Raw genomic sequence first — 56462 nt, forward strand, 5'->3', positions numbered from 1 at the left:
CTGACTGGTCAGCCGCAAACGGTATTCAGCCCCGGCGTGCTGAATGATCAACTCACGAGCCCCTGCGAACAGCTGCTCACTGGTGTAGCGCGGTATCGACAACCCCGGTGTTTTCACAGGGCCTGGTGCCGCAGTGTTATTTATAACGTTAATGATAATGATTCCTATTAAATAGGTCAAGTGATTGAAAAAAAAGGTCGCCCGAAAGCGACCGAGTGAGGAGACCTGTATTCGATAGTGCTAGATGCGGTTGGCGTAGTACTCGACCACCTGCTGCACATCCACCGGGAACGGCACATCATCGGCGGCTGGCAGGTGGGCGATGGTGGCGGTGTGTTGCTGCTCGTCCCAGCTCAGCCATTCCGGACGTGTCAGCGGCAGATCCTTAAGCGTTTCCACCACCAGAGGCAATTGCAGACTGCTGGCTTTCAGCGTGATGCTGTCACCGGCGCGCAAACGCATGGAGGGGATGTTCACACTGCGACCATTCAGCAGCAGGTGGCGATGCGACACCAGCTGGCGCGCAGCGGCGATGGTAGGCGCAAACCCGGCACGGAACGCCACGTTGTCGAGACGACGCTCCAGCAACTGCAGCAGGGTTTCGCCGGTCGGTGCTTTACCGCGTCGCGCATCGATCATCAGTCGGCGCAGCTGACGTTCGGTGAGGCCATAGTTGAAGCGCAGCTTCTGCTTCTCCTGCAGCTTCACACCAAAGTCGGATTTGCGGCGGCGCGTGGCCTTGGCACCGTGCTGACCAGGCGGCGTCGGGCGGGATTCCATGCTTTTGCGTGACAGGCCAGGCAAATCCAGCCCCAGTGCGCGCATGATCTTGAGTCGTGGTCCGGTAAATCGTGACATCGTTATTTCCTGAATCGCTAACTAAAAATTGATCTGCAAAAAATGGATCCACGAAAATTGGATCCCATAGTGCAAGTGCATGGCATCAATGCACCACGCCGCTACCCGGCTGGATGGAGCACATCAGCGCATCCTGCGCCTCGGGTGTCGCGGCTTCCGACTGGCTGTGCAGAATGTCCTGCCACTGCGCCACAAGCCGCCCCGCCACCTCGGACACCAGCCTGGATTCCGCGTAATGCGGCGCCTGCAGCTTGCGTGCGAGACTAAGGGCGACCTTGGCGAGATCAGCCGAGGGCTGATTCACATAACGCGTGGCGATCCAGCTCAAAGACGCCAGCAGGTCGCTGGCTTTTGGCAGGTCCACATCGTAGTCATTGGTGCTGGAAGCGGTTTGCATCGCCTGTTCCTGATTAAGTTTTGATAATGATAATGATTCGCATTTAATGAGTCAAGCGGAATTGATGATGAGCACCACAAACTTGAGTCTGCTGACGTGCAGGATGAACTGATGGCTTGATATGGTGGACTGCTGAGTGGGTTCGCCCTGCGACTGGCTACTTGGCTACTTACAGGTGATGGACAGAATTGGGTCGTCGTTCCCGCGCAGGCGGGAACCCAGGCAAGGTCAATCACCCGCGACATGCACTTCCCGGCAGGACGCAAATACCGTCGTTCAAACGGGAGCGCAGCTAGCCTCGCATCCCGCATCCCGGTTCAGCTTAATTGCCTGGATTCCCGCCTGCGCGGGAACGACGACATGCCGTGACCTCGTTTTCTGGCTTGCACCGGAAGACGATATCAGGTGGTGTTGACTTACCTCCCCTGCTGCCAAGCCGAGCAACGCAGACCCGTCTGGGGTCTTCGGCGAGCACTGTCTGAAGTCCGCAGGCGCTCACGTCTTGTGTGAGCGACCAGGCTGAGTTGCGCAGCCGCCAGACGGGCCGAGTCGCGCAGGGTAGCCGCAGGCCTTGCTAGGGGGTGCCCTTCTCTTTGGCTACTTTCTCTTGGGCAAACAAGAGAAAGTAGCTCGCCTGCCGGGCGAGACCGGCTCACACAGTTAGTTTCGGCGGACTGCTGAAGCGAGTCCGCCCTACCTGCTGTCGTCATTCCGGCGCAGGCCGGAATCCAGGCGGCGCAACTCACCACTCGGTCAGCACTGTTCAAGCATATCGAGGAAGCCTGGAGCACACCATACGGCGCAATGCGCTGCGCTTATTGGCGCCCTACTTGTTCACACCTATTTTTTCACCCCGACTCGCCCCGTCACTCAGTCGGAAAGCAGCTAGCCACGGCATCCACATCCCGATTCAGCTTAATTGCCTGGATCCCCTCCCACGCGGGAACGACGATATCGCACCAGACTCAATCTTCATGGACTTCGGCGTATCGCTCGGCCAGGTAATCCAGCAAGACACGCACGGAGGGCAACAAGCCTCGACGGCTGGGGAACACGGCATGCACGATCTCTTTAGGCGGCACCCATTCCGGCAACAGATGACGCAGCCTGCCATCGGCAAGCTCTGCCTCCAGCAACATCAATGGCAGTTGCACCACCCCCACGCCGGCCAGTGCGGCATGACGCAGCGCCACCATGTCCGTGGTGATGAAGCGTGGCTGATGATGCAGCTTAACCTCAGCGCCATTCGGGCCATGCAGTTGCCATTGATGCAGCTGCTGCGCTGCGCCCAGCGCCAGACTGGGCCAGTGCTGCAAATCAGACGGGTTCTCTGGCAGACCAAGCTGTGCGATCAAGGCCGGACTAGCCACCAGACACTGCTTGCGGTCTGCCAGCACGCGCATCACCAGATCGCTGCTCTGCAGAGGCGGCGGACGCACGCGAATGGCGATGTCCATGGCCTCGGCGATCACGTCCACACGCCGGTTGGTGGCTTCCAGTTGCACCACCACCTGCGGGTAACGCACCATGAAATCGGCCAGCATGGCCCCGAAGTGCGCATGCAGCAGCGCGATCGGACAGGAGATGCGCACGCTGCCACGTGGCTCGGCACGCGTGACTTCGATGGCCTCCTGCGCGGCCTCCGCTTCCACCAGCATGGCTTTGCAATGCTCGAAATAACGACGCCCCACCTCGGTCACGGTAAAGGTGCGTGTGGAGCGCTGGATCAAGCGCACACCCAGCCGCTCTTCCAGCAGCGCGATACGCCGACTGAGCCGGGATTTAGGCATGCCGATGGCACGCCCGGCAGCGGCAAAGCCGCCATGCTCCACGGCCTGCACAAAATAATAGAGATCGTTGAGGTCTTGCATACGCACTCCTTGCGCACTCCATCGTCCTATAAATGAAACGATGAGTTGTAATTTAGCAGACTACTCAACCATTGATGACAAAAATATACTGCATTCCATCGATAACGCATCACCGCCACAAGGAGACAGATCATGAAAAGAGTACTCGGCGTTTACAGCGCGCCACGCAGTCACTGGGTGGGCAACGGTTTTCCGGTGCGCTCGCTGTTCACCTACAACAGCCACGGCAAACCGCTCAGCCCGTTTCTGATGCTGGACTACGCAGGCCCTGCCGACTTTGGCCCGGCTGAAAAAGCACGCGGCGTAGCACAACACCCGCACCGTGGCTTTGAAACGGTCACCATCGTCTATCAGGGCGAAGTGGCGCACCGTGATTCCACGGGTCAGGGCGGCATCATCGGCCCCGGTGATGTGCAATGGATGACCGCTGGCAGTGGCATCCTGCATGAGGAATACCACTCGCCCGCCTTCACGGCCCAGGGTGGCACGCTGGAGATGGTGCAACTGTGGGTCAACCTGCCCGCCAGGGACAAGATGACCGCACCCGGCTATCAGGCCATCCTGAATCAGGCCATCCCGGTGGCTGATCTGCCAGACGGCGCAGGCACGGTGCGCGTGATCGCGGGTGACTATGCACAAAGCCGTGGCCCGGCGCACACCTTCTCACCCATGCAGGTGTGGGACATGCGCCTCAAGCAAGGCAGCCTCACCACGCTGCAACTGCCACAAGGCTGGAACACCTCGCTGGTGGTATTGCGCGGCACGGTGATGGTCAACGACACGGCGGTCACGCGTGAAGCGCAGATGGTGGTGCTGGACCGGGATGGCGAGAACGTCAGCATCGAAGCCAATACCGATGCCGTGATCCTGCTGCTGAGCGGCGAGCCGATCGCAGAACCTATCGTCGGTTATGGCCCATTCGTGATGAACACGCAGGAAGAGATCGACCAGGCCATCACGGATTTCAACGCAGGCCGGTTTGGCGCCGACATTGCAACACATTGAGCAAGCCGTCCGGTGATGACAAATCACCGCCATCACCGGACGTCATTTTTACTTTGAGATTTATCGCTGGGTAGTCACTTTTGAAAAGGAGCCTCATCATGAACAAGCCTTACACCCGTCTGGACAAGGACAACGCTGTGGTACTGCTGGTGGATCACCAGGCCGGCCTGCTGTCGCTGGTGCGCGACATAGACCCGGACCAGTTCCGCAACAACGTACTGGCACTGGCCGACCTGGCCAAATACTTCAAGCTGCCCACCATCCTCACCACCAGCTTCGAGCAAGGCCCCAACGGCCCGCTTATGCCCGAGCTGAAAGCCCTGTTCCCGGATGCGCCGTATATCGCCCGGCCGGGCCAGATCAATGCCTGGGACAATGCAGACTTCGTCAAAGCGATCAAAGCCACCGGCAAAAAACAGCTCATCATCGCCGGCGTGGTCACCGAAGTCTGCGTCGCATTCCCCGCCTTAGCGGCTATCGAAGAAGGCTTTGAAGTATTCGTCATAACTGATGCCTCGGGCACCTTCAACGCATTGACACGCGATTCTGCCTGGGACCGCATGTCCGGCGCAGGCGCACAACTGATGACCTGGTTCGGCGCGGCCTGCGAACTGCACCGCGACTGGCGCAATGACGTGGAAGGCCTGGCGACTTTGCTGTCCAACCACATTCCGGATTACCGCAACCTGATCAACAGCTACAACACGTTCACCCAGCGCTAGAGGTCGGAACAAACAAAAAGCCCACGGCGTGCCGTGGGCTTTTTGTTTGTTCGTATTACCATCACTGTTAAATCACTTACTCTGAAATTGAATAAACCCTTGGTTTATTGCCATAAAAACCGAGGCAAGCATAAAAGACTGACTTAGCTCACCATGATGTAGTCCTACTATAAAATCTTGGGGAGACATCAACCTAACCATCACTCCATCCTCTTGTTCACTGCCCTCTTTAAAAGATGGGTTGCGGCACAAAAAGGTATGTACATAATTATTTTGAAGTCCCGGATTAGCAAGATAGCAGCCTAATTGAATCCATTCTCCACCAAAGAACCCAGCCTCCTCAAGCAGCTCATCTTGTGCCGCTTGGAATGGAGTTTTGCCATCATCAACTATGCCGCCAGGCAACTCTAAAGTTTCCCTCCCAAGAGCATGCCGAAACTGTCTCACTAGGACAATCTCACCAGAACCGAGTACAGCTATGATATTCACCCAATCAGGACACTTTAATACGTTGAACTGAGCAACCGCTCCATTTTCTTGATGGATATCAAATGACGCGACTTTATAGGCTCCAAAATCCCACTCTGTGACTGCGTTAGATACAACTGCTTTCTTATCCACTGTATATCCTGCGGAGTTAGTCGGAATGATATTGGATGTGCATAACGGAAATGATGATTGAGGTAGCCACCACCACTCTCAGGCGTGTTTCTTAATTTAATATTCTTCATTAAAACTAGTGAAGATCGCGTTGCCACAACACAAACATTTTTAACGCGTAATTTGTGTATACAAAATAGAAGTGAAAGACCTTGGCAGAAGAAACTAAAAATATCTTGCATGCCTGGAATGACAACTTCTGATATCTCGATTTCTCTTCGATTCCAACGATGCAATGACTCCATCGCTGAGGGATATCTCAATTTCGACTCATCAACTCTAAGGCCGGCCAAACTACCAAGTCCAATTGGGCTTAGTAACGGAGATTTATATTGAGTAGTCGTATTACAGTATTTTGATAGCAAGCCTGCCGTCTCTTCAGTCTGTAAAGTTGGCGCATACAGAATAATATCAATGGATTGTTGCTTTAGATAACGACCTGCACGGTGAGCGGCTAAGCGACCTTTAAAAGTCAATCTTTCGCCAATACCACCAATAACATCAACGAGATTTTTTCTGCTTTCAGCATGACGAATTAATGTTATGCGCACGGTCTTAGACTAATTTAGCGAAATCTGACGAGCAGGTATCCCTGCATAGGTACCACTGAAATCTATATCGTTTACGACTGATGCGCCTGCCCCAATGACAGTGTTTGAAGCAATTTTCAAACTTTGAATTATGCTCGCCCTCATTCCGATATAAGCATTCTCGCCGATAGACGTACATGATCCCACTGTTACACCGGGACAAATGTTTGAAAAAGCCCCGATATCGCTCATGGCACCAATAAAACTGTGAGCATTAACCACTACGCCCTTACTTAAATTAGCATGAGGTCCTATTACAGCTCCTGGAAAAACAACGCTGCCAAGGCCAATTGAAACATCACCAAGTAAGACAGCCGCAGGATCAATCAATGTCACAAGAGAGGATTCCAGCCCTAGTGAAATAATGTGTTGAATTAAATTACGCCTACTAGCGTTATTTCCAACTGCAACAAATAGTTTCTTACTTCCGATTTTCTTTACAGAGAGGCTATCCGTTGTTCCCCAGTAAATTGAGGCAGAGTATGAAGGGAGTTTTTCAGGAGAATCGTCAATATATCCTTCTACTGCAAAAGCCTTTGTTCTTCGAGCAATCTCTGCCACAGTCAATCCAAATGACGATCCACCAACAATTACAAGTTTCAAGATGTTGGAACCAACATGTTTGCCGCCAGAATTTTCGTGTGCGTGAGTTTATTTTCTAGAAACTTAAACTCCAAGACCATCGCAAAGTCTTTTGTACCGAATTGTGAATCAATTTTTGACATCGAATCGCTGTCAGCAGTAAGCGCTTTGACTGCCCCCCATGTACCCAAACCACGAAGCCCAAAAGCTACTAAGCAAGAGTACATAGGTTTACCATTTAATCCTTGCACTCTAATTACCATTCCATAATCCGTAGCAAGGCTTTTGTCATCGGCAATAACACTTTCAAGTCTTTTGTTTACGGTTTCGATACATCCTGCTGCTTCGTTATATGAAAAGGGAAGAATCTCGTATTTATTAGATACTCTCGCCAATATTTCACGACTGACATTATTAAATTTTGGCCCACCAATAGAAATAACATGGTTGTCTGAAAGCTTTTCCAAATCAACAGATGGATCATCAACAAGCTTGGCGTCAGCTCCCAGTCCTGAAAAAGTATTTCGAATTTCTGAAAATGCTTGAACTTCGTTAAGACTGACTTTTGGAGTACCACTGTGATTAGGGCTAGGCTTTGTAGTCAAGACTACCGAAGCTTGCCGTGATTTAGCAATGAATGGTCTCCATATGTTTTTAGCAAGGTAATAATTCTTAAATATTTTTATTTTTGCCCAGAAATATCCAGCTAAAAAAGCAATTCCAAGCTTAATCAAATCGATAACTACCCCCTTTATCAAATCCACAATTGAAATATCAAACAGCGTTAGCATTAGTTAACCCCCTCCCAACTAAAAACAACACTGCTGTAACGCTAGGAGCATGTGAAATCTTGCCAGTAGTTATTAGATCCCAAGCATCGAATAAATCCAGAAGCAGCAACTCTTCTCGAAGTTGTACTGGCATCAATGAGCTTGTTTCAACAAGATGAGTAATATGGCTCGAAATTGAAAAGTCCATATCCAGCTTAATCAGATAAGCTGCCGACTCTCCTTCTACACCAGTCTCTTCTCTAAGCTCTCGGAGTGCGGCATGTTCAATACTCTCGCCTGGCTCAACTCGTCCACCAGGTAACTCTAAAGTGTAAGTCTCATGAACCGGTCTCCACTGCTTCACAAAAACAAGCTTATCTGGATGATCTACAAAAGTATGGACAGCACACACCGACTCGGGGAAAACATAAAGTGATTCCCTTTCCACATGAACAGTTCGAACTGGACCGATTGATTCCATTAAAGAAAGCCTAAATATGGTGTTTAAATCATTGTACTCATAACCATTTCTTCGACCAATCTTAAAAACAAAATGGCCCCGAATATTCGGGGCGATTGATATTGATTGCAGTACCTAGTTAAGCCAGCAGTTTGTTCATGCGCTTGACGAAGCTGGCCGGGTCTTCCAGCTGACCACCTTCTGCCAGCAGGGCCTGATCGAACAGCAGCGATGCCAGGTCGCTGAACCGGTCTTCGTCGCTTTCCGATTGTAGACGGTTCACCAGTTTGTGGCCGGTGTTGATCTCCAGCGTGGGCTTGGTGTCCGGGGTCTTCTGGCCAGCCGCTTTGAGCAGGCGTTCCAGATTACCGGACATGTCGTTGTCACCCGTGACCAGGCAAGCGGGGGAATCAGTCAGGCGGTGCGTGACGCGCACTTCCTTGACCTTGTCGCCCAGCGCGGTCTGGATACGCTCGATGAGCGGTTTGGCTTCGTCTTCGATCTTCTTCTGCTGTTCCTTCTCGGCTTCGTCTTCCAGCTTGCCGAGGTCCAGGTCGCCCTTGGCCACGGATTGCAGAGCCTTGCCTTCGAACTCGGTCAGGCTGCCCAGCATCCATTCGTCCACACGGTCGGACAGCAGCAGCACTTCGATGCCCTTCTTGCGGAAGATCTCCAGATGCGGGCTGTGCTTGGCGGCCGCGAAGCTGTCGGCGGTGATGTAGTAGATCTTCTCCTGGCCTTCTTTCATGCGCTCTACGTATTGCTTCAGCGATACGACTTGTTCTTCGCTGTCTACATGTGTGGAAGCAAAGCGCAGCAGGCTGGCGATCTTGTCCTTGTTGGCAAAGTCTTCGGTCGGGCCTTCTTTCAGCACCCGACCGAATTCGTTCCAGAACTTGGCGTACTGCTCAGGCTGGTTCTCGGCCAGATCTTCCAGCTGACCCAGCACCTTCTTCACAGAGCCGGCCTTGATGTTGTCGATGTCGCGGCTGGATTGCAGGATCTCGCGTGATACGTTGAGTGGCAGGTCAGCCGAGTCGATCACGCCGCGCACAAAGCGCAGGTATTGCGGCATCAGTTTTTCGGCATCTTCCATGATGAACACGCGCTTCACATACAGCTTGATGCCGTGACGGCGCTCGCGGTCGTAAAGATCGAATGGCGCCTTGGCTGGCACATACAACAGCGAGATGTATTCCTGCTTGCCTTCCACGCGGTTGTGACTCCAGCTCAGCGGGTCTTCAAAGTCGTGCGAAACGTGCTTGTAGAATTCCTTGTACTCGTCTTCGCTGATGTCACTCTTGCTGCGCGCCCACAGCGCAGAGGCCTTGTTGACGGTCTCGTCTTCATCGGTGGGGACTTGCTCGCCGTCTTTCCACTCGGAAGCCTTCATGACGATGGGCAGCGTGATGTGGTCGGAATACTTGCGGATGATGGTCTTCAGCTTCCAGTCATTGAGGAACTCGTCCTCGCCTTCACGCAGGTGCAGGATGATGTCGGTGCCACGCGTGGCCTTGTCGGCAACTTCCAGGGTGAAATCGCCCTCACCTGCCGATTCCCACTTCACCGCCTCGCTATCGCCCGCACGCCGTGTCAGCAGCGTGACCTTGTCGGCGATGATGAAAGCAGAATAGAAGCCCACGCCGAACTGGCCGATCAGGTTGGCGTCCTTGGCCTGGTCGCCAGACAGGGACTGGAAGAATTCCTTGGTGCCGGATTTGGCGATGGTGCCGATGTTGTCGATGACTTCCTGACGGCTCATGCCGATGCCGTTGTCGGAGATGGTGACAGTGCGTGCTGCCTTGTCAAAAGCAATACGAATGCTGAGGTTGCTATCGTCGCCGTACAGGCTGTTGTCGGCGAGCGCTTCGAAACGCAGCTTGTCGGCAGCGTCGGAGGCATTGGAGATCAGCTCGCGCAGTACGATCTCCTTGTTGCTGTAGAGCGAATGGATCATCAGCTGCAGCAGCTGTTTCACCTCGGCCTGGAAGGCCATCTTCTGGGCGCCGCCCGCCTGTGGTTTAACGTCGGATGTGGTTTCGGTGGTCATGGATCAAACTCCCTCGTGCTGATTTGGAACGGTCTTTGTAAAAACCTTGTTGCGAATATGGGAGCAGTGCGACAGATTTCAAGCAGCGTGCGTGAAGGAAATATAGCGCACCTCAGCGAGCTTGTGCGCGGATGCAGGCATGGCTTGATTATTCGGTGCAGGCAGCGCATTCTCATGTTTCTGGCGCAGCAATAAAAAACCAATAAAACTAAACGTACCCATCAAAATAACAGCCTGCCAGCGCTTACCGGGGAGACACACCATGTTGCAGAACCTGTTGTGGCATAGACGCGCCAGGGGTCACGGCCTCTGTCATGAGGCATCGTGCATACCGCCCATCCGCCATCGCGGTGCCGGCCTGACACGGGCATTATTGGGTATGACTACATTGAGCATGGTGATCGCCTGCCTCAGTCTCTCGTTCATGAGCAGCGCTTATGCCCAGGACTGCCCGCCAGCGGGCGGCAAGTTCATCATCAAAGGCTTTACCGGCGAAACCGGCGTGACCGCCACGGGCGCCGCCAAGGACCCGCGCTATGGTTGCAAATGGCAGACCGACGATGGCCGCGAACTGTGGTGGGACATGGGTGAAGACGTGGTGGCCAAGCAGGCCAGCAAACCGGCAGCCGGCAAAGCGCCGCCGGGCAGCACCCTGGGTGGGCCACTCAGCACCGGTAGCGTCTACGAATGCACACTGCCCGGTATCGGCCTCTTCACCGGGGCTTACTTCGGCATCATCAACAGCAACACCTACCGGGACTTCGATGGCAGGCGCGGCAATTACCGTTATGACGCCAGCACCGGCATACTGCGGCTGACCAGCGGCTCGTCCAAAGGCCTGGTATATAAACGCACCTCGGACAAGACCTTCCGTGTGCTGGATGACAAAGGCAACATCACGGGTGGCAATTGCGTGCACAACAGTGCCAAGAAGATAGACGGACGCTGGTAACATCATCACTGGAGTGCGCCACGCGCCATCATGACATCACCGTCAACCACATAGCCTGGGAGCAAGGATGAGCGTCATCACCATAGACCGCTTGAGCGATACCCGCTTTGAAGTCACCGTGCACAGCCAGAGCACCACCACACACCTCGTCAATGTGCAGCCGGACTACGCGGAAAAGCTCACCTGCGGCAAGATCAGCACCGAGGATCTGGTGCAGCGCTCGTTCGAGTTCCTGCTGGCACGCGAATCCAATACCAGCATCCTGCGCAGTTTTGACCTGGGCGTGATCGGGCGCTATTTCCCGGAATACGAACAACACATAGGCCGCTAGCATGCACATCCGCATGATGCTGCTGACAGGGGCGCGCTGATGAAGAGCAGAACCATCTACATGGGGCTACTGGTGATGGTACTGGCCACCGCTTCGGCGGCTTACCTGTCAGTTTCCATGTCCAGGGCAGCAAGCCCAGCGGATGTGATTGAGGCTTTTTACAAAGCCTATTTCCAGCATATCGCCTCGACCCCAGACCGCGCGCATGCACCCGCACTGCCTTTTTCCAGGGCGTTTCAGGCCGCCATCACGGATAACCACCAGCAATGTGCCGCTTATGACGGGGTATGCGGCTTTGGTGCCAGCGGCGATGTCTATCTGAACGCACAGGACCATGACCCGGGCCTGAGCTATGAAGCGGCGGGAACTCAGGTGCAGCAGATCGCACCCGACCTGGTACAAGCCAGCTTCGAGCTGTTCCCCAGCTTGAAGCAAGCCCATCAGCTACGCAGAACGGTGGCATTTCGCATGCTGCAGGAGAACGGCCACTGGGTGGTGGATGACATCGTCTACGATGGCCAGTATTCGGCACGCCAGCAGATGCAGGAAGAGAACGCCAGCCTGCAGGCAGAAGCTCAGCAGCAAGCGCAGTAACTGTCCAGCACCGCTCTGCTAGTACCACTCCGCTAGCACCACCCGACCCTCACCGTTGCACCGCCGTGGCAGCCTGATTTGATGGCGCTTAGCCGCTCATCGTCACGATCATGGTGCAGAACCTGTGCGGAAAGATGCGTTCCAAGCAGGCGAGCGCCCGTAAAGTGTGCGCTGGCTGGCGCAATGCACCATGTTATGGTTATCATGCGACTAGTCGTCAGACCGTTGGATAACAAGAGCGAACCATCATGAAGCCGCCACTCCAGAACACCCGACAACCCTCCCAGATGGAGTTGCAGCCGCTGCTGCAGCTGTTGAATCAGGGACGCCTGCCGCAGGCCGAGCAAAGCTCCAGGGCCATGCTGCAGCGCTATCCGTCCACCTTCATCATCTACAACGTGCTGGGCGTGGCGCTGGAAGGCCAGCAGAAATTCGCTGAAGCCGAGACCGTCTACCGCAAAGCCATCCAGCTGGATGGCAAGATCGCCGAGATCCATTTCAATCTGGGTGTGGTGCAAAGCCAGCTGGGCAAGCTGGACGAAGCGATCCACTGTTATCGCAAGTGCATCGCACTGAAACCGAACCTGGCGGTAGCGCATTTCAATCTGGGCATCGCCCTGCAAGCGCTGCAACGTCTGGAAGAAGCCACTGCCGCCTATCGGCGGGCCACAGCGCTGGAGCCGGGCTTTTTCGAGGCACACGGCAATCTGGGAGCCGTGCTGCAGGCGCAGGGCAAACTGGACGATGCGATCGCGTGTTACCGCAAAGCCATCGCCATCCAGCCGGATGCGCGTGGCTATTTCAACCTGGGGACTGCGCTGCGTAACCAGGGTGTGCTGGAAGAAGCCATCGCCTGTTATCAGCAAGCCATCGCACTGGCACCGGGCTATGTGGATGCGCACAGCAATCTGGGCGATATCTACTTCCATCAGGGCAAGGCCAATCAAGCCGTGCACTGTTACCGGCAGGCGCTGGCCATTGCGCCGGATCATGCACTGACGAATTACAACCTGGGTATCTTCTATTACGACAGCGGCGAGCTGGAACTCGCCATCCCCTGCTTTGAGCGCGCGCAGATCAACGACTGGCAGGAACGTACACTTTATTGCCTGTACAAGACCGGCCAGTTCGATGCATTCCGCAGCAGGCTGGAGCCCTTGCTTGCCCAGAAGCACAGCTCCCCGTTCCTGGCCACCTTGTCTGCCCACTATGCCGCCAACTTCGGCCAGGAAGACCCGTACGATTTCTGCAAGGACCCGATGGATTTCGTGTTCCATGCGCGCATCCCGGAGCTGTCAGACCCAGACAGCCCCTTGCTGGCCGAGCTGATCCACGACATCGAACAGGCCGATATCGCGGAACGCAAACAGGGCCGTCTGGTGAACGGCACCCAGTCTGCTGGCAACCTGTTCAAGCGCCCGGAAGCCTCGTTCCGCAAACTGGCCGCACTGGTCAAGCAACAGGTGGAGGCTTACAAAGCCAGGTTCGCTGGCGCTGACAACGGCTTGATGCAGTATTTTCCCAAGGACATCGAGTTCAGCAGCTCCTGGTTCGTGAAGATGCGCCAGGGCGGCCACCTCAGCTCGCATATCCATGAAGAAGGCTGGCTCAGCGGCTCGCTGTATCTGGCCATGCCACGCCGCGCCGCAGGCAGCGATGCGGGCAGCATCGAGTTCAGCACCCATGGTGACAACTACCCGCTACAGCATGATGATTTCCCGCGGCGTGCCATTCCACCCGAGGTGGGCGATATCGTGATCTTCCCTTCCTCGCTGTTCCACCGCACCATCCCGTTCGATGCCAGCGAGGCACGCATCTGCGTGGCTTTCGATGTCAAGCCGCAGGAGACACCGGGCTTCCTCAAGCGCGGCAGCATGATGTCACTGGGCGCTTTCTGCCCCTGGCTGGTGGAAACGCTGGAGCTGCTGGAAGTGTTCGGCCATTACGGCCTGCGCCTGCTGGCCTGAGCGCCAGCCGCGCTGGACTGTCCTCACCCGGTTGACCGCCCCGACCAGGACGGCTGCCGCGTGCGGCCTGGCTGTCTGCCCACTAGCTGTCTGCCCACATGCGTAGCAGGTTGTGATAGACCCCGGTCAGGCCGATCACTTCGGGGTCTTTGCCACCACGACTCAGGCTCAGTTTCTGGATATTGGCGTCCAGCTGGAACAACAAACTGCGCTGTCCGTCGTCCCGCACCATGCTTTGCATCCAGAAAAAAGAGCTGACGCGTTCGCCACGTGTCACCGGCGTCACATGATGCAGACTGCTGGATGGGTATAACACCATATGCCCGGCCGCCAGCTTGACGCGCTGCACGCCGTAGGTGTCTTCGATGCTGAGTTCGCCACCGTCATAATCTTCCGGTTCGCTCAGGAACAGGGTGGCGGACAGGTCGCTGCGGATGCGGAAGCTGGTACCGCGCAGATAGCGTATGGCATTGTCCACATGGGTACCGAACTGCTGCCCCACCCCATAGCGATTGAACAGAGGAGGGAACACTTTGAGCGGCAGGGCCGCAGAAATGAACAGGGCATTGGCGGACAAGGCATCCTGGATCAAGTCACCGATCTCGCGTGCCACCCGGGAATGTTCGGGAAGCTGCAGATTCTTTTTGGCGAGCGCGGATTGATGCCCGGAAGTGACATTGCCATCCACCCACTCCGCTGCATCGATACGCTCACGAAACTGTGCCACCTGTGCCTTGCTGAGTACTTCTGGGATCTCCAGCAGCATATTGCGTCTCCGTAAAACCACCATAGTCAATACAAAATCCCTGCAAAGTCACCTTTGCAGGGATCGCTGTCCAGCCATCATGCCATGAGCACGATGGTCCAGGTCACCTTAGTAGTTGAAGTTCAGGCTCAGGAAGGCCAGCCGTCCGGCCGCTACCAATGCACCGTGGTTGGTATAGGTGGCATTGAAATAGCGCTCATCGGTCAGGTTCTGCACGTTGAGCTGCAAGCTCAGGTTCTTGTCCAGCTTGTAGCTGGCCATGGCGTCCCAACGTACATAAGAAGGCAGATACGCGGTGTTGCCCGGGTTGGCGAACACGCGGTCCATGTAGAACGCACCGCCACCGACGCGGAACTTGGGGTTGAGGTCATAGGTGGTCCACAGGCTGGCACTGTTGCGCGCAATGGTCGGGATCTCGTTGCCTTCGTTGCTGGTACCAAAGGTACCGGCATTACCGACCTGATCACCGCCGTCCTTGAGCTCGCTATCCATGAAGATGTAACCGCCGAATACTTGCCATTGCTTGGTGATCTTGCCTGCCAGGCCCAGCTCGATGCCCTTGACGGCGATCTTGCCCGCGTTGACGAACTCGTTGGCCACCGCGGTGGCGACCCGTGCATCGGTCTTCTGGGTGTAGAACAGCGCGCCGGTCAACAGCAGGTCTTCCATGACTTCAACCTTGGCACCCAGCTCATACGACTTGCTGCGTTCCGGATCCAGATCCTGCGTACCAACGCCCAGATTGTTGCCATTTTCCTGATTGCCGGTACCCGCAGCGGAACCCACTGGCGAGCTGGCTGTGCCGTAAGACGCGTACAGACTGGAGCTCGGCGTCATCTTGTAAACGATACCCGTCTGATAATTAAAGAAGCCTTTGCTGTTGCTGAAACGCGGCGCACCGGCAGCCGAGGATTGCGCATTGGAATCGTAGTTATCGTAGCGCAGGCCCAGATTCAGGATCCATTGCTTGCTGAGCTCGATGCTGTCGAACACGTAAGCCGAGCGCGACAATACACGCGACTTGGTGCTGGTCAGCGCCGGCAAGGAATCCGGACTTGGGTCATTCGCATTCGGGTTGTTGAGGTCTGCACTCGGTCCGTTCACGGTCTGATAGGTCCTGGCATCCGTTTCCTCGTCACTGAACTCTACGCCGGTGTTCACCGTGTGTTTCAGTGCTGCTGTGTCAAAACGCACGGTCAAATCTGTCAGGTTGGCGATGCCTTGAGTGGTGCTGTCACGACCCCGCGTACTGCGGGTGACCAGTCCAGCGGCCAGGTCAGCCACCGACACCGTAGGCCGCGTCATCACATAATCGTTGTTGACCGAACTCACACGTGTGGTGTTGCGCAGCACCACACCGTTATCGAACTCGTGTTTGATCGCTGCGGTGCCGATATCAACACGGGTCTTGCGGAAATCACGGTCCTTGATGCCGTAGAAGTTGTCTTTATCCACGGACAATGGCTTGCCTACGATGGATGTGCCGTTGTTGAAGTACGGGATACCCCAATCTGGCAGTTCATCGGTTTCCAGGTGATAAAGACTGATGGTGGCCGAGGTCGCAGAATTCAGACCCAGCGTGATGGATGGCGCAACACCATAGCGCCTGCCGGTGACATGGTCACGTCCCGGCGTATCGGCATCGTGCGCCATGCCGACCAGACGTACCGCCACATCGTCACCCAGCTTCTGGTTGACGTCTATGGTGCCGCGCATGTAATCATCCGTGCCCAGGCCTACGGAACCACGTACGAAATTCTCCGCCTTGGGCTGCTTGGTGATGATGTTGATGCTGCCACCCGCGGAACCGCGACCATCGAATGCACCGCTAGGGCCTTTGAGCACTTCGATACGCTCGATTGCAAAGATCTCGCGCGACTGAGAACCCAGGTCACGCACGCCATCCACATAGGTGGAACCTTGCACATCAAAACCGCGAATGAAGGGGCGGTCACCGAACGCGCCGCCGCCTTCAGCCGCACCAAAGGTGATGCCTGGCGTGGTACGCAGGGCTTCCTGGAAAGTGGTCGCGCCACTGTCCTGGATCACGTCAGACGTGATCACCGTCACGGTTTTAGGGGTGTCGAGCAGAGGCGCCGTGAATTTCTGGTTGGCAGAACGCTCGGCCTTGTAGCCGAGCGCCTCTTCGACTTTGGAAGCTTTCACATCGACAACCGGCAAGGTCGCCGCCTCTTCCGCATACACCGTACTGCCAAATACCAAGGCCAGCGCAGAGACTGCCGGCTTCAGTTTGAATTGCCTGCTTGATTTTGTTTTATTGGACATATTCCACCCTTTTCACATGAATGATGTTTGCAAATTTTTACGAATAATAACACAATTGATAATTATTCTTATTTAGATTTACAAAAGATATGCAACAGCGTCGCATTCGCGCAACAATCACTTGCCCCTTTAGTGATCTGCTGTGGATGAAAAGCAGGCTAGCCCGCGTCTACAGGCCAATGGATTTAGGCTATAATCTATAATGATTCTCATTTATATTGGTGCTGCAACTGAACCGCAGCGCGTAGCGGGCCTGCCCTGTGTGCGGCGCGCATCCAGCTGGCAGCAGATGGCCATGGCCAATGCTGTATCCAATTCGGTATATAGAGTAAGCAAACCAACCACCCGCAGCCTTTGATGCCATGTCCATAGACGCAAGCCCTTCAACCTCAACGCCTACACCCAGGCCCAGTACCGCACCCGCACGCCGCAGTTTCTGGCTGAGGCAGTTGTATCAATGGCACTGGATCAGTTCCGCACTGTGTCTGGTGGGCATGCTGCTGTTTGCGGTGACGGGCATCACGCTCAACAACGCCGCGCATATCGAATCGGAAGCGGCCGTCGTCGAGCGTTCCGCCACCTTGCCGGCAGCGCTCATCAAGCTGGTGGAAACGCAGCCAGCCCAGAGCAAGACCCTGCCCCTGCCAGTGAGCGAGTGGATTAAAGCAAACCTGCAGATACAAACGCGTGGACGCGCAGCAGAGTGGTCGGAACAGGAGATCTACGTGTCCATGCCGGAAGCCGGTGCAGACGCCTGGCTGTCCATAGACCGCCGCACCGGTGAGCTTATTTATGAACACTCGGACCGCGGCCTGATCGCCTTCCTGAACGACCTGCATAAAGGCCGCCACACCGGCACGGTGTGGAGCTGGTTCATCGACATCTTCAGCGTGGCCGCCATCCTGTTTTCGCTGACCGGCATGCTGCTGCTGTGCATGCGTGCCAGTGATCGCCCATCCACCTGGCCACTGGTGGGACTGGGCTTTGTGATGCCCTTGTTGTTACTTGTTATTTTCGTTCATTGATCACTATCTAATCGATTTGGACCTACCGGAGCACGTCATGTTGAGAAAAGTATTACTGGGGCTGAGCACTGCCCTGTTCAGTGCGAACCTGATGGCTGCAGAGATGCAGATACGCATCGACATCCCTGCCATGTCTGTCGCGGAATATCACCGCCCCTATGTCGCGGTGTGGATAGAAAAGCCGGATGAGAGCATCGCCAGGCATGTGGCGGTCTGGTATGACCAGGCCGCTGCCGAGAACAAAGGCACCAAGTGGCTAAAAGACCTGCGCCTGTGGTGGCGCAAGGGCGGCCGCGAACTGCAGATGCCCATGGACGGCATGAGTAGCGCCACCCGGCAAGTCGGGCAGCATCAACTGCGTGTCGATGACGCCACGCTGCGCAGTCTGGCCAGTGGTGAATACCGGCTGGTGGTAGAAGCGGCCCGCGAAAAAGGCGGCCGCGAGTTCGTGAAGATCCCGTTCCGCCTGCCGGTCAGTGTAGCGGCACAACGGCAGCAAAAAGGCAGTGAAGAGCTGGGCATGATACAGCTCTCGCTCCAGCCTTGAGCCTGCGCGTTTCCAATCAGCCTGCGTGTATCCGATGACAGAGCACACGCACCTACGACACCCCTGTTTTAAACCATCAAGGAGCCTTACATGAAACCCTGGTTAATGCTGTCCCCGCTGCTGATCGCCCTGCTATCCACCAGCGCGCACGCGCATGGCATCTGGTTGCTGCCATCCAGCACGGTGCTGTCCGCACCACAGTTCGTCACCTTTGACGCCGCGGTGTCGAATGACATCTTCCATTTCAACCATCGCCCACTGCCTGTGGATCAACTCAAGATCGTGGCCCCGGACAGATCGCTGCTCGCGCCTGAGAACGTCGCCAAAGGCGAACTGCGCACCACCTTCGATGCCAATCTGAAACAGACCGGCACCTACAAGCTGCAGATCGTGCGCAGCGGTCTGCGCGCGCGCTGGAAAGAAGGCAGCGAAGCCAAGCGCTTCATGGGCGATGCCGAAAAACTACGCCAGCAACTGCCAGCCAATGCCACCGATGTGGAAGTGAATGAATCCGCCAGCCGCATCGAGACTTACGTCACGGTAGGCACACCGAGCGAACCACCGCTGGATCAAAAAGGGCTGGAGATGCGCTCGGAAACCCATCCTAACGACCTGGTGGCAGGCGAGCAGATCACCCTGCAATTCCTGGTCGATGGCAAACCTGCCGCTGGCGTGCAGATCGAAGTGGTACGCGGTGAATCCCGCTACCGCAACGACCCGGAGCCACTCAAGCTCACCAGCGGTGCAGATGGCCGCGTGCGTCTTGCGCTGGAAAGAGCCGGCATGTACTGGCTGGACGCCGACATCACCGACAACAAGGTCAGCGACAAACTGGCCAAGGAACGCAGCCTGGCCTACACGGTGACGCTGGAAGTACTGCCTAAATAGTCCCCGCAGACACCAAGTATTCGATCGATGCTGACTGATCTACCTGTATTGACCGCTGAAAGGCTGAGCCTGGCCCTGACAGCGGTTTTTGTCTATGTGTGCCTGTGCATCTGGATCCATGCCAGGCATCGCCGCAACAGCGCCCCAGTTGGGGCGGCCCCAGACACCGACTGGCTGATCGTGTATGCCAGCCAGACCGGTTATGCACAACAGCTGGCCAGCAGCACGGCGGATGCGCTACGCGCCTCCGGGCTGGGCTGTACGCTGATGCCGCTGATGCATACAGCAGCCACCACGCTGCAACAGCACGCACGCGTGCTGTTCATTGCAAGCACCACGGGTGAAGGGGATGCACCAGACAATGCAGCCATCTTTGTGGAGCAGGTGATGCCGTTGGCGCTCACCTTGCCGGCGCTGCGTTACGGCATACTGGCGCTGGGCGACCAGCGTTACAAGCACTATTGCGGCTTCGCCATCCAGTTGGAAGCGTGGTTGCAACAGACTGGCGCAACAGCGCTGTTCGACATGATCAAGGTGAACCAGCGTGATCCGGCGGCGCTGGCAGCCTGGCAGCAGGCCCTGCAGCACAGCGTGCCACAGCTGCGCTATCAAGAATCCTACTTGCAACAGCCCTACTCGCAACAGTCCGCCTCCCAGCAGCCAGCGTCTCCACAACAGGCATCACCAGACTGGCTGCCTGGCGACACCGAGGATTGGGTACTACAGAGCCGCACCTGTCTCAACACCGGCAGCAGCGGCTTACCGGTCTACCATCTGGTGTTGAAGCCAGCGCGTGCGCTGGCATCCGGCCACTGGCGTGCCGGCGACATCGCCGAGATCGTGCCACGCAACCCGCCACATCTGATCGCGGCGGTGCTGGACCAGCTGACGGCAGCGCAAGGCCATGCAAGCCAGTCGAGTAAAGCCGGTAACCAGCCTGGCTGGCCAGGCACGGACCTGCTGGCTGACCGGCAGATCCATACCGACTGGCATCAGGGCCTTGCAGACCCGCTGGATATCACCAAACTGGCTGAAAGATTGCCACGTTTAGGGATCAGGTCCTACTCCATCGCCTCTGTGCCTGCGGACGGCCAGATCGAATTACTGGTGCGCGAATCCAGAACCGGCAACGGCGCACCCGGTGTAGGCGCAGGCTGGCTTTGTCATTGGGCACAGCCAGGGCAGAACATCGAGCTGCAGATACGCAGCAACCCCTCCTTCCACATCCCGGAAGATGACCGCCCGATGATTCTGATCGGCAATGGCACCGGCATCGCCGGTTTGCGCAGCCTGATCAAACAGCGCATCGCGCAAGGGCATACCCGCAACTGGCTGTTGTTTGGCGAACGCTCGGCTGCCGTGGATTTTCACTTTGCGGAGGACTGCGCGGCGTGGCTGCATGAGGGCAGCCTGCAACAACTGGACACCGCCTTCTCGCGCGACGGCGACACGGTACGCTATGTGCAGGACCTGCTGCCGGCGCAGCAAACCCGCTTGCGCCAGTGGGTGGATCAGGGCGCCAGCCTCTATGTATGCGGCAGCGCGGCGGGCATGGCCCCCGAAGTGCATGGCATGCTGGTCAAGCTATTGGGCGCACCCACCATGTCGACGCTGATCGCTAGCGGTCGATACCGGCGCGACATCTACTGATAACCACAGCGCTGATGACTATAGCGCTGATGCCCGCCAAGCGTGGCAGGCGGTGAACCCGCCTAAGGCCGCTACAGCGCATCCAGGCCGTTCAACACCTTGTCCGCATGCGCGGCGATGCGCATGCGCTCATCCGCGTCCAGTCTTTCGAAGTTCTTGGCCATCAGCGCGGTGCGCGGGTTGGCGGCAAAGGTGTCGTGGTGTTTAGCCAGAAAATGCCAGTACAAGGTAGTGTACGGGCAGGCCTCGGGCCCGCTGCGCAGCTCCGGCTTGTAGCGACAACCCGTGCAGTAATTGCTCATGCGCTTGATGTAAGCGCCACTTGCCACATAGGGCTTGCTGGTGAAGCGCCCGCCATTGGCATACAGCGCCATGCCCGCCGTGTTGGGTAGCTCCACCCACTCCACCGCATCCACATACACCGCCAGATACCAGGCTTCCACCTGACGCGGATCGATCTCCGCCAGCAAGCCGAACAGGCCGGTCACCATCAGGCGCTGGATATGGTGGGCATAACCATATTCCAATGTCTGGCCTATGGTCTGACGCAGGCAGTTCATGTGCGTGTCGCCGGTCCAGTACCACACCGGCAGCGCACGTTGATGCTGATAATGATTGGCACTGGCCATGCCTGGCATGTCCAGCCAGTACACACCACGGATGAATTCGCGCCAGCCCAGCACCTGGCGTATGAAACCTTCCACGCTGGCCAGCGGCAGGCGCTGCTGACGGTAGGCTTGTTCGGCGGCCGCGATCACTTCGCGCGGGTCCAGCAGCTTGAGGTTGAGAGAGGACGACAATAAGGAATGCCACAGAAACGGCGTGGCTTGCGCTTGCTGACTTTCCCCAGGAGTTTCCCCAAGCATGCTCTTGCTTTGCCCAGGGCCATGACTGCTTTGCCACATGGCATCCTGATGCGGGCCGAACTGCCCCAGTTTGTGCTGGATGAAATCGTCCAGGAAAGCCAGTGCCTGGGCACGCGTCACCGGCCAGACAAAATGCGCCAGGCTGCCCGGATGCTCAGGAAAATGGAACGCCACATCGGCCAGCACGTCGTGGGTGATGGCATCCACGGCCACCGCAGGCGCGGACGGTAGCTGCTGCGGACCGCGCTTGCCAAACGACTGCCGGTTATCGGCATCGAAATTCCAGGCACCGCCTGCCGGTTCACCCGCTTCCATGAGCACGTCATGCCGCTTGCGCATCCAGCGGTAGAAGAACTCCATGCGCAGGCTTTTATTGCTGCCTGCCCAGCGTTTGAAATCCGCACGGCTGCACATGAAATGCGTGTCATCACGCACCGCCAGGGCACAGCCCATCTCCACAGCCAACTGTTCCAGCGCCTGCAACACGCGGTATTCGCCCGGTTCGCAGACGATGAGCTTTTGTGGCTGCAACTGCAGCACCTGCGCGCGCCAGGCCGCGGACAGGCTGGGGTAGGCATGCGCGCCCAGCTTCAAATAAGTGAGCGGCAAGCCCGCCGCTTCAAGCTGCACGGCAAAATGCCGCATGGCCGACAGGAACAAGGCGATGCGCGCCTTGTGGCTCCACACCAGCGTGGCTTCGGCAGGCGCTTCCACCATGAGGATGTGGTCTTGTGCGGCATCGAAGCCGTCCAATGCCGGATTGTCGTGGTTGAGCTGATCACCGAGGATCAGGATCAGGTGGCGGCAAGGCATCAGGCAGCTCCGGGTTTGGCACGTTTACGGCAGGCTTCGGAACAGTATTTCACCTGTTCCCAGTTGTTGGCCCAGGCTTTGCGCCAGCTCATGTCGCGGCCACAGACCGCACAGGGTTTGCTGGGCAGACAGGATTTATTGCCTTTGAAAGACGGAGATTGCGGCTTGGCTGGACTCATCCAGCCACAGACTGGCCAGACTGCAACAGGTTCAATACCTGGGCGGCAGCGGCCATGCCGAACGGCGCCGTCACGCACACCGAGGAGCCGTAGCCGGCACAGTTGAGGCCGGTGATACCGGCATGTTGATCGATGGTGGTCTCCAGCTCACAACTGGGGTCCGGCGGCTGCACCGGCTCGTCCGAATACACGCAGGGGATACCGAACACAGTCGCCAGCTGCTTGCCATGCGGCGCTTGGGGGAAGCCATGCTCACGGCGCAGCTGGTTGCGCACCTTGGCGATCAGTCTGTCGCCATGCACGCGCGCCAGGTCGGCGATGCGGATACGCGTCGGGTCCAGGCGTCCGCCTGCCCCACCCGTCGTGACCAGCGCGATGTGCTGGCGTTTGCAACAGGCTGCGATCGCCACCTTGGCGCGCGCATCGTCGATGGCATCCAGCACCGCATCGAAGCCCTGACCCAGCATCGCGGCCACATTATCAACAGTGATGAAGTCTTCCACCTCGTGCACCTGACACAGCGGGTTGATGCTGAGGATACGCGCCGCCATGGCGCTGACCTTGGCTTTGCCGAACGCGCCTTCCACCGCATGCAGCTGGCGGTTGACGTTGGATTCGGCGATGTTGTCCAGATCGATCAGCGTGATATGCCCTACCGCATTGCGCGCCAGCGCCTCGGCAGCCCAGGAACCGACACCGCCTATGCCGATCACGCACACATGCGCGGCCTGCAGACGTGCCAGTCCAGCCTCGCCATACAGGCGCCGCACGCCAGCAAAGCGTCGCGCCAAGTCAGGGACGAGCTCAGGGGCGAGGTCAGGCGAGAGATCCGTCTGCGAGGCTGGCACTATTTCCTGCACTCGACCTCCGCTACGCTCTGGATGTATTCGCTCAGATCGCCGACCGGGCATTGCTGCTGGCGCACCTGCTGCGCGATGCCCTGCAAGTCCTGGATGAAGGCCATGGATTGGCTGCACGCCAGTTTGCCGCTATCTACCGCTTTTTGTATGGTCACTTCCAGCTTCTTGAGTTTGTCCATCTGCTGCTGACAGGCAGTGCTGATGGTCGCCGCGCTGTTTGCAGGCAGCGTATCGGCTTTAGCGCAGAACATGGCACTCAAGCGCCCCAGTGTCTCTGTCCTGCTGGTGGGTACCGGTGCCTGCGCGCGGCCGAACACCTGCACCGGCTTGCCCTGTCGGATCTGGCTCAGGCTGAGGATACGGAACGTGTCGCTGGCGCAGTCGAACGACAAGGTGCTCAAGCTGGTTTCCTGTTCAGCCGGTTTGATGACGCGGGTATTGATACGGAACGCCTGCTGGTCGGTAGAACGCAGCAGGGATGCCGGATCGAAATAGACCTCGCCCTGCTTGCTGGTCGCCAGCAGCTCCCATTGCGGTTCAGCGCTATTGCTGGACGGGCTTGCAGCCACCTGCGCGCTTGCACCGGCCGCCTCACAGTAAGCCTGCCTGAGCTGGTCAGGGAGGGAATCCGCCGCGATGGCTTGCACCGACTGTGGCTGGTCGAAACGATCGAACTCGCGCTTGTTGAAGGTGCGGCCGCCGCGCAGATAACGGTATTGCTTGTTGGCACAATCGACCTGCATCTGGGTGTTCCACACGCCACCATCTGCCTGCACCACACGCGTCATGATGGTGAAGCTGCGCTGCTCCGGCTGCATCTGCACGGTGTCCGGGTCGATGAAATACTCCCCGGCCACACTCTTGCCTACCGCCTGCCAGTCCGCCCATGCAGCAGGGCTGGTCAGCAGCACCGCATGCAGCAGCATGGCTGCCAGCGCAGATCTCACGCGCGCTCCAGCACCACGAAGGCCACCACCATGCTGTGTTCGTCGCTGATGGTGAGATGCGTATGTGCAATGCCTTGCTGATTCACCCAGTGTTGCAGATCAGCCGACAGGATCAGTCCAGGTTTGCCCAGATCGTCATGCTGCACACCGATGTTAGGCATCAGCGCTGGCGCGCGCAGGCCGGTGCCCAGCGCTTTGGCGAACGCTTCCTTGACGGCGAAACGCTTGGCCAGAAAACGTGCCTGCTGCGGTGACTGTTGCCACACCGGGAATTCCTGTGCGGTCAGCACACGCCTGGCAAAGGTCTCGCCGAAGCGTTCCAAAGAAGCCTCGATGCGCGCCACCGCCACGATGTCGGTTCCTATGCCGTAGATCATGAAGGCTGAGAAGGGAGAAGGGAGCAAGGGGAAGGGAAACGTCCCACCGAGAGCAAACGGCTGCGCATACGACTCAGGCCTGACCTGCGGCGGCACGCATCAGCTGCTTCATCTCGCGGATGGCGTATTCCCAGCCCACGAACAGCGCATGCGCGACGATGGCGTGGCCGATGTTAAGTTCTTCGATATCCGGGATGGCGGCGATCTCGTGTACGTTATGGATGTTGAGACCATGACCAGCGTTGACGATCAGGCCCTGCTGCTGTGCATGCAGACTGGCGGCGACGATGCGCGCCAGCTCATGACGCTGCACACTGCCTGATGTGTCGGCGAATTTGCCGGTATGCAGCTCAATCACCGGCGCACCGGCACGGATAGCGGCGTCGATCTGCGCGATATCCGGCGCGATGAACAGCGACACACGGATGCCCGCTTCACCCAGACGGTCGCAGGCTTCGGCCACGCGCTCGAAATTACCCAGCACGTCCAGGCCGCCTTCGGTAGTGCGTTCCTCGCGCCGCTCCGGCACCAGACACACATCCTGTGGCTGCACCTTGAGTGCGATGCCAACCATCTCCTCGGTGACCGCCATCTCCAGGTTCATCTTGGTCTGCAGCAAGGGGCGCAGCGCGTAGACATCCTCATCACGGATATGGCGGCGGTCTTCACGCAAATGGATGGTGATGCTGTCGGCCCCCGCCTCTTCGGCGCGCAATGCAGCTTGCACCACACTGGGGTACTGGGTGCCACGTGCATTACGCAGCGTGGCGACGTGGTCGATATTGACGCCGAGTTTGATCATGATGCGAAAATGGTTCCTATAAATCCTGCAGCGCTATAAGCCCTGCAAATCGATCAATAACTGCCGTGTATGCAAGGACTGGTCGCCCAGATAAAAGGCCAGCAGCATGCGCATCAGCTGCTTGCTCTGTTGCTGCGTGAGCGGGTCGTTGTAATCGTCTGCACCCATGTCCAGCAGGGTCTTGCCTTGTAATCTTACGCCGCTTTGCGCCTGCGTTGCACGGCAGGCACCCCGCTCCGGCTGATAGTCATAAGCAAGTTCCGCCTGGATGGGCTGCCCGGCCTCGTCCTGCAGCAACGGCACCGCATACCCCAGTTGCTGCAGCAGCTGCAGCTCGAAGCGGCGCAGTGTGGTCGCGGTTTCACCCCCACTGGCCAGCACACGCAAGGTCAGGCCGTAAAAATCGAACAGGCCGTCATGGGCATCTTCGCGCGGCAGCAAGCGCAACAACAATTCGTTGAGATAAAAACCACACATCAGCGCCTCGCCCTGCAACAGCAGCAAACCACTGCCCCACTCCAGGCTGTGCAGGTTCTTTAGCTCGGCCTTGCCGGACCAGGTGCCCAGCAAGGGCTGGAACGACTGCAGCATGCCGCGCATGGCAGAGCGTGGCCTGCGCGCACCTTTGGCAACCGCAGCGACACGGCCCAGCTCGCGGCTGAACAGCTCGACCACCAGACTGGTTTCCTTGAACGGATAGGTGTGCAGCACGTAGACTGGCTGATGGTCGTGACGAACGGAAGCGCTTACTGCCACGTTCAGCTACTCCAGCACTTCAAGCCGTTTGGGATTCGCTTGCGGGCCGGCCATTAAGTACCGTCTCCCGCCTGCTGGCGTGTGCCAAATCGGGCGTGAACAAGGCGGCCGAGCGCAGACAGTAGATGGAACTACGGCAAGCGAGGCCAACGCTGCGCACGTTCGATTTCGCATGCGCCTTAGTAGCCGAGGCTCTTCAGGGCGCGCTCATCATCCGCCCACCCCGACTTGACCTTGACCCACACTTCCAGCCAGATCTTGCCGCCGAACAGTTTTTCCATGTCCTGGCGGGCTTCGGTGGAGATCTGCTTGAGCTTCTCACCGTTCTTGCCGATCAGCATGGGCTTCTGGCTTTCTTTGTCCACGATGATGGCGGCATGGATACGGCGCAACTTGCCTTCCTGCTGGAACTGCTCGATCTCCACCGTGACCGCATACGGGATCTCTTCACCGAGCAGGCGGAATACTTTTTCGCGCAGCAGTTCGGCAGCCAGGAAGCGCTCGTTCTTGTCGGTGAACTCGTCCTCGGCGTAGATGGCAGGCTGCTCGGGCAGATGCTGACGCACCGTGGTCAGCAGCTCGTCCAGATACAGGCTCTTCTTGGCACTGACCGGCACGATGGCGGCGAACGGGAATTCCAGATCGAAATCCTGGATCAGCGGCAACAGGTTGTTCTTGTCCCCCATGAGGTCAGCCTTGTTGACCACCAGCAGCACCGGCCTGTCCTTGGGCAGCATGTTCAGCACCAGACGGTCGGCTTCACCCAGATGCATGGGCTCGATCACGAACAGCACCACGTCCACCTCGGTGAGCACTTGCGTCACGGTCTTGTTGAGGGTGCGGTTCAGCGCGTTGATGTGCTTCTGCTGGAAGCCCGGCGTATCCACGAACAGGAACTGGGTATCGGCGGTGGTATGGATGCCCAGCAGGCGGTGACGCGTGGTCTGCGCCTTGCGCGAAGTGATGCTGAGCTTGAGGCCGAGGATATGGTTCAGCAGCGTGGATTTGCCCACGTTGGGGCGGCCGACGATGGCCACAGTGCCGCAGCGGAAGACGGGATTGGTTTCAGTCATGAGGGTACTTTCCTGACGGCAGGCAATTGGCTGAAGGCCAGTTGCGCGGCCTGTTGTTCGGCGATGCGGCGGCTGCTGCCTTCGCCATAGGTATGGAGGTTCATACCGGCGATGAAGCATTCGACACGGAAGGTCTGGCAATGGGCTTCGCCTTCGGTGCTGACCACCGTGTATTCGGGCACGTCCATCTTCTGGCCCTGCAGGTATTCCTGCAGCAGTGATTTGGAATCCTTGCCTATGGTCTTGGGGTCCAGCCCGTGCAGCAAAGGTTGATACAGACGCACCACCAGCGTTTCGGCAGCGCTATAACCGGCATCCATGAACACGGCGCCGATGATGGCTTCAACCGCATCGGCCAGCACGGAAGGACGGCGCCAGCCACCGCTTTTCAGCTCGCCTTCACCCAGCAGCAGCGCTTCACCCAGGTTGAGACTGCGCGCGATCTCGCTCAGCGTCTGTTCCTTGACCAGATAAGCACGCAGACGGCTCAAGTCACCTTCAGGCAGTTTGGGATATTGCTGGTACAGCAGGTGCGCGACCACGCAATTGAGCACGCCATCACCGAGGAATTCCAGACGCTCGTTGTTGGCCGCCGTCAGGCTGCGGTGCGTGAGTGCCTGGGTGAGCAGCGCCGGGTTGGCAAAGTCGTGCCCCAGCTGTCGCAGCAGGCCGATCGCCGCCATCAGCGTGCCGCTCCGCGCAGGCCAGTAACAGAGGCGCGCTTATTCAATGCGGGTACCGATACGGCCGAAGTCATCGAAATTCCACCAGATCAGGAAGGCACGGCCAACCAGATTATCTTCCGGCACAAAACCCCACACGCGGCTGTCACGGCTGTTGTCACGGTTGTCGCCCATGGCGAAATAATGCCCTTCCGGCACCACGGCTTCGCCGTCGATAGACAGGCTGTCGTCATGGATCAGCGTGTCGTAATGCTTGTCGCCCATCTGTTCCTGTATGCGCCGCGCACTGATCATGCTGAGGCCGGAGCCTACATAATCGTAGTTGCCATCGGCCGTGGTGGGCACCGGCTGGTCGTTCACGAACAGCTGCTTGTCGCGGTAGCTGATCCTGTCGCCTGGCAGGCCGACCACACGCTTGATGTAGTCGATGGACGGGTCAGGCGGGTAATGGAACACGAACACATCACCACGCTTGGGCTCACCCAGGGCGATGAAGGTGTTGTTCAGGATGGGCACGCGCAGGCCGTAGGTGAATTTGTTGACCAGGATGAAATCGCCCGCCAGCAAGGTGGGCATCATGGAGCCGGACGGGATCTTGAACGGCTCGACGATGAAAGAGCGGATCACGAACACCAGCAGGATCACCGGGAAGAAACTCTTGGAATACTCCACCAGTACCGGCTCGGCCTTGCCCGGCGCACGGCGCTTCTTGAGAAACAGGCTATCCAGCAACCAGATTAAGCCGGTCACCGCCAGGATCACCAGCATGAACAATGCAAACATCATAGGTACAACCTCCACTGACTGCCGCCATGTCCGCCTGCATGCGCAGCGCCATTGGCCAATTGGGTATGCTGAGCAGGCCAGCTGACAGCTTGCAGCGCAAGGCCGTCAGCGCCCATCATTTGTCTTCGACCTGCAGAATGGCGAGGAAGGCTTCCTGCGGGATCTCCACATTGCCCACCTGCTTCATGCGCTTCTTGCCTTCTTTTTGTTTCTCCAGCAGCTTCTTCTTGCGCGTGATGTCGCCACCATAACACTTGGCCAGCACGTTCTTGCGCATGGCTTTCACGGTCTCGCGCGAGATGATGTTGGCGCCGATGGCGGCTTGCACGGCCACGTCGAACATCTGGCGCGGGATCAGTTCGCGCATCTTGGCGCATAGCTGACGGCCACGGTACACGCTGTTGGCGCGGTGCACGATCAGCGACAGGGCATCGACACGCTCACCGTTGACCATGATGTCCAGCTTGACCAGGTCAGCGGCACGGAATTCCAGAAACTCGTAATCCATGGAGGCATAGCCACGCGACACCGATTTCAGCTTGTCGAAGAAATCCAGCACCACTTCATTGAGCGGCATCTCGTAGGTGAGCATGACCTGGCGGCCCATGTATTGCATATTGCGCTGCACGCCTCGCTTGCCATTGCACAGCGTCATCACCGGGCCTACATAATCCTGTGGCATCAGCAGATTGACGGTGATCATGGGCTCGCGGATCTCGTCGATGCGTGAAGGCTCGGGCAGGCGCGAAGGATTCTCGATCTGCTGCACTTCACCGCTCTTAAGCAACAACTCATAAACCACGGTCGGTGCCGTGGTGATGAGGTCCATATCGTATTCACGCTCCAGCCGCTCCTGCACGATCTCCATGTGCAGCAGACCCAGGAAGCCGCAACGGAAGCCAAAGCCCAGTGCCGTGGAGTTCTCCGGCTCGTATTGCAGGGAGGCATCGTTGAGTTGCAGTTTTTCGAGCGCGGTACGCAAGGCTTCGAACTGGTTGGATTCCACCGGATACAAACCGGCGAACACCTGTGGCTGCACTTCCTTGAAGCCGGGCAAGGCCTCGGCAGCCGGGCGCGTATCCAGCGTGACGGTATCGCCCACCTTGGCAGCCGTCAGCTCCTTGATACCGGCGATGATGAAGCCCACTTCACCGGCCGACAGCGATTCCTTGACCAGCGATTTCGGCGTGAACACACCCACCTGCTCGCACAGATGCACGGCACGCGTGGCCATCATCTTGATCTTGTCTTTGGGTTTGAGCGTACCGTCGATGACACGCACCAGCATCACCACGCCAACGTAATTATCAAACCAGGAATCAATGATCAGCGCCTTCAAGGGTGCGGTCGGGTCGCCGACTGGCGGCGGGATCCTGGCGATGACCGCTTCCAGCACATCACGCACGCCTTCACCGGTTTTGGCGGAACAACGCACCGCGTCGGTGGCTTCCACGCCGATGACATCCTCGATCTCCTGGATCACCCGGTCCGGGTCAGCCGATGGCAGGTCGATCTTGTTGAGCACGGCAGTGACGGTCACGCCCAGGTCGATGGCGGTATAACAGTTGGCCACACTCTGCGCTTCCACACCTTGCGAGGCGTCCACCACCAGCAACGCGCCTTCGCAGGCAGACAGCGAACGGCTCACCTCATAGGAAAAGTCGACGTGGCCCGGAGTATCGATCAGGTTGAGCTGATAACGCTGACCGTCCAGCGCCACATAGTCCAGTGCCGCGGTCTGCGCCTTGATGGTGATGCCGCGCTCGCGCTCCAGGTCCATGGAGTCGAGCACCTGAGCCTCCATTTCACGGTCAGACAAACCACCACACAGGTGGATGATGCGGTCAGCCAGCGTGGATTTACCGTGGTCGATGTGGGCGATGATGGAGAAATTACGGATATTTTTCATGATTGGATGCTTGCAACAACAAGGGCGCCTGAGCGCCCCCGTTGCAACGATTTTTCGGCCTGTACGTTTATCGGCTTGATAATGCGGCCAATTTTACAGCAAACGCCGTCTGGCCGCACCTCTGCAGCATGCTTACTTGCCGGTGGTGACCTTAATCGGTACGTACAAGGTGTTTTCGCCGCGCTTGATCAGCAAGGCCACGGACTTTCCTGCAGCAACAGCAGCAAGCTGCTTGTTGAACTGATCCAGGCTGACCACCTCGGTATTGTTCAAGCCCAGCACCACATCGCCACGGCGGATACCCGCCTGAGCAGCGACGCCCTGTGCATCGATCACCAGCAGGCCGTTCTGGCCGTTAAGCTGCTTTTTCTGCTGCGGGGTCAGTTCACGCAGGATCAGACCGATACGGTTGACCTCGGGCTTGGCCGACTCACGTGGCGCACTGGCCGCTTCTTCCGCATCCGGCATATTGCCTACGGTGATGTTCAAGGTCTTGGCAGCCCCCTTGCGCAACACCTCCGCCTGCGCAGTTTTGCCCGGCTTCACGGCTGCGACGGCACGTGGCAGATCGGACGAAGTGGTAATGGGTTTACCGTCGAACTTGAGGATCACGTCACCGGGTTCCAGGCCACCCTTCTCGGCCGGGCTGCCTTTTTCGATACCCGCCACCAGCGCACCACCAGCGCCCTTCATGCCAAACGATTCAGCCAGCTCTGCGTTCATCTCCTGGATGGCGATACCCAGCCAGCCTCGCGTGATCTTGCCACTGGCTTTAAGTTGATTAGAGATGTCGATGGCCACATCGATGGGGATGGCGAAAGACAGACCCACGGAACCACCGCTGCGGCTGTAGATCTGCGAGTTGATGCCGACCACTTCACCGCGCAGATTGAACAGCGGGCCGCCGGAATTACCGGGGTTGATGGCAACATCGGTCTGGATGAACGGCACGAAGTTCTCTTGCGGCAAAGCACGGCCCTTGGCGCTGACGATGCCCGCCGTCATGGTGTTCTCAAGGCCGAATGGGGAGCCGATCGCGGCCACCCATTCGCCCACCTTGAGCTGGCTAGGGTCGCCCGTGGTCACCTTGGGCAAACCAGTCGCTTCGATCTTGAGCAGGGCCACGTCGGTACGCTTGTCGCTGCCGATGATCCTGGCCTTGAATTCACGCTTGTCATGCAGCTTGACGATGACTTCGTCCGCCTGGCTGACCACGTGCGCATTGGTCAGCACATAGCCGTCACTGCTGATGATGAAACCGGAACCCAGCGAGCTGGATTTATATTCTTGTTGCGGAGCACCCGGCGCACCTGGCGCGCCACCTGGGGCTGGGATACCGAAGCGGCGGAACAGCTCGCTCAGCCCCTCATCGTTGGGGAAGCCAGGGAACGGCGATGCTGCAGCGCTCTGCATGGTTTGGGTGATGCTGATGTTGACCACTGCAGGCCCCTGCTTCTCGGCCAGCTCAGTGAAATCCGGAAGATCCCTGGCAACAGCCTGACCTGCCAGCGTCAGGCTCAATGCCAACACCGTAACTAAATTTCTGATCATTTATTACCCTCGTTCATGATGGAGTTGCATTAGCTGATATGGCATTACTTGAAATGGATGGCGTGCACGGCCTCGGCTGGAAGCAAACGAACGATCTGCGGACGCGCGGCGAACTGCACGCTCGCGCCCATGCTATGCAGCCTCACCCACAACATACCCAGGGCCAAGCCTGCCACAGTACCGAGCACCGCATGCAGATCGGCGCCAGCACCCAGTACACTGCCGACCGCGCTGCCCAGCAACAAACTCAGCAGGGGCACTGCATATACCTTGAGCGCCCCCACCAGCAACGCTTGCGGGGCAACCGCCACCATCACATGATCGCCAGGCTGTGCACCGATGGTGTTGCTGGCGCTGAATACGCGGCGATGATGACGGAACAAACGCCCGAACAACGCGACCCCACAGCCACGACTCTGCCCACACAGGCTGCACGCCTTGGATCTCACCACTTCCAGTTCGGCTGCGTCATCATAGACAGTGAGGACGACGGCTTGTTCTTCAATCATGGGATGGATGAAACGGTTTATTTTTTGTAGCTGAGCGGACTGCTTTTGAAACTGATGCTGTTGGAGATCTGCATCAGCGTGCTAGCCGGCACTTCGCCGACCACCACGGTTTGGTAGCCATTACTGACATTCACGAACATATTGGTTGGACCGACACCACGGTGGCCCAGCCGGATGGGCGTCGCTGGGTTACTGACCGCCTCGATGAACATGGAAACATTGGCCAGACCGTCCGAGAAAATCAGCTGACTGACGGGTGCTGGCTTGTTGGGGAGCTTGCGCACCACATGATCGATCTTGTGAAAACCAGCAGGCAGTGCACCCAGTTGCCAGACTTCGGCCTGCGCCAGCCCAGCCTGATCGGTGACTTCTTCCATGACATAGGGCTTGCGGACATCCACCTTGGGCTGGAACCAGTCCATATTCTGCGTATCCAGCAGATTGAGCTGACTGAACGCGATCTGCTCGACCGGTTCCTGACGCTCGTTAAGCAACATGGATTTGAGCAGCAGACCGTATTCGCGATCCACCCATAGCTTGTAGCTGTAACGGTAGCCATCTTTGGCTTCCAGGTAGACCAGTTGCGCGTCACGGCCACCGATGCGTTCCGTGGCGCCCAGTTTGCTGTGGTAGCTTTGCTTGAGCGCAGTCATGTCAACCGGTAGCAAGGCCGGAAACATGTTCTTGTCCTTGCGCTTCTCGATGACGACTTTCTCATCGCGGGCGTTGAACACCACCACATCGTTACCCTGACGCAATATCTCGCGCGGGGCCCCGTCCAGCACCACGATACGGGCGTATTCGCCCTGACCGTAGTTCATGTGGGTAATCTGCACCGACTTGCTGTTGGTATTGACGCCCTGATAAACGAAGATGCCACGGTAACTGAGGTCACGAGCCGCCTGAGCGGTCTTTTGCAGCCAGGACCAGCCATCTTCAGGCTGGTTTTCTGCGTGACCCGCCGTGGTCCATACCAGACAGAGGGCCAGCAGGTATGCTGGCGCTGCTGATCTCATCAACGTCCGCCTTCGGCATACGCCGCAGGCTGGATGTAGTAAGCAGCGTTCGGCGCCATGGATTGATGCGCCATCAGGTATTCTGCTGGCAATTCGGACACCAGCACTGGGGTTGGCTCGACTTGCCGGGATGCTTGCTCGATAGCCACCACTTGTACGGAACGATTTTGCGTGAGATTCGTCTGGGCCAGCTCACCCTGAGCAGACTCACTGCTTGAGCTGAGCGCAGCCAGTTCAATGGAAGCGACTGGACCACCGGTCTGCTGCAAGGCCATCCAGCCCACGAACATGACCGCTGCGAAGGAAGCCGCGATAGACCAGCCGCCGGAGCCAGACCAGGCACCAGCCACCGCACGCAGACGGGATGGCTTGGGTGCCAGTACCACAGGCTCTTCACGCAGCTTTTGCATCAGGCGCTGCTCGAAGCCTGGCGACAGGATCGCATTGCCACGCATGGCGTCACCGATCAGATGATAGGTGTCCCAGCTACGGCGCATCTCGCCATCGTGGCTCAGCGAACTGAACAGATGGTCGGCTTCCTCGATCGGAATCGCTCCATCCATCAATGCCGAAACTTGTTCTTTCATATACTTCTCCTCAATGCTGGCAGTGACTACACTTACCAGCGTCTATCTTTAGGCGTGTCCAGCAAGGGCCGCAGCTGCTGCGAGATGGTCTCGCGCGCGCGGAAGATGCGGGAACGCACAGTACCTATCGGGCAATTCATCAATGTCGCGATCTCTTCGTAGCTCAGGCCTTCGATCTCGCGCAAGGTGATCGCAGTACGCAACTCTTCCGGCAGGGAAGCCACCGTGTCATTGACTGTCTTGGCGATCTGCTTGCTCATCAGCTCCGTTTCCGGCGTGTCCATGGTGCGCAGCTCGTTGCCATCCTCGAAGTTCTCGGCGTCTTCGATCTCGATGTCATTGCTGACCTGCGGTCTGCGTCCCATTGAGACCAGGTAGTTCTTGGCCGTGTTGATGCCGATACGGTACAGCCAAGTGTAAAACGCGCTATCACCGCGGAAGTTCGGCAAGGCGCGATACGCCTTGATGAACGATTCCTGCACCACATCCTCCACCTCAGCCTGGTCACGTATCATGCGCGACAGCAGACGGCCCAGTTTGCGCTGGTACTTTTCCACCAGCAAACCGAAGGCACGCTGGTCGCCGTGCTGGGCACGCTCAACCAGCGCCTGGTCCAGCTCGCGATTACCTGCAGCCGCATTGGTATTGGCACTTGCAGGTTTGGCATCTCCTGCCGGAAATTTGATCATGGCCGGAGTATAACCTTGTAGCTTGGTGTCGACGAATCCCAGACTGGAAAACTCTTGGAAATTTTTGCTGTTTATCATTGCCCTACTCCCTGTAGAGATTGCGCTATTTCAACCTAACTAGCTTGCAAGGGAAGACAGCGCTACACTCGCAAAAGTTCATCCAGATATCGCAACCAAGGTCTGGCCCATCACCTTCAGATTGTCTATGCCCAATGCAACAATATGACGTCCTTATCCTGGGCAGCGGTCTCGCTGGCCTGACCCTCGCACTCAAGGTGGCGGCCAACCGGCAGGTGTGTCTGGTCAGCAAACGCAGCGTGGACGACAGCTCCAGCAATTGGGCCCAGGGCGGCATCGCCGCGGTGCTCAACGACGACGATTCCATCGAGGCGCACATCCAGGATACGCTGGTGGCAGGTGCCGGTCTGTGCGATGCCGCGGTGACGCGACTGGTGGCCGAACATGGACGCGAGACCGTGGAATGGCTGATCGAGGAAGGCGTGCCATTCACACGCGAGGCCGATGACAGCGGCTACCACCTGACCCGGGAAGGTGGCCACAGCCATCGCCGCATCATCCATGCCGCTGACGCCACCGGGCATGCGGTGCAGCAGACACTGGCAGACAAGGTACGCAGGCACCCCAATATCCGTGTCCTGGAAGATCACATCGCGGTAGACCTGATCACCTCGACCAAGGCCGGCGTGCGTGGCACCGATTGCCTGGGTGCCTACCTGCTGGACAATACCAGTGGCAAGGTCATCACCGTGGCGGCACAGCAAACCGTATTGGCCACTGGCGGTGCAGGCAAGGTCTATCTGTACACCACCAATCCTGATGTCGCGACTGGCGACGGCATCGCCATGGCCTGGCGGGCGGGCTGCCGTGTCGCGAATATGGAATTCATCCAGTTCCACCCCACTTGCCTGTATCACCCGCAAGCCAAGTCGTTCCTGATCTCTGAAGCGGTGCGTGGCGAGGGCGGTCTGCTACGCCTGCCAGACGGCACGCGCTTCATGCCCGCCCACGATGAGCGCGCCGAACTGGCTCCGCGCGATGTGGTGGCACGCGCCATCGACTTCGAGATGAAAAAGCGCGGTATTGACTGCGTCTATATTGACATCACCCATCAGCCGGCCGATTTCATCCTGTCGCACTTCCCCACCATCTACCGGCGCTGCATGGAACTGGGCATCGACATCACCAAACAACCCATCCCGGTGGTGCCAGCCGCGCACTACAGCTGCGGCGGCATCATGACCGATCACATCGGACGCACCGACCTGCCCGGCCTGTATGCCATAGGCGAGACCGCCTGTACCGGTCTGCACGGCGCCAACCGGCTAGCCAGCAACTCATTGCTGGAATGCCTGGTGTTCGGGCAAGAAGTAGCACGTGACATCCTGCTACAGCCGGTCAAACCTTGCAGCAAGCTGCCCTACTGGGATGAGAGCCGTGTCACCGACGCGGACGAAGAGATCATCATCGCGCACACCTGGAACGAATTGCGCCGCTTCATGTGGAACTACGTGGGTATCGTGCGCACCACCAAGCGTTTGCAGCGTGCCCTGAACCGCATCGACATGCTGCGCAGCGAAGTGCATGAGTTCTACAGCAACTTCCGCATCAGCAATAACCTGATCGAATTGCGTAACCTGCTGCAAGTGGCGGAATTGATCGTGAGAAGCGCGATGGAGCGGCATGAGAGCCGCGGGCTGCATTACAGCCGCGACTATCCGGACATGCTGAGCGAAGCGATCCCCACCGTGCTGGAGCCCTCCAACTACTACAGCCTGCTGGACCGCCATCACGGCCTGACGGCCAGAAAGAAAGTCGGCTAGCTGCGTTGCTCAGGCTGCGCGGCTGATACCGAGCAACGCACCCTGCTGGCGCAGGTCCTCCAGGATCTGGGTACCGAAGCCCACCACCATCTCCGTATCGGACTGACCCAGCTCACTGGCGATCTGCAACAGCGCCTGACGGCCATTCACCGTACCGGTTTGCAACAGCGCCAGCAGCCGCGCTGTCACCGGGTTCAACTCCACAAAGCGTACCACGTCCTGCGGGTCGCGGAACACCAGCAACTGCACTGGTTCGACCGCTTTGGGTTTGAATTGCCTGGAGATGCGTTGCACCGGATAGTCATAACTGAGCAAAGCCAGTGCGGGCGCCAACACCGGCTGGCCCTCCAGCAGATCACCAGCAGTCTCCACACTGTCTGGCGCAACGGACACATCGGCCACCGCCAGCGCCATCTCCACCCACTCATAGTGGGCCAGATGCGGCAGGTAGGCTGGCAAGCGCAACGCCGGATCATGCTGCTGGATCTGGCTCAGGTATTGCAGAAACTCTTCTGGGATCTTGCGGAATAGCGGGCTGCTGCAACGGTGATGGATGAAGAAGCTGCGCACCAGCCGGCGCCATAAACGCGCACCCAGTGCCAGCTGCGCCACCGGAAAGCAGGCTGATACCGAGCTGTAGAAATTGTTGAACACGATCTCCGTGTATACCTGCATGCGCTCGGCGCGCACCTGCGCGGGTTTGCGTACATGCCTGGGGTCACGCACATGTGCACAGAACTGTTGCTGATACTGCATGAAGCCCGGCAGGGCTGGAATGGTACTGGTCATGAAAAGGCTGTTATCAGGCCGCCACTTTGGGCAGATACGGCGTGCCTACAGCCCACGCATCAGGCCTGTACGGCTCAGCCAGGCGTTGCATGGCGGCGATGCGATCCACTTCCTGCATCACGGTCTGCAGTGGCGGGATGTTGATATCGCGCTCCAGCAAGGTGGGAAAAGCACCATACAGACGATAGGCTTCTTCCAGCAAGGCCCATACCGAGGCTATGACGTCCTGCCCATGCGTGTCGATGATCAAATCTTCGGCTTCGCGGTCATGGCCAGCGATATGCGCATAGACGATGCGCTCGCCGGGCAGGCCACGCAGGAAAGTGATGGGATCGAAACCGAAATTGACACTGTTGACGTAGACATTATTGATATCGAGGTGCAGATCGCAATCCGCCTCGCTCAACACGGCATTGATGAATGTCAGCTCATCCATCTCGGCAATTGGCGCTGCCACATAGAAAGAAGCATTTTCTACCGCGATGCGGCGCTCAAGGATGTCCTGGGTGCGACGTATGCGAGCCGACACGTACTTGACCGCTTCTTCGGTGAACGGAATGGGCAGCAAATCGTACATATAGCCGCCATCACTGCAATAACTGAGGTGTTCGGTGTAACGGGTGATGCCATGCTGATCGAGAAAATCACGCACTTCATATAAAAACGATTCATTGAGCGCATCCGGCCCGCCCAATGACAGCGACAAGCCATGTGCTGCAATGGGAAAGCGCTCGGTGAACCATGCCAGCTGCCTGCCGACACGGCCACCGACGCCTATCCAGTTCTCTGGCGCGATCTCCACAAAACCCAGCGACTGCAACAACGCAGTCCCGTAAGCGGCCTGCACCTGGGGGATCAGCTCGCGCTTAAGCCCCAGGCCGGCACCTCGGATGACATGGACTGGATTCAACGCCAGGCTCCGCTCGTCAGCTTACTTCTTTTCAGCGCCACACTTACCGGTACCGCACTTGCCTTCTTTGGCCTTGTCACCACTGCAGGAACCTTCTTTGGCCTTGTCAGCAGAGCACTTGCCTTCCATGGCCTTGTCACCGCCGCAGGAACCTTCCTTGCCCTTTTCGGCAGCACACTTACCGGTACCGCACTTGCCGTCGGCACCCTTGTCAGCCACTACCATATAGCCGGAGGACAAGGTCTTCAGTGCGAATGGGTTCTCAGCGGCGCTCACCGAAGTAGCCGCCAGGCTGGCGACGAAAGCAGTGCCCAGAAGAGCAGCGAGGGTTTTGTTGGATGCATTCATTTTGTATCTCCTAAATTGGATAAGTACTCGATTAAGTTCAGCTTATTGTTGCGAACTGCATGGTCATATACGTGCATCAATACCCTCCGGATTCAGGTTTGGGGCTATGTTCCAGCCGGGCCGCGATGCGTTGCCGCGCCGCCGCCGTCAACTGCACATCGGCATCCTGCTCTGCATGGCTGCGCAATTTGTGCACCATGTCACGCAACAGCAGCAGCTGCTGACGGAACCGTTCGCATACATCACAGATCAGCAGATGCAAGCGCAGTGCAAAACGCTCACGCAGGCTCAAACGACGATCGAGCGATTGCGAAATCAACTGACTGGCTTGTTTGCAACTTAACATCACGGTTCCTGTAACAAAGGTTCGCATCAACTGCCTAGCCAATTCAGCTCCAGGCATTTCCTCAGATTCATCCGGGCACGATATAACATGACCCATGCGTTCGTCGTGCTGATATCCAGTTCCTTACAGATTTCTTCATTATCGGTTTCGTGCACTTCGCGCAGCATGAACAATTGTGCCAGTTTGGTCGGCAAACGGTTCATGCACTCCTGCAACACCTGCAGGAACTGCTTCTGCTCCAGCTCGTCCTGCGGAGCGCCCCAGGCTTGCGGCTTGTCGGCCCAGTGACGCTGATCGTCCGCGAAGAAGTCATCCATGCCAGCCTCGTCCGGCAGGTCTTCACCCAGGTCTTCCACCACCTGCTCGCGTGACTGCTTGCGGATGATGTCGATGATCTTGTGTTTGAGTATGCCGGTGAGCCAGGTGCGCGGTGCCGATTTACCAGCAAAGCCCTGATTTTGCATGGCAGCCAGCAGCGTATCCTGCACCGCGTCTTCGGCCAGGTGCGGGTCGCGCAGCCGCGCCAGCGCAAATCGATAAAGAAAATCACCGTGCTCGGTCAACCAGTCGTGCTGCGCTGCCATGTCCTGCTCCCTGAATCTGTCTCCCTGCCTGGGAGTATGTTTTAGCTGATTGGTTTTATGCCTGCCACATCCAGCAAGTGATACCACATCCTTGCGTCATGTGCATTAAGGCGACGTAAAATACGGCTTCACGCCTGTTGCTCGCGCATGCACCCATCGCCTTTGTTGTCAGATGCATCTAGTCTACATGCAGCCCTGCGCGCCTGCGCAGGCTGGCAATGTATGCCAGCGCGTCCAGGGGCTGTTGATTGCGCTGCGCCTGCCAAACCACTTCAGCCAGACAATCCATCAGGGCATGCTGTGCGGCCTGCGCATCGCCCTCCTGCTCCAGCAAGGCGGCATAGGCTGCCGCGATACTCGGCGGCTGGTCGATACTGATCTGCTCCAGCACGGAAAGATGCAGACTCATGTGCAAAAAGGGATTGGTCTCGCCCATCTCCGGGAAGTAGGCCTGCTGCAAATAGCGCTCCGGCTGGTCCAGCACGCCATGATACTCGGGATGCGCCTGCATGATGCTGACCGCCAGCGCCTCGATGTTACTGAGCGCCTGCTGGGCACGGAACCTGGTCCAGGCATCGAAGAAGAACTGCCGCACCTGATCGCGGCTGGGGTTGAACAGACTCATGCCGGTGCGCTCGCAAAGCCCTCGGGGGCAACGGTCTTAGGTTTGAAGCGGCACAGGTCGATCACCACACACTGGTGACAATGCGGCTTGCGCGCCATGCAGGTGTAGCGCCCATGCAGGATCATCAAGTGGTGCGCGTCCTGCAGGTACTCTTTGGGGACAGCCTTCATGAGCTTCAGCTCCACGGCCAGCGGCGTCTTGCCGGGGGCCAGACCGGTACGGTTGCCGAGGCGGAAGATGTGCGTATCCACCGCGATGGTAGGCTGTCCGAATGCGGTGTTGAGCACCACATTGGCGGTCTTGCGCCCTACCCCCGGCAAGGCCTCCAGCGCCTCGCGCGTGGCCGGCACCTCACCACCATGCTGCTCCACCAGTATCTGGCAGGTCGCCAGCACATGGTTGGCCTTGCTGTGATAAAGGCCTATGGTCTTGATATGCGCTTTCAGCCCATCCAGCCCGAGCGCCAGCATGGCCTGCGGAGTATTGGCGACCGGGAACAGCCTGGCGGTAGCCAGATTGACGCTTTTGTCCGTGGCCTGCGCAGACAGCATCACGGCGATCAGCAACTCGAAGGTGCTGCTGTAATCCAGCTCGGTGACCGGCTCGGGGATGGCCTGCTTGAGCCTGCGGAAGAATTCCAGGCGTTGTGTTGCATTCATCAAACGATTACCTAGTGAGATTGGGCGACCGGCAACGCTGCCTGCATGCTTGCTTTAGCTAGGCGGCGCTGCTCCAGCCAGTTATGGGTGGCGATCAACAGGCCCAGGCCGATGAACGCGCCCGGCGGCAGGATGGCCAGCAGAAAGCCAGGATAATCCGGGATAAGCTGCAGCACCCAGGCCTTGGCCTCTGCACCGAACACCAGGTCGATGCCGGACAAAACCGTGCCTTTGCCGACCAACTCCCGCACCGCCCCCAGCAGCGTCAGCACCAGGGTCAGGCCCAGCCCCATCATGAGGCCATCCAGCGCGGAGGGGGTGATCGGGTTCTTGGCCGCAAACGCTTCGACACGCGCCAGTACGATGCAATTGGTCACGATCAGGGGGATGAAGATGCCCAGCACCACATACAAGGGGTGCACAAAGGCGTTCATGGACAAATCGATGATGGTGACCAAGGCGGCGATCACCAGAATGAACACGGGGATGCGGATCTCGTCCGGCACATAACGGCGCACCGGCGCCACCGCGGCGTTGCTGGCGGCCATCACCAGCGCGGTGGCCAGCCCCAGAGACAATCCATTCACCGCCGTGCTGGTCACGGCCAGCGTGGGGCACAAGCCCAGCAATTGCATGGTGCCCGGGTTCTGCTTCCACAGCCCATGCTCCACGATGTCACGGTATTGCCCCATCACGGTTCTCCTGTTGCGGTTTCTGACAGCGGCCCCGGCGATGGAGTTGCCATGCTGGCTGGCATCAAGGCGGCCAGCGCGCTGGTTTGAGGGAACAACAGCGCGTGTTGCGCCGCGGCATACTGCAGTGCGCGCTGGGTGGCCCTGATCACGGCGCGTGGTGTGATGGTCGCCCCCGCCATGTAGTCAAACGCGCCGCCATCCTTGCGTACCGCCCAGGCTGCCGGCGGCGGCGCTGCCAGCGAGCGGCCATCGAATTGACGGATCCAGTCGCTGCGCAGCACTTCGATGTAATCCCCCAGGCCCGGGGTCTCTTTGTGGGTCAGCACCCGCACCCCGCTCAACTGGCCCGACACGGTGATGCCGACCAACAGTTTGATATCGCCGCTGTATCCATCCGGTGCCACTACTTCCAGGATCACGGCACTGGGCTGTCCAGCCAGGCTGGCGAGGTAGGCTGTGGAGGCTAGACGCTGCCCCAGCAAGGGGTCGGCAGGCAGCATGATGCTGTGCTGGAGCAGGTCGTTGTCGTGCAGGCTGGATGGCAGCACCTGCGCCAGCAAGGCCAGCTTGGCGGCCCGTTCGCTGGCCGCGATCGGTGCACGGGTGTGCTGGTAAGTGCCCGTGAGCAGCAGCGTGCCCACGGCCGCGAACACCACCAGGATGGCGGCGGTCACCATGGCATGTTTGAGCACGTTGAGCATGGCCTTCATGCAGCTGCCTTATTTTTCATGTCCGAACACGCGCGGCTGGGTGTAGGCATCCAGCAAAGGCACGCACATGTTCATGAGGATAACGGCAAACGCGATGCCATCCGGATAAGCACCGAACACCCGGATCACATAGGTCAACACGCCAATGCCCGCAGCGAACACTAATTTGGCCAACGGCGTGGTGGGGCCACTCACCGGGTCGGTGGCGATAAAGAACGCGCACAACATGGCAGCACCACTGAACAGATGGAACTGTGGGCTGGCATACAGGCCGGGAGCAAACAGATGAAAAGTGCCAGACAACAGGGTCAGCGTGGCCAGGAAAGCAAGCGGGATATGCCAGCTGATGATGCGCTGCTGTAACAGATAGATGCCGCCCAGCAGGTAGGCCAGCGCCACCAGTTCACTGCCACGACCACCCAGCCAACCGAAGATCGGCGTGTTGCTGATATCCGATATTGGCTGTTGCAATATCAGCTGGGTCTTGAGGTAATCCAGCGGCGTGGCCGAACTGATGGCATCCACCGGCACCCCCAGCGGCAGACTGCGCATGAAGATGTAATGCCATTGATCGGTGAAGCTCAAGCTCACCTTGGCCAGCTCCAGCGGGCTGGGCCACTGCGTCATCAACACCGGGAACGAGATCAGCAGCGCGGCATAGCCTATCATGGCGGGATTGAACGGGTTGTAGCCCAGGCCGCCATACAGCTGTTTGGCGACCACGATCGCGAACAGCGTACCTACCACCACCAGCCACCAGGGTGCCAGAGGAGGCAGCGCCAACGCCAGCAGCCAGGCGGTGACAATGGCACTGCCATCCATGAGGAAGGGCAATACTGGCCGCTGCCGCAAGCGCAGCACGGCGGCTTCTGCCAACAAGGCCGTCAAGGTAGCCAATGCCAGACTGATGAGGATGCCGCCGCCATAGACCCACACATAAGTCGCGATACCTGGCAGCAGCGCCAGCAGGACTTTCAGCATGATCACCGAGACACTGGGTGCGCTGCTCAGATAAGGTGAGCGGCTCATGAAGGCTCCTTGCTATTGGACGTTACAGACGAGGCCACCTGGGCTGATACACCGTTTATGGTGCTGTGCTGGTCAGCGGCATGCGTCGCTGCAGCGGCCTCTGCCACATCATCCTTGTTGATCTTTGCGGCAAGGGCGGCCGCCTCGGCACGCCGTGCATCGATGGCTGCCATCTCGGCAGCCACTGCCGGGTTCACAGCGGCGGTGTTCTGGGCTGCCTGAGCCGCTTTTTGTGCCTTGGCACGCTCGATCGCAGCAGCGATGGCGGCTTTTTTTACAGCTTCGGCCTGTGCGCTGGCCGGGCTTGCGGCGACATTGACGGCTGCATCTCCTGCATACTGAACACCGGACTCTGCTTTGCTGGGCTCTGTTTTACCGGCTTCGGCTTTGGCACCTGCCGCTTTCTGGGCATGCTTGAGGGCGCGCTCCTGTTTCTCGCGCTCGATGCGCATGAGACGGAAATCGTTACGTTCGCGCGCCAGGTTGGCGGCTTCCTTGGCACGGTCCTGGGCGATGATCTCGCTCTTGGCATAGCGGTAATACTGCACCAGCGGAATGTTGCTGGGACACACATAGCTGCAGCAACCGCACTCGATGCAGTCGAACAGCTTGTAATCACGCGCCTTGTCGAAATTGTCGGATTTGGCGAACCAGTACAGCTCTTGCGGTTGCAGACTGACCGGGCAGGCCTCGGCGCAGCGTGCGCAGCGTATGCAGGGCATGGCCGGTGCTGCAGGCGGGAACAGGCGGGGGGTGGAGGCGATGATGCAATTGGTGGCCTTGGTGACGGGCACCTCGGGCGATGGCAGACTGAAGCCCATCATAGGCCCACCCATGATGAACTCGCTGGTGTCCTCCAGCACCCCGCCAGCCGCTTCCAGCAAGGCGCTGACCGGCATGCCCAGTGGCACCTCGAAATTGCCTGGCCTGGCCACATTGCCGGTGACCGTGACGATGCGCGACAGGGCCGGTTCACCAAAGCGCATGTAACGGTAGATGGCCAGCACCGTGGCCACGTTGAAGCATTGCACGCCCACATCCACAGAACGCTGATGACTGGGGATCTCCAGCCCGGTCAGCACGTGGATCAGGCGGCGCGCATCCCCACTCGGGTAAATAGTCGGCACCACGATCACCTGCGCGCTGCTGTCCGCTGCGTCGCAAGCTGCACGTAGCGCGGCGGCGGCTTCGGGTTTGTTGTCCTCGATGCCGATCAGGCAACGTTCGGCTCCCAGCAGGTGTTGGGTGATGGCGATGCCACGCAGGAGATCGGCCGCCCGCTCACGCATGACCATGTCATCACAAGTGATGTATGGCTCGCATTCGGCAGCATTGATCACCAGGGTATGGATACCCGAGCGGCCATCGCTGCGCAGTTTGATGTGGGTAGGGAACGCAGCCCCACCCAGTCCGACGATGCCGGACTGACGCAGACTGGCCACCACCGCACGGGCCTCCATGTGCTGCCAGTCTATGGGCGTCAACACCGTCCATTCATCCAGCCCATCCGGCTGCAAGGTCAGGCAGCGGTCCGGCAAACCGGACGGATGCGGGATCAGCGCATCCTGAATGGCGGTGATGATGCCGGAGGTGGGGGCATGGATGGCCGCCGAGATCCCGCCTTCGGCTTCTGCCAGCAACTGGCCTTTGAGCACGCGCTCACCGACCTGCACGCGCAGGTGCGGGATGTTGCCCACATGCTGACGCAGCGGCAGCACCAGCGGCAGTGTCGCCTGCAGCACACGGATAGGCTGTGTGGTGGAGGCCTGTTTGTGCTGGGGTGGGTGTACGCCACCATTGAACTTGAACAGTTTGACCAGATTCACCAGTGCGTTCATGCCGCTTTCTCCAGCGTAGCCTGCACGGGCTTGATGGAAAACACCGGGTAGCGCCACTTCCAGTTATCCGGCGTCTCGGCCAGCGGCTGCATGCTGATGCAGTCCACCGGACATGGCGCCAGGCATAATTCGCACCCGGTACATTCGGCGGCGATGATGGTGTGCATGTGCTTGGCTGCGCCCAGGATCGCATCCACCGGGCAGGCCTGGATGCACAGCGTACAGCCTATGCAGGTCTGCTCATCGATGACTGCCACCGATTTGGGCTTGGGAACACCATGCTCGGCATTGAGCGGCTTGTACTCCACGCCCAGCAGGTCAGCCAGCGCATGCACGCCTGCATCGCCACCCGGCGGGCATTGATTGATATCGGCTTCGCCATTGGCGATGGCCGTGGCATAGGGTTTGCACCCAGGATACCCACACTGGCCGCACTGGGTCTGCGGCAGGATGGCGTCGATACGCGCCACCAGCGGGTCGCCCTCCACCTTGAATTTGAGCGCAGAGTAGCCCAGCACCAGGCCCAGCAACAGCGCCAGCCCCACCATCACCAGCAAGGCGGTCAGCATCAGCGCACCAACCCGGCAAAGCCCATGAAGGCCAGGCTCATCAGGCCTGCGGTGACCATGGCGATGGCGGAACCACGAAACACCGTCGGCACTTCTGCCGCCTCCATGCGTTCACGCAGGGAAGAGAACAGAATGAGCACCAGCGAGAACCCCAGCGCGCCGCCCAGACCGAACAACAAGGATTCAAGGAAATTATGCTGCGCCTGCACGTTGAGTAGCGGGATACCCAGTACCGCGCAGTTGGTGGTGATCAGTGGCAGATAGATGCCCAGCACCTGATACAGCAGCGGAGAGTTCTTCTCCATCCACATCTCGGTGAACTGCACCACACCCGCGATCACCACGATGAACGACAAGGTGCGCAGGTAGAACAGTTCGGTACCCAGCAGGTATTCGCTGATCAGATAACTGGTGCCGGACGCCACCGTCAGCACGAAAGCCGTGGCCAAGCCCATGGCGATGGAGGCTTCCAGCTTCTTGGACACGCCCATGAACGGGCAGAGACCCAGGATTTTCACCAGCACGATGTTGTTGACCAGCACCGTACCCAGCAAGATGATCAGCGTGCTCTCAAGCATCAGAATGGCAGGCGAATTAAAAGCCTAATTATACAGGCTTTATACAGGCTGCAACGACGCAGACCGGTGCCGACAGATGGGCGGGGCACCACCGCCGTCCCGGCCCGGCGTACACCAACAGCTACAGCGGCCAGCCGCCGGGGTTGCAACCGTGGTCAGGCAGGCCCGGCGGCTATCCGTCCGGGTCCGCCATACCAGGCCTGCAGCTCCCCACACGCAGCGACATGGCTTTGCACATTGTAAAATCCGGTGCAAGCGTCCAGCGCTTTCGGTTAGAATATTTGGATTCAACCATTTACCCGGATTTATCATGCTGCAAGGCAGTCTCGTCGCCATCGTGACACCGATGCACGAAAACGGCGACCTGGATCTGGCGAGTTTGCGCGCCCTGATCGACTTTCATATCAACGAAGGCAGTGACGGCATCGTCATCGTGGGCACCACAGGGGAGTCGCCCACCGTGGATGTGGAAGAGCATTGCCTGCTGATCGAAACCGCAGTCCAGCATGTCGCCAAGCGTGTTCCCGTGATCGCCGGTACCGGCGCCAATTCCACACGCGAAGCCATCAACCTGACCCGCCACGCGGCAGCCATAGGCGCAGATGCCTGCCTGCTGGTCGCGCCTTATTACAATCGACCCACACAGGAAGGCCTGTATCAGCACTTCCGTAGCGTGGCCGAAGCCGTGGCCATTCCGCAGATACTGTATAACGTGCCTGGCCGCACCGGTTGCGATATCAGCAACGATACGGCGCTGCGTCTGGCCGCGATACCCAATATCATCGGCATCAAGGACGCCACGGGCAATATCGAACGTGGCACCGACCTGATCCAGCGCGCACCTGCAGACTTTGCCATCTACAGTGGCGACGACGCCAGCAGCCTGGCCTTGATGCTGATGGGCGGACATGGAGTGATCTCGGTGACGGCGAACGTCGCCCCGCGGCTGATGCATGCCATGTGCACAGCCGCCTTCCGCGGGGATCTAAAAGAAGCACGTACCATCAATCAGCAGCTGTTCATGCTGCACCAAAAATTGTTTGTTGAAGCGAACCCAATCCCGGTCAAATGGGTCTTGAATCAGATGCATCTTATTCAATCGGGTCTACGTCTGCCACTGACACCGCTGGCCAGCCAGCATCACGACACCTTGCGTGTCGCCATGCAGCAAGCTTCCATCCTGTGATGAGGAACCTCATGAATCAACCCCGTTTCAAACGCACCACCGGTGTCAAACTACTGATCGGTGCCACTGTATTGGCTACCCTGAGCGGATGCGAGTCCATTCCGTTCCTGAGCAAAACCTCCGAATACAAGACCGCTGGTCGTGCCAAACCGCTGGAAGTCCCTCCGGACCTGACCTCGGTTTCTGCTGGGGACACTTACAGCGTGCCGGGCGGTGCCACCACTTTCTCCGATTTCAGTCAAACCGCGCAAGGCCCGGCTTCCGAGGCCGAGCAACTGCTGGCCAACCCGGACAATGTGCGCATGGAGCGCGCAGGCGCCCAGCGCTGGCTGGTGGTCGAAGCGCCGCCAGAGAAGATCTGGCCTGTGGTGCGCGAGTTCTGGGCTGACTTGGGCTTTGCCGTGCGCGTGGAGAATCTGGAAACCGGCGTCATGGAAACCGAGTGGGCTGATGCCAGCAAGCTGAAGAAAGACGAAAAACTGGGCTACCTGGACCGCTTCGACAAGTTCCTGGACGGACTGTCCGGACTTGCCAACCGCCAGAAATTCCGCACACGGCTGGAGCGTGGTGCAAGCCCGGGCCATACCGAGATCTACCTGACCCATCGCACCGTCACCACTGCCCCGGATGATGGCAAAGTGCGCCAGCGCACCCCGTTCGGTGAAGTGGAGACTGGCTTCCGTCTGGATTCAAAAACAGTCAAACAGAATGAACAGGACGCCGATCTGGACGCTGAATTGCTGCGTCGCCTGATGGTCAGACTGGGCGTTGCAGAGAACCGTGCCCGTGATATCGTAGCCAATCCGCAGATCGAGCGCCGTGCCTCTCTACGTCAGGAAAACAATACCATCAGCCTGCTCATGAACGATCCGTTCGATCGTAGCTGGCGCCAGGTCGGCCTGGCACTGGACCGGGTCGGCTTTGTGGTGGAAGACCGCGACCGTTCCAGAGGCTTGTACTACGTCCGCTATTCCGAATTCGGCATCGATGATGCGCCGGAAGAAAAGAAGGGCTTGCTGGACAAGCTGAAATTCTGGGGCGATGAAAAATCCGAAGCGCAAAAGCCAGCCTCAGAACGGCCGGTGGCAGACCCTGCCAGGGAAAACACCGGCGTGGTGGACAAGCTCAAGTTCTGGAAGAGCAAGGAAGATCAGCGTGCCGATGCGGAGCGCCAATACCTGATCAAGGTCGCAACCGAGGGTGCGGGCACACTGGTCGATGTGACTGACAAGGATGGTAACCACTCCAACACCAGCAACCGCATCATCAACCTGTTGCATGAACAGTTGCGTTAACAGAGCCACTGCCTCGCCGCTGACCCGCTGATGCGCTTTGCTTCACTGGGTAGCGGCAGCAACGGCAATGGTCTGGTCGTCGAATCCGGCAATACCCGCGTATTGCTGGATTGCGGTTTTGGCTTACGTGACAGCGAACAACGCCTGGGAAGACTAGGCGTAAGCCCGGAGCAACTCTCGGGCATCCTGGTCACTCACGAGCACGATGACCATGCAGGCGGTGTATTCAGGCTGGCCGCGCGGCACGGTATACCGGTTTGGCTGACTCACGGCACCCTGCGTATGGTGGAACGCCTGCTCAACAAGCCTGACAAGCTTAGCCTCAACGTCATCGACAGCCACCTGGCGTTCGCACTGGGTGATCTGGAGATACAACCTTATCCGGTACCGCACGATGCGCGCGAGCCCGTGCAGTATGTGTTTGGCGATGGCAGCCAACGTCTGGGAGTACTGACCGACACTGGTGCAAGCACCCCGCACATCGCCGCCATGCTGAGCGGCTGCGACGCGCTGGTGCTGGAATGCAATCACGATCTTGATATGCTGATGCATGGTCCGTATGCACGCACGCTCAAACAGCGCGTGAGCAGCCGGCTCGGCCATCTCGACAATGCCAGCTCCGCCGACTTGCTGGCCGGACTGGACAACAGCAAGCTGCAGCACATCGTCGCTGCACACCTCAGCGCACAGAACAACACCCCCGCGCTGGCCACCCAGGCTCTGAGCCAGGCCCTGGGTTGCACGCAGGACTGGATCGCGGTGGCGACACAACTGGATGGACTGGACTGGCGCGAAATCAGCGCACGCTGACCAGCTTTCCCAGGCTGACCGGTTTGCTATCGAGCGCTCATATCACCGCGCTCTTTTGATCACGACAGCAGACAACAAAAAAGCCGATCAATGATCGGCTTTCTCGATTGACACCGCTTAAGCGGTGATCAATTAGTTTGCTGGTGCAGCTTCAGCAGGAGCAGCTTCTTCAGCAGCAGGAGCCGCTTCTTCAGCTGGCATTGCTTCAGCTGGTGCAGCTTCAGCAGGCATTGCTTCTTCAGCAGCAGGGGCTTCAGCAGGAGCTTCTTCTTGGCCACACGCAACCAAGAACAGAGCGAACAGAGCGGCAAGCAGAGCGGAACGAGTCATTTTTAATCCCTTAACGATGTCAATAAAATTAATCTGCGGCTACCCATTTGTATGTCAGCCGAGTACGAAAATTCTACCACCTATTTCCAAAAAAACCACTGTTTTTCCAGCACTGGCGGGGCTTTTGACAAAAACACCACATTCGCTGCCGAATTTAGCTGCGATCATTCAAGTGGCTGTATATAACCAAGCTGGTACCAGTCCGACAACTGCGCGATCCCAGCTGCTGACAGCAAGCCTACACTTTGCGCATCCAGCATGCGCTGATCCGCCAAGGCCAGCAACCAGGCATCCTCAGGGGCACGCGCCATGGATTCGCCATTCAGATAGATGTGATGCTGGTCGTATAGCATCAACGTCTTCATATCCAGGCCTACACCGGTTTGCAGGGCTTTACGCAAAAAACCTTTGGTCGTAGCAGGTTTGCGCTGGGTGAACTGCACATGCGGCTTTGGTTCGGTGAGATAACGGCCCAGAAACTGCGCGATATCCATGGCATCCCAGCGGATCTGGCTCAAGATGTCAGCGACCTGCGTCTGCATCGCAGCAGCGATCAGCGCCGGGCTGCTTTGCAGCTGCAGATCCGGATCCGCATACAAGCCTGGCAGGCGCAGATGCTCCTGCAGGTAGCTCAGGAACTCATGGCCCAGCTCCTGTGCGGATGGCGCGCGGAAGCCGATGGAGTAGGTCATGCATTCCCCGACGGCAATCCCCCAGTGTGCAAGCCTGGGAGGCAGATACAGCATGTCACCCGGCTGTAGCAGCCACTCCTGCTCGGTATCGAAACGCTGCAGGATGCGCAGCGGCGCATCTTCCACGATAGACAAGTCCTGCTGCTCGCTGACCCGCCATAGCCGCTGCCCCTGACCTTGCAGCAAGAACACGTCGTAGGAATCGAAATGCGGGCCTACACCGCCGCCATCGGGAGCATAGCTGACCATCAGATCATCCAGCCTCGCATAGGGGATAAAGTTGAATTGCTGCAGCAACTCGGCGGCTTCAGACAAGTGGTGATTCACGCCCTGCACCAGTAAAGTCCAGTCACGCTCTGGCAGCTCAGCAAAATCGGTCTCGTCGAACGGGCCTTGCTCCACCTGCCATTGCGGGTCGGCGTGGCGCACCAGGCGTGACTGCACCTCGTCCTCGCAGGCCAGTCCGGCCAATTCGTCAGGACTCAGCACCCCGCTGAAACCTGGCAGTGCGCCACGGATCAGCAGCGGTTTCTTCTGCCAGTAATCACGCAGGAATTCGTGCGCCGAGATGCCACCCAATAGCGGCAGACCGGCCATATCAGGCTCAGGTTTTTTCATGGCGTCATGATAATGCATAGCAATCGCCTCGCGGAAATGGGTTAGAATCGTTGCGACCTAATCCTCCATCCCGCTTATGCTGCAGCCCGGTACCGACTCGCCCGACTTTTCCTTGCCCGACGCCGATATGGAGCTGGTCAAACTCTCCCGCTTACGCGGCAAGCATGTCGTACTGTATTTCTACCCCAAGGATGACACCCCTGGGTGCACGGTGGAAGCCATCGAGTTCAGCGACCTGCTGGAACAATTCGACGCCCTCAATTGCGTGATCATCGGCATCAGCCGTGATGACTGCATCAGCCATGCCGATTTCCGCGACAAGCACGGCCTCAGCGTCACGCTGCTGGCGGACGTTGATGGTGAAGCGTGCCAGAAATTCGGCGTATGGCAGGAAAAGGAAAAAGACGGTGTCCGCAAGATGGGCATCGTGCGCTCCACCTTCGTCATCAATAGCACTGGCCAATTGTGTTACTGCAACTACAAGGTTGCGGCCAAGGGCCATGCAGCAGAAGTGCTGCATTTCGTACAAACCCTGCAATCCTCACACTGAAGGAACCCATCATGCAAATCGCCATGAATACCGTTGTTACCATGTCCTACGAGCTGCGCAACAGCGAAGGCGACGTCCTTGAATCCAGTCAGGAGCCGGTGGCTTACCTGCACGGCGGCTATGACAATATCTTCCCGCGCGTGGAAGAAGAGCTGCATGGCAAATCCGTAGGTGACACCGTCGAAATCACACTGGAACCCGCCGATGCCTTTGGTGATTACGATGAAGAGCTGGTTCAGATCGAACCTGCGGCGGCATTCCCGACCAAAGATCTGAAAGTGGGCATGCAATTCGAAGGTGAAGACGAAAAGGGCGATGTGGTCCTTTACACCATCACCAACATCGAAGATGGCAAGGTGGTCGTGGATGGCAACCACCCCTGGGCTGGTGAACGCCTGCTGTTCAAGGCCACGGTCACGGCCGTGCGTTCTGCCAGCAAGGAAGAAGTCGAGCACGAGCATGTGCACGGCGCCGGCGGCCATCACCACTAAGCCGCCTCAACAATGGCGTCAGGTCTGCGCTTGATCTAACAACTTGCGCAGGCTGTAGACCAGCTCCAGCGCCTGCTTGGGTGTCAGGTCGTCAGGGTCGATACGATCCAGTTCCATGACGACCGGGTGCTCTGCAGGCGTTGCTGTTTCCGGCGCCACCGCAGCGAACATGTCCACCTGTGGCGTGTGTCCCTGTTGCGCCACACTTTGTTGTTCCAGCAGCGCCAGTTTGCGCTTGGCTGCCGCCACTACTGTGCGCGGGATCCCCGCCAGCTGAGCCACCTGCAGGCCATAACTCTGACTGGCAGGCCCTTCCTCCACGGCATGCAGGAACACGATGCCACTACCATGCTCCACTGCATCCAGATGCACGTTGGCCGCCTGTTTGAACTCCTCCACCAGCCGCGTCAGCTCGAAATAATGCGTGGCGAACAGAGTATAACTGCGGTTCTTCTCCAATAACTGCTTGGCCACCGCCCAGGCTAGCGCCAGCCCATCGAAGGTGGACGTACCGCGTCCGATCTCGTCCAGCAACACCAGGCTGTGTGGTGTGGCGTTATGCAGGATGTTAGCGGTTTCGGTCATCTCGACCATGAAAGTGGAGCGGCCACCGGCCAGGTCATCCGAGGCACCGATACGCGTGAAGATGCGGTCAATGTTACCGATCACGGCCTGCTGCGCTGGCACAAAACAACCACAATAAGCCAGCAACACGATCAGCGCGGTCTGGCGCATGAAGGTCGACTTACCGCCCATATTGGGCCCGGTGATCAGCAGCAGCTGCCGGTAAGGGCTAAGCTGTACATCGTTGGCAATGAAAGGCTGCGCCAGCTGTTCCACCACCGGATGTCGCCCGGCCAGGATACGCACGCCGGGCTCAGCCGTGAATTCGGGCGCCACATAAGCCAGCGCACGGGCACGTTCAGCATAGCAACACAGCACATCCAGTTCGGCGATGGCCTGGGCATTGGTCTGCAAAGGACTGATGAACGGTGCCAGCGCATCCAGCACCTGCTCGTACAACAGCTTCTCGCGCGCCAGTGCCCGGTCGTTGGCCGACAGCACCTTGTCCTCAAAGGTCTTGAGTTCGGGGGTGATGTAACGCTCCACGTTCTTGAGCGTCTGGCGGCGACGGTATTCCGCTGGCGCCAGCTCGGCCTGGGCGCGGCTCAGCTCGATGTAAAAACCATGCACGCTGTTGTATTCGACCTTGAGGTTGGCAAGACCGGTGCGCTCACGCTCCTGCGCTTCGAACGCCAGCAGAAAATCGCCGCAATCGGTCTGGATGGAGCGCAACTCGTCGAGCTCGGTATCGAACCCGGTGGCGATCACGCCGCCCTCGCGCAGCACGGCAGCGGGTTCTGGCTGGATCGCGGCCTGCAGCAATTGCAGCACATGTTGCGGAGACTGCAGGCGCACGGTTAGCTGCTGCAGCAAAGGTGCATCCACTGCTGCGACCGTCTGCTGCAAGCCCGGCAAGGCCTGCAGACTGTCGCGCAATGCAGACAAATCACGTGGGCGTGCCGAACGCAGCGCGATACGCGCAGTGATGCGCTCCATGTCGGAAACAAGCCGCAACTGTGGCCGCAGGGCATCGCCGCTATCGTCATGCAGCAAAGCGGAGACCGCCGTGTGCCGCGCCGCAACGGCCGCCTGTGAACGCAAGGGATGGTGCAGCCAGTGCCGCAACAAGCGAGCGCCCATGGCGGTCTGTGTGGTATTGAGCAAGGCATACAAGGTAGGGGCTGGCTCGCCGCGCAAGGTCTGATCGATCTCCAGATTGCGGCGTGTGGCCGCATCCAGCTGGATGTATTGACCGCCCTGCTCCACGCTCAGGCCGGTGATATGCGGCAGAGCGGTGCGCTGGGTATGCTTGACGTAATCGAGCAATGCACCGGCAGCGGCAATCGCGGCGTGCAAACCGTCGCAGCCAAAGCCATCCAGATCGTGGGTGTTGAACTGCCGGGTCAAGCTTTGTCTGGCTGTATCCAGATCGAATTGCCAGGTGGCCAGGCGACGTTTTGGACATTTGCAGCCAGCCAGCGCCGCATGCTCAAAACCATCTGCGCACAACAACTCGGCTGGCGCGATACGCTCCAGTTCCTGCGCCAGCATGCCAGGCGCAACCTCACTCAGCACGAACTGGCCAGCGGCCAGATTCAGGCTGGCCAGGCCGATCACGCTCTGCTCCTGCCAGACGGCTAGCAGCCGATTGTCACGCGTCTCGTCCAGCAAGGCGCTGTCGGTGAGCGTGCCCGGCGTGAGGATGCGCGTGACCTGGCGCTCTACCGGGCCCTTGGCTTTGGCCGGGTCGCCCACTTGCTCGCAGATGGCCACCGCTTCGCCCAGTTTGCTGAGTTTGACCAGATATTGCTCGGCCGCATGGTAAGGAACACCTGCCATACGTATCGGCTCACCATTCGACGCGCCGCGCTTGGTCAGCGTGATGCCGAGCAGGCGTGCCGCTTTTTCTGCATCGTCATGGAACAACTCGTAAAAGTCACCCATGCGATAAAACAGCAACATATCGGGGTATTGAGCCTTGATGCTGAGATATTGCCGCATCATCGGTGTGTGGCTGACAGCCTGGTCGAGCAGGTCACTCATCAGACAAACCTGCGCAGGAAAATGAGGGGGGATTTCATGCGCCTGATTATAGCATCGGCACCCTGGGGCTCCGGTGCCGTAGCAGTGCCAGACAACATAGCGCCATACGCGCGAACCCTGCCAAATCTCAGCTGCGCCGGAACGGTGCGCGCTCGTCCAACTCGTCCACATACTCGCTGATGTGTGCTGCTTCCAGCTGCAGATAACGCTGGATGGCAGCGGCGAACTCGTCCCTGGCAATGTGATGGTAGGAGCAGGTCGGCCTCGCCTTGAAGCCACGCGCCAGCTTGTGCTCACCCTGCGCGCCGCCTTCAAAATAACGCACGCCCTGCTCTATGCAGAACTCCTGCCCCTGGTAATAGCACAACTCGAAATGCAGTCCAGGCACCATGCGTGTAGCCCCCCAGTAGCGCCCATACAGCGCCTCGCTACCGTAAACGTTCAAGGCAGCAGCCACCGGCTCACCCTCCTGCTCGGCCATGATCATGAGCAGGTGCTGTGGCATGTGCTCGGCGATGCGCTTGAAGAAATCGGCATTCAGGTAGGGCGTGGAGCGATGCTGCTGGTAGGTGTTGCAGTAACACTGATAGAAAAAATCCCAGTCCGCTGCGCTGATCTGGTCACCGGTCATACGACGCACGCTGATACCGGCCTTGATGAGCTTGCTGCGTTCCTGACGGATTTTCTTGCGCTTGTCCGCCGACAAGGTAGTGAGGAAGGCCTCAAAGCTGGCATAGCCGCTATTCTCCCAGCGGAACTGCACACCATCACGGCGCAACCAGCCTGCCGCCTGCAGCAGGTGTTGAGTCTGGCCTTCCGGAAACAGGATGTGGGCGGAAGAAAGCTGGTATTGCTGCAGCAACTGTTTCAGGCCATCCAGCAACAGGGCTTGCGCCGCGATATCATCAGGCTCAGCCAGCAAGCGCGGCCCGCTCACCGGCGTGAACGGGATGGCACTCAACAACTTGGGATAATAGCTGCTGCCGTA

The 56462-nt window shown here is 58.5% G+C and carries 62 protein-coding genes (2 of these 62 only partly in view); 16 read left to right on the plus strand and 46 right to left on the minus strand.

What is annotated here, in order from left to right; genetic code table 11:
* The 4 genes from hemP to ED236_RS03265 form a co-directional block, all read right to left on the minus strand.
* Positions 1 to 117: the 5' portion of a hemin uptake protein HemP gene (gene hemP / locus ED236_RS03250; protein WP_240032005.1), read on the minus strand. It extends 24 nt beyond the left edge of the window; the window shows 117 of its 141 coding nt (coding positions 1–117); it begins with the start codon at positions 115 to 117; its stop codon lies beyond the left edge, outside the window.
* 123 nt (positions 118 to 240) lie between these two features.
* The gene (gene rpsD, locus ED236_RS03255) at positions 241 to 858 is read right to left on the minus strand and encodes a 30S ribosomal protein S4 (RefSeq protein ID WP_123236471.1); all 618 of its coding nucleotides are present in this window, start codon (positions 856 to 858) and stop codon (positions 241 to 243) included.
* Between the two features lie 85 nt (positions 859 to 943).
* The gene (locus tag ED236_RS03260) at positions 944 to 1255 is read right to left on the minus strand and encodes a hypothetical protein (protein ID WP_193726054.1); all 312 of its coding nucleotides are present in this window, start codon (positions 1253 to 1255) and stop codon (positions 944 to 946) included.
* A 965-nt stretch (positions 1256 to 2220) separates the two neighbouring features.
* A complete protein-coding gene (locus ED236_RS03265) occupies positions 2221 to 3126 on the minus strand; it encodes a LysR family transcriptional regulator (RefSeq protein ID WP_123236472.1) in 906 nt (301 codons plus the stop codon).
* Between the two features lie 132 nt (positions 3127 to 3258).
* On the opposite strand from ED236_RS03265, the gene ED236_RS03270 reads away from it, so the two are divergent.
* Both ED236_RS03270 and ycaC read left to right on the plus strand, forming a co-directional pair.
* Positions 3259 to 4131 carry a pirin family protein gene (locus ED236_RS03270; RefSeq protein ID WP_123236473.1) on the plus strand — a complete coding sequence of 291 codons (873 nt, stop codon included), beginning with the start codon at positions 3259 to 3261 and terminating at the stop codon, positions 4129 to 4131.
* A 98-nt stretch (positions 4132 to 4229) separates the two neighbouring features.
* Positions 4230 to 4853 (plus strand): isochorismate family cysteine hydrolase YcaC, encoded by a 624-nt coding sequence (ycaC, locus tag ED236_RS03275; RefSeq protein WP_123236474.1) that lies wholly within the window; start codon positions 4230 to 4232, stop codon positions 4851 to 4853.
* 72 nt (positions 4854 to 4925) lie between these two features.
* On the opposite strand, the gene ED236_RS03280 is transcribed toward ycaC, so the two are convergent.
* From ED236_RS03280 to ED236_RS12365, 7 genes are all read right to left on the minus strand, one after another.
* Positions 4926 to 5474 carry an NUDIX hydrolase gene (locus ED236_RS03280; RefSeq protein WP_240032006.1) on the minus strand — a complete coding sequence of 183 codons (549 nt, stop codon included), beginning with the start codon at positions 5472 to 5474 and terminating at the stop codon, positions 4926 to 4928.
* Complete coding sequence (locus tag ED236_RS12780) at positions 5357 to 6064, minus strand: histidine phosphatase family protein (protein WP_123236476.1); 708 nt, start codon at positions 6062 to 6064, stop codon at positions 5357 to 5359. Before ED236_RS12780 ends, ED236_RS03280 begins: the two co-directional genes overlap by 118 nt.
* Before the next feature lie 9 nt (positions 6065 to 6073).
* Positions 6074 to 6706 carry a NeuD/PglB/VioB family sugar acetyltransferase gene (locus ED236_RS03290; protein WP_162299576.1) on the minus strand — a complete coding sequence of 211 codons (633 nt, stop codon included), beginning with the start codon at positions 6704 to 6706 and terminating at the stop codon, positions 6074 to 6076.
* Positions 6703 to 7476, minus strand: a complete 774-nt coding sequence (locus ED236_RS12360; RefSeq protein ID WP_148042241.1) for a hypothetical protein — start codon at positions 7474 to 7476, stop codon at positions 6703 to 6705. The genes ED236_RS03290 and ED236_RS12360 overlap by 4 nt, the downstream gene beginning before the upstream one ends.
* On the minus strand, positions 7460 to 7936 hold the full coding sequence (locus ED236_RS03305; RefSeq protein ID WP_123236480.1) for an NUDIX hydrolase: 477 nt from the start codon (positions 7934 to 7936) through the stop codon (positions 7460 to 7462). The genes ED236_RS12360 and ED236_RS03305 overlap by 17 nt, the downstream gene beginning before the upstream one ends.
* Positions 7937 to 8054: 118 nt before the next feature.
* A complete protein-coding gene (gene htpG / locus ED236_RS03310) occupies positions 8055 to 9965 on the minus strand; it encodes a molecular chaperone HtpG (RefSeq protein ID WP_123236481.1) in 1911 nt (636 codons plus the stop codon).
* Positions 9966 to 10043: 78 nt separating this feature from the next.
* Positions 10044 to 10229: a hypothetical protein gene (locus tag ED236_RS12365; RefSeq protein WP_148042242.1), complete on the minus strand. Its 186-nt coding sequence runs from the start codon at positions 10227 to 10229 to the stop codon at positions 10044 to 10046.
* 115 nt (positions 10230 to 10344) lie between these two features.
* Here ED236_RS12365 and ED236_RS03315 point away from each other — a divergent pair, with 115 nt between their 5' ends.
* The 4 genes from ED236_RS03315 to ED236_RS03330 all read left to right on the plus strand — a co-directional run bounded on the left by ED236_RS03315 (position 10345) and on the right by ED236_RS03330 (position 13809).
* Positions 10345 to 10917: a hypothetical protein gene (locus ED236_RS03315; RefSeq protein ID WP_148042243.1), complete on the plus strand. Its 573-nt coding sequence runs from the start codon at positions 10345 to 10347 to the stop codon at positions 10915 to 10917.
* A gap of 67 nt (positions 10918 to 10984) precedes the next feature.
* Positions 10985 to 11248: a hypothetical protein gene (locus tag ED236_RS03320; protein WP_123236483.1), complete on the plus strand. Its 264-nt coding sequence runs from the start codon at positions 10985 to 10987 to the stop codon at positions 11246 to 11248.
* Between the two features lie 39 nt (positions 11249 to 11287).
* The gene (locus ED236_RS03325; protein WP_123236484.1) at positions 11288 to 11842 is read left to right on the plus strand and encodes a DUF3828 domain-containing protein; all 555 of its coding nucleotides are present in this window, start codon (positions 11288 to 11290) and stop codon (positions 11840 to 11842) included.
* A gap of 248 nt (positions 11843 to 12090) precedes the next feature.
* Positions 12091 to 13809, plus strand: coding sequence for a tetratricopeptide repeat protein (locus ED236_RS03330; protein ID WP_123236485.1), 1719 nt, complete (start codon positions 12091 to 12093; stop codon positions 13807 to 13809).
* 82 nt (positions 13810 to 13891) lie between these two features.
* Here the strand turns inward: ED236_RS03330 and ED236_RS03335 are convergent, their stop codons facing one another.
* Both ED236_RS03335 and ED236_RS03340 read right to left on the minus strand, forming a co-directional pair.
* Positions 13892 to 14575 (minus strand): Fe2+-dependent dioxygenase, encoded by a 684-nt coding sequence (locus ED236_RS03335; RefSeq protein WP_123236486.1) that lies wholly within the window; start codon positions 14573 to 14575, stop codon positions 13892 to 13894.
* 108 nt (positions 14576 to 14683) lie between these two features.
* Complete coding sequence (locus ED236_RS03340; RefSeq protein WP_123236487.1) at positions 14684 to 16861, minus strand: TonB-dependent receptor; 2178 nt, start codon at positions 16859 to 16861, stop codon at positions 14684 to 14686.
* 362 nt (positions 16862 to 17223) lie between these two features.
* Between ED236_RS03340 and ED236_RS03345 the strand changes: the two genes are divergently transcribed.
* The 4 genes from ED236_RS03345 to ED236_RS03360 all read left to right on the plus strand — a co-directional run bounded on the left by ED236_RS03345 (position 17224) and on the right by ED236_RS03360 (position 20971).
* Positions 17224 to 17886 (plus strand): PepSY-associated TM helix domain-containing protein, encoded by a 663-nt coding sequence (locus tag ED236_RS03345; protein ID WP_123236488.1) that lies wholly within the window; start codon positions 17224 to 17226, stop codon positions 17884 to 17886.
* A 37-nt stretch (positions 17887 to 17923) separates the two neighbouring features.
* On the plus strand, positions 17924 to 18433 hold the full coding sequence (locus ED236_RS03350) for a DUF2271 domain-containing protein (RefSeq protein ID WP_205125628.1): 510 nt from the start codon (positions 17924 to 17926) through the stop codon (positions 18431 to 18433).
* Between the two features lie 90 nt (positions 18434 to 18523).
* On the plus strand, positions 18524 to 19321 hold the full coding sequence (locus tag ED236_RS03355; RefSeq protein ID WP_123236489.1) for a DUF4198 domain-containing protein: 798 nt from the start codon (positions 18524 to 18526) through the stop codon (positions 19319 to 19321).
* 27 nt (positions 19322 to 19348) lie between these two features.
* Positions 19349 to 20971 carry a flavodoxin domain-containing protein gene (locus tag ED236_RS03360; RefSeq protein WP_123236490.1) on the plus strand — a complete coding sequence of 541 codons (1623 nt, stop codon included), beginning with the start codon at positions 19349 to 19351 and terminating at the stop codon, positions 20969 to 20971.
* Between the two features lie 71 nt (positions 20972 to 21042).
* On the opposite strand, the gene ED236_RS03365 is transcribed toward ED236_RS03360, so the two are convergent.
* The 16 genes from ED236_RS03365 to rpoE all read right to left on the minus strand — a co-directional run bounded on the left by ED236_RS03365 (position 21043) and on the right by rpoE (position 35374).
* A complete protein-coding gene (locus tag ED236_RS03365; RefSeq protein WP_123236491.1) occupies positions 21043 to 22650 on the minus strand; it encodes a cryptochrome/photolyase family protein in 1608 nt (535 codons plus the stop codon).
* Positions 22650 to 22829 carry a DUF2256 domain-containing protein gene (locus ED236_RS03370; RefSeq protein WP_123236492.1) on the minus strand — a complete coding sequence of 60 codons (180 nt, stop codon included), beginning with the start codon at positions 22827 to 22829 and terminating at the stop codon, positions 22650 to 22652. Before ED236_RS03370 ends, ED236_RS03365 begins: the two co-directional genes overlap by 1 nt.
* Entirely contained in the window at positions 22826 to 23677 is an 852-nt protein-coding gene (locus ED236_RS03375; protein WP_240032007.1) for a tRNA threonylcarbamoyladenosine dehydratase, read from the minus strand. The genes ED236_RS03370 and ED236_RS03375 overlap by 4 nt, the downstream gene beginning before the upstream one ends.
* A complete protein-coding gene (locus ED236_RS03380) occupies positions 23677 to 24636 on the minus strand; it encodes a surface-adhesin E family protein (RefSeq protein ID WP_123236494.1) in 960 nt (319 codons plus the stop codon). Before ED236_RS03380 ends, ED236_RS03375 begins: the two co-directional genes overlap by 1 nt.
* Positions 24633 to 25013, minus strand: coding sequence for a holo-ACP synthase (gene acpS / locus ED236_RS03385; RefSeq protein WP_123236495.1), 381 nt, complete (start codon positions 25011 to 25013; stop codon positions 24633 to 24635). The genes ED236_RS03380 and acpS overlap by 4 nt, the downstream gene beginning before the upstream one ends.
* A 73-nt stretch (positions 25014 to 25086) precedes the next feature.
* Entirely contained in the window at positions 25087 to 25815 is a 729-nt protein-coding gene (gene pdxJ / locus ED236_RS03390; RefSeq protein WP_123236496.1) for a pyridoxine 5'-phosphate synthase, read from the minus strand.
* 33 nt (positions 25816 to 25848) lie between these two features.
* The gene (recO, locus tag ED236_RS03395; RefSeq protein ID WP_123236497.1) at positions 25849 to 26571 is read right to left on the minus strand and encodes a DNA repair protein RecO; all 723 of its coding nucleotides are present in this window, start codon (positions 26569 to 26571) and stop codon (positions 25849 to 25851) included.
* A 179-nt stretch (positions 26572 to 26750) separates the two neighbouring features.
* Entirely contained in the window at positions 26751 to 27644 is an 894-nt protein-coding gene (gene era, locus ED236_RS03400; RefSeq protein ID WP_240032008.1) for a GTPase Era, read from the minus strand.
* Entirely contained in the window at positions 27641 to 28327 is a 687-nt protein-coding gene (gene rnc, locus ED236_RS03405) for a ribonuclease III (RefSeq protein ID WP_240032009.1), read from the minus strand. Before rnc ends, era begins: the two co-directional genes overlap by 4 nt.
* A 39-nt stretch (positions 28328 to 28366) precedes the next feature.
* On the minus strand, positions 28367 to 29113 hold the full coding sequence (lepB, locus tag ED236_RS03410) for a signal peptidase I (RefSeq protein ID WP_123236499.1): 747 nt from the start codon (positions 29111 to 29113) through the stop codon (positions 28367 to 28369).
* 115 nt (positions 29114 to 29228) lie between these two features.
* Positions 29229 to 31022, minus strand: coding sequence for a translation elongation factor 4 (lepA, locus tag ED236_RS03415; protein WP_123236500.1), 1794 nt, complete (start codon positions 31020 to 31022; stop codon positions 29229 to 29231).
* A gap of 132 nt (positions 31023 to 31154) precedes the next feature.
* Positions 31155 to 32573 carry a DegQ family serine endoprotease gene (locus ED236_RS03420; protein ID WP_123236501.1) on the minus strand — a complete coding sequence of 473 codons (1419 nt, stop codon included), beginning with the start codon at positions 32571 to 32573 and terminating at the stop codon, positions 31155 to 31157.
* A gap of 44 nt (positions 32574 to 32617) precedes the next feature.
* Positions 32618 to 33082: a SoxR reducing system RseC family protein gene (locus ED236_RS03425; protein ID WP_123236502.1), complete on the minus strand. Its 465-nt coding sequence runs from the start codon at positions 33080 to 33082 to the stop codon at positions 32618 to 32620.
* 17 nt (positions 33083 to 33099) lie between these two features.
* A complete protein-coding gene (locus ED236_RS03430; RefSeq protein ID WP_123236503.1) occupies positions 33100 to 34098 on the minus strand; it encodes a MucB/RseB C-terminal domain-containing protein in 999 nt (332 codons plus the stop codon).
* On the minus strand, positions 34098 to 34685 hold the full coding sequence (locus ED236_RS03435) for a sigma-E factor negative regulatory protein (protein WP_123236504.1): 588 nt from the start codon (positions 34683 to 34685) through the stop codon (positions 34098 to 34100). The genes ED236_RS03430 and ED236_RS03435 overlap by 1 nt, the downstream gene beginning before the upstream one ends.
* Positions 34686 to 34717: 32 nt before the next feature.
* Positions 34718 to 35374, minus strand: coding sequence for an RNA polymerase sigma factor RpoE (gene rpoE, locus ED236_RS03440; RefSeq protein WP_123236614.1), 657 nt, complete (start codon positions 35372 to 35374; stop codon positions 34718 to 34720).
* A gap of 212 nt (positions 35375 to 35586) precedes the next feature.
* Between rpoE and nadB the strand changes: the two genes are divergently transcribed.
* Complete coding sequence (gene nadB / locus ED236_RS03445; protein ID WP_123236505.1) at positions 35587 to 37215, plus strand: L-aspartate oxidase; 1629 nt, start codon at positions 35587 to 35589, stop codon at positions 37213 to 37215.
* 9 nt (positions 37216 to 37224) lie between these two features.
* On the opposite strand, the gene ED236_RS03450 is transcribed toward nadB, so the two are convergent.
* The 13 genes from ED236_RS03450 to rsxA all read right to left on the minus strand — a co-directional run bounded on the left by ED236_RS03450 (position 37225) and on the right by rsxA (position 46895).
* Positions 37225 to 38004, minus strand: coding sequence for an HvfC family RiPP maturation protein (locus ED236_RS03450; RefSeq protein ID WP_123236506.1), 780 nt, complete (start codon positions 38002 to 38004; stop codon positions 37225 to 37227).
* A 13-nt stretch (positions 38005 to 38017) separates the two neighbouring features.
* Positions 38018 to 38914: an HvfB family MNIO-type RiPP peptide maturase gene (locus ED236_RS03455; protein WP_123236507.1), complete on the minus strand. Its 897-nt coding sequence runs from the start codon at positions 38912 to 38914 to the stop codon at positions 38018 to 38020.
* 21 nt (positions 38915 to 38935) lie between these two features.
* Positions 38936 to 39262, minus strand: coding sequence for a hypothetical protein (locus ED236_RS03460; protein ID WP_123236508.1), 327 nt, complete (start codon positions 39260 to 39262; stop codon positions 38936 to 38938).
* 76 nt (positions 39263 to 39338) lie between these two features.
* Entirely contained in the window at positions 39339 to 39608 is a 270-nt protein-coding gene (locus ED236_RS03465) for a zf-HC2 domain-containing protein (RefSeq protein ID WP_123236509.1), read from the minus strand.
* Between the two features lie 26 nt (positions 39609 to 39634).
* Positions 39635 to 40192, minus strand: a complete 558-nt coding sequence (locus ED236_RS03470; protein WP_123236510.1) for a sigma-70 family RNA polymerase sigma factor — start codon at positions 40190 to 40192, stop codon at positions 39635 to 39637.
* A 178-nt stretch (positions 40193 to 40370) separates the two neighbouring features.
* Positions 40371 to 40817, minus strand: a complete 447-nt coding sequence (locus tag ED236_RS03475; protein ID WP_123236511.1) for a DUF1841 family protein — start codon at positions 40815 to 40817, stop codon at positions 40371 to 40373.
* Positions 40814 to 41476: an endonuclease III gene (gene nth / locus ED236_RS03480; protein WP_123236512.1), complete on the minus strand. Its 663-nt coding sequence runs from the start codon at positions 41474 to 41476 to the stop codon at positions 40814 to 40816. Before nth ends, ED236_RS03475 begins: the two co-directional genes overlap by 4 nt.
* Before the next feature lie 11 nt (positions 41477 to 41487).
* Positions 41488 to 42168, minus strand: coding sequence for an electron transport complex subunit E (locus tag ED236_RS03485; RefSeq protein WP_123236513.1), 681 nt, complete (start codon positions 42166 to 42168; stop codon positions 41488 to 41490).
* Complete coding sequence (gene rsxG, locus ED236_RS03490) at positions 42168 to 42881, minus strand: electron transport complex subunit RsxG (protein ID WP_123236514.1); 714 nt, start codon at positions 42879 to 42881, stop codon at positions 42168 to 42170. The genes ED236_RS03485 and rsxG overlap by 1 nt, the downstream gene beginning before the upstream one ends.
* A 9-nt stretch (positions 42882 to 42890) precedes the next feature.
* Complete coding sequence (rsxD, locus tag ED236_RS03495; RefSeq protein ID WP_123236515.1) at positions 42891 to 43910, minus strand: electron transport complex subunit RsxD; 1020 nt, start codon at positions 43908 to 43910, stop codon at positions 42891 to 42893.
* Positions 43907 to 45748 (minus strand): electron transport complex subunit RsxC, encoded by a 1842-nt coding sequence (gene rsxC / locus ED236_RS03500; RefSeq protein ID WP_123236516.1) that lies wholly within the window; start codon positions 45746 to 45748, stop codon positions 43907 to 43909. The genes rsxD and rsxC overlap by 4 nt, the downstream gene beginning before the upstream one ends.
* The gene (gene rsxB / locus ED236_RS03505; RefSeq protein WP_123236517.1) at positions 45745 to 46317 is read right to left on the minus strand and encodes an electron transport complex subunit RsxB; all 573 of its coding nucleotides are present in this window, start codon (positions 46315 to 46317) and stop codon (positions 45745 to 45747) included. The genes rsxC and rsxB overlap by 4 nt, the downstream gene beginning before the upstream one ends.
* The gene (rsxA, locus tag ED236_RS03510) at positions 46317 to 46895 is read right to left on the minus strand and encodes an electron transport complex subunit RsxA (protein ID WP_123236518.1); all 579 of its coding nucleotides are present in this window, start codon (positions 46893 to 46895) and stop codon (positions 46317 to 46319) included. The genes rsxB and rsxA overlap by 1 nt, the downstream gene beginning before the upstream one ends.
* A gap of 310 nt (positions 46896 to 47205) precedes the next feature.
* Here rsxA and dapA point away from each other — a divergent pair, with 310 nt between their 5' ends.
* The 3 genes from dapA to ED236_RS03525 are packed head-to-tail and all read left to right on the plus strand — an operon-like array spanning position 47206 to position 50186.
* Positions 47206 to 48081: a 4-hydroxy-tetrahydrodipicolinate synthase gene (gene dapA, locus ED236_RS03515; protein ID WP_123236519.1), complete on the plus strand. Its 876-nt coding sequence runs from the start codon at positions 47206 to 47208 to the stop codon at positions 48079 to 48081.
* 11 nt (positions 48082 to 48092) lie between these two features.
* Complete coding sequence (bamC, locus tag ED236_RS03520; protein WP_123236520.1) at positions 48093 to 49376, plus strand: outer membrane protein assembly factor BamC; 1284 nt, start codon at positions 48093 to 48095, stop codon at positions 49374 to 49376.
* Positions 49377 to 49406: 30 nt separating this feature from the next.
* The gene (locus ED236_RS03525; RefSeq protein ID WP_123236521.1) at positions 49407 to 50186 is read left to right on the plus strand and encodes an MBL fold metallo-hydrolase; all 780 of its coding nucleotides are present in this window, start codon (positions 49407 to 49409) and stop codon (positions 50184 to 50186) included.
* A 132-nt stretch (positions 50187 to 50318) separates the two neighbouring features.
* Here the strand turns inward: ED236_RS03525 and ED236_RS03530 are convergent, their stop codons facing one another.
* Together ED236_RS03530 and ED236_RS03535 are read right to left on the minus strand one after the other, a co-directional pair.
* Entirely contained in the window at positions 50319 to 50516 is a 198-nt protein-coding gene (locus ED236_RS03530) for a hypothetical protein (RefSeq protein WP_123236522.1), read from the minus strand.
* A 164-nt stretch (positions 50517 to 50680) separates the two neighbouring features.
* Positions 50681 to 51826, minus strand: a complete 1146-nt coding sequence (locus ED236_RS03535; protein ID WP_240032010.1) for a cupin domain-containing protein — start codon at positions 51824 to 51826, stop codon at positions 50681 to 50683.
* 76 nt (positions 51827 to 51902) lie between these two features.
* Between ED236_RS03535 and ED236_RS03540 the strand changes: the two genes are divergently transcribed.
* Both ED236_RS03540 and ED236_RS03545 read left to right on the plus strand, forming a co-directional pair.
* A complete protein-coding gene (locus ED236_RS03540; RefSeq protein WP_123236523.1) occupies positions 51903 to 52376 on the plus strand; it encodes a peroxiredoxin in 474 nt (157 codons plus the stop codon).
* 11 nt (positions 52377 to 52387) lie between these two features.
* Positions 52388 to 52867: an FKBP-type peptidyl-prolyl cis-trans isomerase gene (locus ED236_RS03545; protein ID WP_123236524.1), complete on the plus strand. Its 480-nt coding sequence runs from the start codon at positions 52388 to 52390 to the stop codon at positions 52865 to 52867.
* Between the two features lie 18 nt (positions 52868 to 52885).
* Here the strand turns inward: ED236_RS03545 and mutS are convergent, their stop codons facing one another.
* Entirely contained in the window at positions 52886 to 55474 is a 2589-nt protein-coding gene (gene mutS, locus ED236_RS03550) for a DNA mismatch repair protein MutS (RefSeq protein WP_240032011.1), read from the minus strand.
* Positions 55475 to 55601: 127 nt separating this feature from the next.
* Positions 55602 to 56462 carry the 3' portion of a GNAT family N-acetyltransferase gene (locus ED236_RS03555; protein WP_123236525.1) on the minus strand. It continues 273 nt past the right edge of the window, so 861 of the gene's 1134 nt are visible here — the last part of the coding sequence; its start codon lies beyond the right edge, outside the window; the stop codon is at positions 55602 to 55604.

The organism is Pseudomethylobacillus aquaticus (assembly GCF_003730115.1).
GTDB lineage: Bacteria > Pseudomonadota > Gammaproteobacteria > Burkholderiales > Methylophilaceae > Pseudomethylobacillus > Pseudomethylobacillus aquaticus.

Bases quoted from the DNA above. Each gene is read 5' to 3' on its own strand.
- ED236_RS12365 (WP_148042242.1), bottom strand. From the start codon at position 10,229: ATGGTGTGTCTCCCCGGTAAGCGCTGGCAGGCTGTTATTTTGATGGGT.
- nadB (WP_123236505.1), top strand. From the start codon at position 35,587: ATGCAACAATATGACGTCCTTATCCTGGGCAGCGGTCTCGCTGGCCTG.
- ED236_RS03265 (WP_123236472.1), bottom strand. From the start codon at position 3,126: ATGCAAGACCTCAACGATCTCTATTATTTTGTGCAGGCCGTGGAGCAT.
- rsxG (WP_123236514.1), bottom strand. From the start codon at position 42,881: ATGAAGGCCATGCTCAACGTGCTCAAACATGCCATGGTGACCGCCGCC.
- ED236_RS03360 (WP_123236490.1), top strand. From the start codon at position 19,349: ATGCTGACTGATCTACCTGTATTGACCGCTGAAAGGCTGAGCCTGGCC.
- ED236_RS12360 (WP_148042241.1), bottom strand. From the start codon at position 7,476: ATGCTAACGCTGTTTGATATTTCAATTGTGGATTTGATAAAGGGGGTA.
- ED236_RS03305 (WP_123236480.1), bottom strand. From the start codon at position 7,936: ATGGAATCAATCGGTCCAGTTCGAACTGTTCATGTGGAAAGGGAATCA.
- ED236_RS03535 (WP_240032010.1), bottom strand. From the start codon at position 51,826: ATGAAAAAACCTGAGCCTGATATGGCCGGTCTGCCGCTATTGGGTGGC.
- rsxA (WP_123236518.1), bottom strand. From the start codon at position 46,895: ATGCTTGAGAGCACGCTGATCATCTTGCTGGGTACGGTGCTGGTCAAC.
- rsxD (WP_123236515.1), bottom strand. From the start codon at position 43,910: ATGAGCCGCTCACCTTATCTGAGCAGCGCACCCAGTGTCTCGGTGATC.
- ED236_RS03430 (WP_123236503.1), bottom strand. From the start codon at position 34,098: ATGAGATCAGCAGCGCCAGCATACCTGCTGGCCCTCTGTCTGGTATGG.
- bamC (WP_123236520.1), top strand. From the start codon at position 48,093: ATGAATCAACCCCGTTTCAAACGCACCACCGGTGTCAAACTACTGATC.
- ED236_RS03425 (WP_123236502.1), bottom strand. From the start codon at position 33,082: ATGATTGAAGAACAAGCCGTCGTCCTCACTGTCTATGATGACGCAGCC.
- rsxB (WP_123236517.1), bottom strand. From the start codon at position 46,317: ATGCTGACCGCCTTGCTGGTGATGGTGGGGCTGGCGCTGTTGCTGGGC.
- ED236_RS03350 (WP_205125628.1), top strand. From the start codon at position 17,924: ATGTTGAGAAAAGTATTACTGGGGCTGAGCACTGCCCTGTTCAGTGCG.
- ED236_RS03465 (WP_123236509.1), bottom strand. From the start codon at position 39,608: ATGTTAAGTTGCAAACAAGCCAGTCAGTTGATTTCGCAATCGCTCGAT.
- ED236_RS03340 (WP_123236487.1), bottom strand. From the start codon at position 16,861: ATGTCCAATAAAACAAAATCAAGCAGGCAATTCAAACTGAAGCCGGCA.
- ED236_RS03450 (WP_123236506.1), bottom strand. From the start codon at position 38,004: ATGACCAGTACCATTCCAGCCCTGCCGGGCTTCATGCAGTATCAGCAA.
- ED236_RS03475 (WP_123236511.1), bottom strand. From the start codon at position 40,817: ATGAGTCTGTTCAACCCCAGCCGCGATCAGGTGCGGCAGTTCTTCTTC.
- ED236_RS03420 (WP_123236501.1), bottom strand. From the start codon at position 32,573: ATGATCAGAAATTTAGTTACGGTGTTGGCATTGAGCCTGACGCTGGCA.
- ED236_RS03485 (WP_123236513.1), bottom strand. From the start codon at position 42,168: ATGGGGCAATACCGTGACATCGTGGAGCATGGGCTGTGGAAGCAGAAC.
- ED236_RS03335 (WP_123236486.1), bottom strand. From the start codon at position 14,575: ATGCTGCTGGAGATCCCAGAAGTACTCAGCAAGGCACAGGTGGCACAG.
- lepB (WP_123236499.1), bottom strand. From the start codon at position 29,113: ATGATGTTTGCATTGTTCATGCTGGTGATCCTGGCGGTGACCGGCTTA.
- rsxC (WP_123236516.1), bottom strand. From the start codon at position 45,748: ATGAACGCACTGGTGAATCTGGTCAAACTGTTCAAGTTCAATGGTGGC.
- ED236_RS03470 (WP_123236510.1), bottom strand. From the start codon at position 40,192: ATGGCAGCGCAGCACGACTGGTTGACCGAGCACGGTGATTTTCTTTAT.
- htpG (WP_123236481.1), bottom strand. From the start codon at position 9,965: ATGACCACCGAAACCACATCCGACGTTAAACCACAGGCGGGCGGCGCC.
- ED236_RS03260 (WP_193726054.1), bottom strand. From the start codon at position 1,255: ATGCAAACCGCTTCCAGCACCAATGACTACGATGTGGACCTGCCAAAA.
- ED236_RS03460 (WP_123236508.1), bottom strand. From the start codon at position 39,262: ATGAATGCATCCAACAAAACCCTCGCTGCTCTTCTGGGCACTGCTTTC.
- era (WP_240032008.1), bottom strand. From the start codon at position 27,644: ATGACTGAAACCAATCCCGTCTTCCGCTGCGGCACTGTGGCCATCGTC.
- ED236_RS03530 (WP_123236522.1), bottom strand. From the start codon at position 50,516: ATGACTCGTTCCGCTCTGCTTGCCGCTCTGTTCGCTCTGTTCTTGGTT.
- ED236_RS03315 (WP_148042243.1), top strand. From the start codon at position 10,345: ATGACTACATTGAGCATGGTGATCGCCTGCCTCAGTCTCTCGTTCATG.
- acpS (WP_123236495.1), bottom strand. From the start codon at position 25,013: ATGATCTACGGCATAGGAACCGACATCGTGGCGGTGGCGCGCATCGAG.
- ED236_RS03365 (WP_123236491.1), bottom strand. From the start codon at position 22,650: ATGCCTTGCCGCCACCTGATCCTGATCCTCGGTGATCAGCTCAACCAC.
- ED236_RS03370 (WP_123236492.1), bottom strand. From the start codon at position 22,829: ATGAGTCCAGCCAAGCCGCAATCTCCGTCTTTCAAAGGCAATAAATCC.
- lepA (WP_123236500.1), bottom strand. From the start codon at position 31,022: ATGAAAAATATCCGTAATTTCTCCATCATCGCCCACATCGACCACGGT.
- rnc (WP_240032009.1), bottom strand. From the start codon at position 28,327: ATGGCGGCGATCGGCCTGCTGCGACAGCTGGGGCACGACTTTGCCAAC.
- mutS (WP_240032011.1), bottom strand. From the start codon at position 55,474: ATGAGTGACCTGCTCGACCAGGCTGTCAGCCACACACCGATGATGCGG.
- ycaC (WP_123236474.1), top strand. From the start codon at position 4,230: ATGAACAAGCCTTACACCCGTCTGGACAAGGACAACGCTGTGGTACTG.
- ED236_RS03545 (WP_123236524.1), top strand. From the start codon at position 52,388: ATGCAAATCGCCATGAATACCGTTGTTACCATGTCCTACGAGCTGCGC.
- ED236_RS03345 (WP_123236488.1), top strand. From the start codon at position 17,224: ATGTCCATAGACGCAAGCCCTTCAACCTCAACGCCTACACCCAGGCCC.
- rpoE (WP_123236614.1), bottom strand. From the start codon at position 35,374: ATGATCAAATTTCCGGCAGGAGATGCCAAACCTGCAAGTGCCAATACC.
- pdxJ (WP_123236496.1), bottom strand. From the start codon at position 25,815: ATGATCAAACTCGGCGTCAATATCGACCACGTCGCCACGCTGCGTAAT.
- ED236_RS03270 (WP_123236473.1), top strand. From the start codon at position 3,259: ATGAAAAGAGTACTCGGCGTTTACAGCGCGCCACGCAGTCACTGGGTG.
- nth (WP_123236512.1), bottom strand. From the start codon at position 41,476: ATGAATGCAACACAACGCCTGGAATTCTTCCGCAGGCTCAAGCAGGCC.
- ED236_RS03540 (WP_123236523.1), top strand. From the start codon at position 51,903: ATGCTGCAGCCCGGTACCGACTCGCCCGACTTTTCCTTGCCCGACGCC.
- rpsD (WP_123236471.1), bottom strand. From the start codon at position 858: ATGTCACGATTTACCGGACCACGACTCAAGATCATGCGCGCACTGGGG.
- ED236_RS03435 (WP_123236504.1), bottom strand. From the start codon at position 34,685: ATGAAAGAACAAGTTTCGGCATTGATGGATGGAGCGATTCCGATCGAG.
- ED236_RS03330 (WP_123236485.1), top strand. From the start codon at position 12,091: ATGAAGCCGCCACTCCAGAACACCCGACAACCCTCCCAGATGGAGTTG.
- ED236_RS03525 (WP_123236521.1), top strand. From the start codon at position 49,407: ATGCGCTTTGCTTCACTGGGTAGCGGCAGCAACGGCAATGGTCTGGTC.
- ED236_RS03325 (WP_123236484.1), top strand. From the start codon at position 11,288: ATGAAGAGCAGAACCATCTACATGGGGCTACTGGTGATGGTACTGGCC.
- ED236_RS03355 (WP_123236489.1), top strand. From the start codon at position 18,524: ATGAAACCCTGGTTAATGCTGTCCCCGCTGCTGATCGCCCTGCTATCC.
- dapA (WP_123236519.1), top strand. From the start codon at position 47,206: ATGCTGCAAGGCAGTCTCGTCGCCATCGTGACACCGATGCACGAAAAC.
- ED236_RS03320 (WP_123236483.1), top strand. From the start codon at position 10,985: ATGAGCGTCATCACCATAGACCGCTTGAGCGATACCCGCTTTGAAGTC.